We start from the raw sequence: 56,308 nt of genomic DNA on the forward strand, positions 1-56,308 counted from the left end.
GGGAGCGCCAGACGCGGTTCCATGACCTGGCCCGGCAGCTTGAGGGCGTCACCGGCGAACTGGTCGATGTCACCCGCAACCAGCCACTGGATGCTGCGCAACTGAAGGCACCGATGGACAATGTCGAGGCTGCGTGCAAGGCCTGTCATAGCGAATTTCGTAATCATTGAATGGCTGTGCTGTTCGCGCAAACCTTCGGGGCTTGTACAGATTCCTGTGGGAGCGGCCTTGTGTCGCGATAGGGCCGCTCAGCGGCCCCAGGATTTCAGCAAAAATGCATGCATAGCTGGAGCCGCCGCGCGGCCCTATCGCGATACAAGGCCGCTCCCACAAAGACCAGGCTTGCCGGCCAGATGCCTTAGCGGTCGAGATCGTCGACCGCTTCCTGCAGCTCTTTACGCGACTCGGCCAGCTTGTCCTTGCGCTTGTTGATCTTCTCGGCGTCGCCTTTCTTCTCTGCCTTCTTCAAGTCCTTTTCCCGCTGCGCCACTTCGTGACGCGCATCGAGCACCTTCTGCTCACGTTCCTTGCGCAGGCTGGCGTCGGTGCAGTTGTCCACACCGCGCAGGGCTTCCTCCAGCCCTGCCACCTGGTCGCTGTTGCCGTGGTCACGGGCAATTTTCAGCTGGTTTTCGATGGCGCTGCGCTTGGCGGCGCAACCGGTCAGGCCGGCATCGGGCTGGGCAGCCTGAGCAGTACCCGCGGCCAGGCCCAGTGTTGCGAGCAGGAAAAGAGTCGAAATACGTTTCATGAAAAGCCTCCCTAACGGGGCGGGGCAGCAAAAGTTGGGGGAAATCCTGCCTTGGTTTTGCCCATTTAGAAACCCTTGGTGAGGTTTTCTGCCGGAGTCTCGGGTTTTTCCTACGCACTATTTGGTAAAAAATCATTGCTCAATGCGCTGGGGTGGGGTCCGGAAACCTTCTATGCCGGCGTCGGCCAACTGTGCGGCAATGGCTTGCACCTCGGAGGCCGCGAAAAATTCCACAAGTTGGTGCGAGCGTTTTGCGCCGATGCCGGGCACGGTTTGCCATTGCTCGGCATTGCGTGAGGCCAGCGCCTGCCAGTCGCCAGTCAGTGGCAAATGCTTGCCAATGGGCACGCCAAGGGCGCGCAGCCACTGATCGACTGGCCGTGAGCGGGCTTCGTCGAAACTGCCCATCAGGTGTGCTGCAGTGAGCCTGCTGATGCCGGGGGCCTGCTGCAGGCGTTCGGCATCGAGTTGCAGCCAGTCGGTCATGGACGTTACCAAGCCAGCTTCGACCAGCCGACGCCATGTGCCGGGCCCGGTGCGTGGCAAGGCCAGGCCCTGTTTACCGCCAAGCCAGGTAAGTCGGGCAATGAACTGCTCATCACAGCCCTCGCTGGCCCGCCAGCAGCTGTGGGCATGATGCTGGTCGGGTGCTGGTGCGGTTATCGGTTGGCGCTCTACAGCGCGGTGCACGACGTGTTCGAGCCGCGGAATGGTCAGCCCGGCAAGGCTGATGGCCACCTGATCGCCGGGGCGAATATCCAGGCGTTGCCAGCGCGCCAGCGACCCAAGGCTGACTTGGGTAATGCGCCGGTCATCGAGGGTAACGGGTTGCACGTGAAGAACGGGCGTGACCCTGCCAGTGCGGCCGACCCGAAAGCGCACGTCGCGTACTTCGGCCAAGGCTTGTGCATAGGGGTACTTCCAGGCCGCGATCCAGTAGGGTGCCTTGGCCTGCCAGCGCTCGGCAGGTGGCCGACTGCCCTGGCGCAGGATCACACCGTCGGTGGCGAAGGGCAGAGCAGAGCGATACCAGTGCTCGCGCCAGTGTGCGGCATCCTCCAGCGTGTCGATGGCGATGCTGTAAAGCTGGCTGTCCGGAAACCCCAGCCGTGCCAGTTGGGCGAGGCGTTCGGCCTGTTGCTCGGGGCCGTGCGGCCAGCCCCACACGAACAGGCCGATAGCGTTGCCTTGTTCGCCAGTCAGTTGCTTGCGTGCGAGCAGCCCTGCCACGGTACCCCGGGCGTTGGCACTGCCGGCCTTGGCTTGTACATGATCGTTCAGGCGCAGATACAGCTCACCTTGCAAGTGCAGGTCGACCGCCTCAGGCAACTGCCGGGTGACAGCGCCGAGCTGTTTGATGTGTCGGCTCCAGTCATGGCCGTGTACACCGTCCCCCCGGCTGGTCAACTGCACCAATCGGCCCTGTTGGTAGGTGAGGGAAACGGCTACGCCGTCGACCTTGGGTTGTACCCACACGCCGGTCTTGCCGGCCATCCATCGCGCCACGGCCTGGCGGTCTGCCAGCTTGTCGACGCCGGTATGCGGTACGGGGTGGGGGACCGGGCCGCGAGCACTGGCCAGGGGAGAGGGGCTGGTGCCAACCGCGAAGCACTGCTGCAGGTGGTTCAGGCGCTCGCGGCTCTGGTCGTACAGTTCGTCGGCCACCAGAGCTATGCCCTGGCGATGGTAGTGCTCGTCCCATCGGGCAAGCGTGGCGCGCAGTTGCGCAACTTCGGCCTCGGCCTGTTGCGGGTTCCAGTGTGGGCATGAAGCAGCCCTGGCCAATGGGGTGTTCAGCACAAATAGCAGGGCGAACAACAACAGGTACGGCATGGCCTGGCATCCTTGCATGGCGGGGAAGCGCTTAGCGTAGGCGGGTGGCGGGGCGGGCGGCGCGTGCAGTTGTCAGGTGATATTTCGCTGGTGCTCGTCTCCAATCCCGAGGCGGAGCAAGAAACGAGCGCGGCGCTCGATCTCACGGGCGATGAAAATGCCGTGACAGGCACAAAAAAGCCCCTGCCGATCGCTCGGCAGGGGCTTTCGTCTGGCGCTGCAGGACGCTTACAGGCCGGCAGCGTCACGCAGCGACTGGGCGCGGTCGGTGCGCTCCCAGGTGAAGGTGGTGAAGGTGTCGTCGCCGACAGTCTTCTGCTGCGGGGTGCGGCCGAAGTGGCCGTAGGCAGCGGTTTCCTGATACATCGGGTGCAGCAGGTCGAGCATGGTGGTGATGGCGTACGGACGCAGGTCGAAGCATTCGCGCACCAGCTGGATGATCTTGTCGTCGGAGACCTTGCCGGTACCGAAGGTGTTGATCGAGATGGACGTCGGCTGGGCCACGCCAATGGCGTACGACACCTGGATCTCGCAACGCTCGGCCAGGCCGGCGGCGACGATGTTCTTGGCCACGTAGCGGCCGGCGTAGGCGGCGGAACGGTCGACCTTGGACGGGTCCTTGCCGGAGAACGCGCCACCCCCGTGACGGGCCATGCCGCCGTAAGAGTCGACGATGATCTTGCGGCCAGTCAGGCCGCAGTCACCCACCGGGCCACCGATGATGAAGTTGCCGGTCGGGTTGATGTGGTACTGGGTGCCTTTGTGCAGCAGTTCGGCCGGCAGGGTGTGCTTGACGATCAGCTCCATCACGGCTTCTTGCAAGTCTTTCTGCGAAACCTCCGGGTTGTGCTGGGTCGACAGCACCACGGCGTCGATACCGACCACTTTGCCGTTCTCGTAGCGACAGGTGACCTGCGACTTGGCATCCGGGCGCAGCCATGGCAGCAGGCCGGACTTGCGCGCCTCGGCCTGGCGTTCTACCAGACGGTGCGAGAAGCAGATCGGTGCAGGCATCAGGACTTCGGTTTCGTTGCTGGCGTAGCCGAACATCAGGCCCTGGTCACCGGCGCCCTGGTCTTCCGGCTTGGAGCGGTCCACGCCCTGGGCGATGTCTACCGACTGTTTGCCGATGATGTTCATCACGGCGCAGGTGGCGCCGTCGAAGCCGACGTCGGAGCTGTTGTAGCCGATGTCGATGATGACTTTGCGCACCAGGTCTTCCAGGTCGACCCAGGCCGAAGTGGTGACTTCGCCGGCGATGATGGCGACACCGGTCTTGACCAGGGTTTCGCAGGCTACGCGGGCGTATTTGTCCTGAGCGATGATGGCATCAAGGACGGCGTCCGAAATCTGGTCGGCGATCTTGTCCGGATGCCCTTCGGACACGGACTCGGAGGTGAAAAGGGAGTATTCGCTCATCTCGAAGGTTCCTGAAATTTACCGATGGTGTATGTCGCCAGCCGTCCGCTGAAAATGGCGGACCTGGATCTGGAAACCGTTACGCAAGCCCACGTACAGGCTGTCCGCATGGGCCAGCCCGGCAGCATTGGCCCAGCGCGCCAGGTCGTCCTGTTCGAAGCCCAGCCAGAGGTCGCCGCAGGCTTCGCGCGCCCACCCCTGGTCATGGCTGCACAGTTCGGTGACCAGCAGGCTGCCGCCTGCTTTCACCCGTTTGGCCAGCTGGCGCAAGGCCAGGGCCGGGTCGCTGAAATGGTGCAGCACCATGTTCAGCACAACGCAGTCGGCGGCCACATCCGTTGCACCCAGTGCATCGGCCAACTGCAGGTTCACGTTGTCGAGCCCTTCGCGCTGGCACACCTGGCGCGCAAGCTCGAGCATGGTAGGGCTGTTGTCCAGGGCGGTGACCTGGGCGAAGCGCCGGGCCAGGTCGGGCAGGAAGCCACCGTCGCCGGGGCCGACTTCCAGCGCGCTGGCAGCCGGGTCGAAATGCAGTTTGTCGAGCAGCGCCAGCAGGCTGTCGCGGTACTGCGGAAGGCCGGCGATCAGGTCCTGCTGGGCACGGAACTTCTCTTCCACGCGCAGGAAGAAGTCCTGGCTGGTGGCTGCCCGTCGCTGCTGGACATGGGCTATGCGCGCCTGCACATCGGGCGGCAGGGCCAGGTCGTCGACTTCTTCGAGCAGCGCCGCGTGCAGCCGGCCACCCAGGCGCAGGCCATCGGGCAGGGCACGGCGGTAGAAGATGGCATTGCCTTCGCGGCGGGTTGCCACGAGGTCGGCCTGAGCCAGCACCTTGAGGTGATGGCTCATGCCCGACTGGCCGATGTCGAAGATCTGCGCCAGCTCCAGCACGCCGAACGAGTCGTTGGCCAGGGCGCGCAATACGTTCAGGCGCAGCGCATCGCCACTGGCTTTGCACAGGGCGGCCAATGTTTCGCGTTGCTCGGGGATCGATTGCGCACGCAGATTCATGGGGCGGCAGTCTAGACAGGCATCGATGCCCTAGCAAGGCCAATATCAAAAAGTTTTGATATTGGCGATGAGCTGCAAGCCGAAAGCCACAAGTTACACGCTTTGGGGCGCCCCGAGTCGCGCTCTGCTTCTTCAGTTGCGGCTTAAAGCTGGCGCTTGGCGCTTAAATGTTTGCCCCAAGCGCCCCCAGTGGGCGAAAATGGCCGCCTTTTTCGTGACACCACCTATTCAAGCCCCCTAGGAGATCAGCGATGCCCAGCCGTCGTGAACGTGCCAACGCCATTCGTGCCCTCAGCATGGATGCCGTGCAAAAGGCCAACAGCGGCCACCCAGGTGCCCCCATGGGCATGGCGGATATCGCCGAAGTGCTTTGGCGCGACTACCTGAAGCACAACCCGAGCAACCCGAGCTTCGCCGACCGTGACCGCTTCGTGCTGTCCAACGGCCACGGTTCGATGCTGATCTACTCGCTGCTGCACCTGACCGGCTACGACGTCACCATCGATGACATCAAAGGCTTCCGCCAGCTGCACAGCCGCACCCCGGGCCACCCGGAGTACGGCTACACCCCAGGCGTCGAGACCACCACCGGCCCGCTCGGCCAGGGTATCGCCAACGCCGTGGGCTTCGCCCTGGCCGAGAAAGTACTGGCTGCCCAGTTCAACCGTGACGGCCATACCATCGTCGACCACAACACCTACGTGTTCCTCGGCGACGGCTGCATGATGGAAGGTATCTCCCATGAAGTCGCCTCGCTGGCCGGCACCCTGGGCCTGAACAAGCTGATCGCCTTCTACGATGACAATGGCATCTCCATCGACGGCGAAGTGCACGGCTGGTTCACCGACAACACCCCGGCGCGCTTCGAAGCCTACAACTGGCAGGTGATCCGTAACGTCGACGGCCACGATGCCGAAGAAATCAAGATGGCCATCGAGACCGCCCGCAAGAGCGATCGCCCGACCCTGATCTGCTGCAAGACCACCATCGGTTTCGGTTCGCCGAACAAGCAGGGCAAGGAAGACTGCCACGGCGCCCCGCTGGGCAACGACGAAATCGCCCTGACCCGCCAGGCCCTGAACTGGAACCACGGCCCGTTCGAAATCCCGGCCGACATCTACGCCGAGTGGGATGCCAAGGCCGCCGGTGCCAAGGTTGAAGCCGAGTGGAACCAGCGCTTCGAGGCCTACGCCAAGGCCTACCCGGAGCTGGCTGCCGAGTTCAAGCGCCGTGCCAGCGGCGAGCTGCCGGCCGACTTCAGCGAAAAGGCCCAGGCCTACATCAACGAAGTGGCTGCCAAAGGCGAAACCATCGCCAGCCGCAAGGCCAGCCAGAACGCCCTGAACGCCTTCGGCCCGCTGCTGCCGGAGTTCCTCGGCGGTTCGGCGGACCTGGCCGGCTCCAACCTGACCCTGTGGAAAGGTTGCAAGGGCGTCGAAGCCAATGACGCCAGCGGCAACTACGTGTTCTACGGCGTGCGCGAGTTCGGCATGACCGCCATCATGAACGGCGTTGCCCTGCACGGTGGCCTGGTGCCTTACGGCGCGACCTTCCTGATGTTCATGGAATACGCCCGCAACGCCGTGCGCATGTCGGCCCTGATGAAGCAGCGCGTGATCCACGTGTACACCCACGACTCTATCGGTCTGGGCGAAGACGGCCCGACGCACCAGCCGATCGAACAGCTGACCAGCCTGCGCAGCACCCCGAACCTGGACACCTGGCGCCCGGCCGACGCGGTGGAATCCGCCGTGTCCTGGAAAAGCGCCCTGGAGCGCAAGGACGGCCCATCGGCGCTGATCTTCTCGCGCCAGAACCTGCAGCACCAGGACCGCGATGCCCAGCAGATCGCCGACATCAGCCGCGGTGGTTATGTGCTCAAGGACTGCGCCGGCGAGCCTGAACTGATTCTGATCGCCACCGGTTCCGAAGTGGGCCTGGCTGTTCAGGCCTTCGACAAGCTGACCGAGCAAGGCCGCAAGGTGCGCGTGGTTTCCATGCCGTGCACCAGCGTGTTCGATGCCCAGGACGCTGCCTACAAGCAGTCCGTGCTGCCGCTGGAAGTCGGTGCGCGCATCGCCATCGAAGCTGCCCACGCCGACTTCTGGTACAAGTACGTCGGCCTGGAAGGTCGTATCATCGGCATGACCACCTACGGTGAGTCGGCGCCGGCTTCGGCTTTGTTCGAAGAGTTCGGCTTCACCCTGGAGAACATCCTCGGTACTGCCGAAGAGCTGCTGGAAGACTGATTTAAAGATCTGCGGGCGGTGTCGCCTTCATTCGCGGGCAAGCCCGCTCCCACAGAGGTTGCATGAAACCCTGTGGGAGCGGGCTTGCCCGCGAATGCCACACCGCAAATTCCGCAGGCTGACGACAATTGAACTGTCTCGTGAGCCCCGAATGCCCCACCGTCCCTACAAAGTTGCACTCAACGGTTATGGCCGTATCGGCCGCTGTGTCCTGCGCGCGCTGTTCGAGCGGGGGGCAAAGGCCGGTTTCGAGATCGTCGCGCTGAACGATCTGGCCGATCAGGCCAGCCTGGAATACCTGACACGCTTCGACTCCACCCACGGTCGTTTTCCCGGCGAGGTCAAGGTCGACGGCGACTGTCTGCACATCAATGGCGACTGCGTGAAGGTAATGCGCAGTGCCACCCCCGAAGGCATCGACTGGGCTGCGCTGGGCATCGACCTGGTGCTGGAGTGTTCCGGTGCCTATAACACCCGTGCCGATGGCCAGCGTTTTCTCGACGCCGGTGCGCCAAGGGTGCTGTTCTCGCAGCCCATGGCCAGCGAGGCCGACGTTGACGCCACGGTGGTCTATGGCATCAACCAGGCCTGCCTAACCGGCAGCGAGCGCCTGGTGTCCAACGCCTCGTGCACCACCAACTGCGGCGTGCCGCTGCTGCGTGTGCTGGATCAGGCGTTCGGCATCGAATACGTGCAGATCACCACCATCCACTCGGCGATGAACGACCAGCCGGTGATCGATGCCTATCACCACGAGGACCTGCGCCGCACGCGCTCGGCCTTCCAGTCGGTGATCCCCGTGTCCACTGGCCTGGCGCGTGGCATCGAGCGCCTGCTTCCGGAACTTGCCGGGCGAATCCAGGCCAAAGCGGTACGTGTACCGACCGTCAACGTCTCGTGCCTGGACATCACCCTGCAGACCGCCCGCGACACCAGTGCGGCCGAAGTCAACCGAGTGCTGCGCGAGGCCGCGCTGGAAGGTCCGCTTAAAGGCTTGCTGGCTTACACCGAGCTGCCGCACGCCAGCTGTGATTTCAACCATGACCCGCATTCGGCGATTGTCGATGCCAGCCAGACGCGTGTTTCCGGGCCCCGCCTGGTAAACCTGCTGGCCTGGTTCGACAACGAATGGGGTTTTGCCAACCGTATGCTCGACGTTGCCGAACACTTTCTGCACGTCGTTCACCCAACCCGCACCAAACAGCCCTGAAGGACTGCATTCATGACCGTGTTGAAGATGACCGACCTCGACCTGCAAGGTAAGCGCGTACTGATCCGCGAAGACCTCAACGTGCCTGTGAAGGACGGTGTGGTAGCCAGCGATGCGCGTATCCAGGCAGCGCTGCCGACCATCAGGCTGGCCCTGGAGAAGGGCGCAGCGGTAATGGTCTGCTCGCACCTGGGCCGCCCGACAGAAGGCGAATTCTCTGCCGAGAACAGCCTCAAGCCGGTCGCCGATTACCTGAGCAAGGCCCTGGGCCGTGACGTGCCGCTGGTTGCCGACTACCTGGACGGTGTCGCGGTACAGGCCGGTGAACTGGTGCTGTTCGAGAACGTGCGCTTCAACAAGGGCGAGAAAAAGAACGCCGACGAGCTGGCGCAGAAGTACGCTGCCCTGTGCGACGTATTCGTCATGGACGCTTTCGGCACCGCACACCGCGCCGAAGGCTCGACCCATGGCGTCGCCAAGTTCGCCAAGGTTGCCGCTGCCGGCCCATTGCTGGCAGCCGAACTGGATGCCTTGGGCAAGGCCCTGAAGGCCCCGGCCAAGCCAATGGCGGCCATCGTTGCCGGCTCCAAGGTTTCCACCAAACTGGACGTGCTGAACAGCCTGAGCAGTGTTTGCGACCAGCTGATCGTCGGTGGCGGTATTGCCAACACCTTCCTGGCCGCTGCCGGCCACCCGGTGGGCAAGTCGCTGTACGAGCCTGACCTGGTCGATACCGCCAAGGCCATTGCCGCCAAGGTCAGCGTGCCGCTGCCAGTCGACGTGGTGGTTGCCAAAGAGTTCGCCGAGAGCGCCGAAGCTACTGTCAAAGCCATTGCCGATGTAGCTGCCGACGACATGATCCTGGACATCGGCCCGCAGACCGCGGCCAACTTCGCCGAGCTGCTGAAGTCGTCGAAAACCATTCTGTGGAACGGCCCGGTTGGCGTGTTCGAATTCGATCAGTTCGGCAACGGCACCAAGGTACTGGCCAAGGCCATCGCCGACAGCGCCGCGTTTTCCATCGCCGGTGGCGGTGACACCCTGGCAGCCATCGACAAATATGGCGTCAGCAATGAAATCTCCTACATTTCTACCGGTGGTGGCGCCTTCCTCGAGTTCGTCGAGGGCAAGGTCCTGCCAGCTGTGGCAATCCTGGAAGAGCGGGCCAAGGCCTGATGACGTCGGCGCTTGGCAAAGGGAGTGGCCTGGTGGTCAAACAATTGCCTGTGATGATGCTGGCCGGTCTGCTGAGCGCTTGCGCGGGCAGCCCGGCCTCGGATGCCGACCCGGCGCAGTCGCACAAGGGCGGTTGCTACCAGTCCGAATGGCAGGCCGAGACTGTGCCGGTCATCGGCAAGCGCGTGGGCCCGGAAGGCCTGGAAAAGTACGACGAAGACCACCAGCGCAAGGCGCCGGGTTGCCCTTGATCGGGTAATAGGCAACCTGAACGTTGATTTGTGGTCTTGAGGAAGGGCTGCACAGCAGCCCCAAATCGAGGAAACTGAATGAAAGCGCTTTTGGCCGTGACGGCCCTGGCGACACTGGCAGGATGCTCACTGCTGCAGCCGACGCAACCGGCCCCGGCAGACAACTGGACCCGTTGGGTCTGCGACACCCAGGCTGAGGTGCTTTGGCGCTTCGCCGATGCGCAACGTGACCAGGTTGACGTGCGCCTTGGCGGTGGCGACCAGGTGTACCGGCTCAAGGCTGAACCGGGTGCCTCGGGTGCGCTGTACAGCGATGGCATGCTGGCCTTCCACACCAAGGGCGAAGAAGGCCTGGTGTATTGGGTGGCAACCAACGATCTGATTGGGCGGGGCTGCAAGGCACCGTGACTGGCCGGGCCGCGAGGGTGGCCCACACTACTTGAACAGCAACCGCCCCTGCGGCAGGCTTGCACGAAACAAACGACGCTTGTCGGGAGAGAGATACACAATGGCACTCATTAGCATGCGCCAGATGCTGGACCACGCCGCCGAGTTCGGCTACGGCGTACCAGCTTTCAACGTCAACAACCTCGAGCAGATGCGCGCCATCATGGAAGCGGCCGACAAGACCGACTCCCCGGTGATCGTTCAGGCTTCGGCCGGTGCCCGCAAATACGCTGGTGCGCCATTCCTGCGCCACCTGATCCTGGCTGCCATCGAAGAGTTCCCGCACATCCCGGTGTGCATGCACCAGGACCACGGTACCAGCCCTGACGTCTGCCAGCGCTCGATCCAGCTGGGCTTCAGCTCGGTCATGATGGACGGCTCGCTGGGTGAAGACGGCAAGACCCCGACCGACTACGAGTACAACGTCCGCGTTACCCAGCAGACCGTTGCCATGGCTCACGCCTGCGGCGTTTCGGTTGAAGGCGAACTGGGCTGCCTGGGTTCGCTGGAAACCGGCATGGCCGGTGAAGAAGACGGGATCGGCGCCGAAGGCGTGCTGGATCACAGCCAGATGCTGACCGACCCGGAAGAAGCCGCCGACTTCGTCAAGAAGACCCAGGTCGACGCCCTGGCGATCGCCATCGGTACCAGCCACGGTGCCTACAAGTTCACCAAGCCACCAACCGGTGACGTGCTGGCCATCGATCGTATCAAGGAAATCCACAAGCGCATCCCCAACACCCACCTGGTGATGCACGGTTCGTCCTCGGTACCGCAAGAGTGGCTGGCGATCATCAACCAGTACGGCGGCGACATCAAAGAAACCTACGGTGTACCGGTCGAAGAAATCGTTGAAGGCATCAAGCATGGCGTGCGCAAGGTCAACATCGATACCGACCTGCGTCTGGCCTCTACCGGTGCCATGCGCCGTCTGATGGCGCAGAACCCGAGCGAGTTCGACCCACGCAAGTTCTTCGGTGAAACCATCAAGGCCATGCGCGACGTGTGCATCGCACGTTATGAAGCCTTCGGCACCGCAGGCAATGCTTCGAAGATCAAGCCGATCTCTTTGGAAGGTATGTACCAGCGCTACCTGAAAGGTGAACTGGCCGCCAAGGTCAACTGATCGACAGGTAACCCTGAAAAGCCCGCAGTGATGCGGGTTTTTTTATGGGCGATGGAAACCTGTCCATATTTACGGCAGACCGACCGTTAGTCGGCTACCGTACAGTTTGACCATTGATAGCGTTCTGATTGCATTGCTTGTTGCAGCCTCAGGTCTAGAGTACTAATGGATCCAACCGTATTTTGAAGTCGGTCACATAACAGAGAAGCAGCATGGATGGCGCTCACCCTCAACAGCAGCCACTGGATGGCAGCTCAGTTCTTCTGGTGGTAGACGACTACCCCGAGAACCTCATCAGCATGCGGGCCTTGCTGGCTCGGCAGGATTGGCAAGTATTGACGGCAAGCTCTGGGATAGAAGCCTTGAGCGCGTTGCTTGAATACGAAGTCGACCTGGTGTTGATGGATGTACAGATGCCGGAAATGGACGGCTTTGAAGTCGCCCGGCTGATGCGCGGCAATCAGCGTACCCGACTGACCCCGATCATTTTCCTCACCGCCAACGAACAGTCCGAAGCGGCCGTGCTCAAAGGCTACGCCAGCGGCGCCGTGGACTACATGTTCAAACCGTTCGACCCGCAAATCCTCAAGCCCAAGGTCCAGGCGCTGCTCGACCAGCAGCGCAACCGGCGCATGCTGCAGCAGCTGAGTCGCGAGCTGGAGACGGCCAGGGCATTCAATGCGTCCATCCTGGAAAATGCCGCCGAAGGCATTCTGGTGGTTGATGCCCATGGCATCATCAGTTTTGCCAATCCGGCCATTTCCCGTTTGCTGGCGGCACCGGTGCAACACCTGCAGGGCACCCAATTGCTCGACGTTGTGCAACTGACCAGTACCAGCCTGTGGCGCGAGTCGGACTTCTACAAGGCCTACCAAGGGCGGCAGATCTTCCGCGTACACGATGCCCAACTGCGTACCCAAGGCGGTGAGCTTGTGCCGGTGGCGCTGTCCTGTGCGCCGTTGCCTGCCGACCAACAGGCGATGGTGGTGACCGTGCTGGACATGTCGGTAGTGCGTAACTTGCACCAACAGCTGGAATACCAGGCCATTACTGACCCGCTCACCGGCCTGCTCAACCGCCGTGGTTTCTACCAGGCGGCTGAAGGTGCTCTGTTGCGCAACGAGCGCTCGGACAAGGCGCAGGCGCTGATGTACATGGACCTGGATGGCTTCAAGCGCATCAACGACTCGCTCGGCCACGACGCGGGCGATCGGGTGTTGCGCTGGGTGGCCGAGCAGCTCAAGGACTGCCTGGGCAGTGAGGCCTTGCTGGCGCGTATGGGCGGCGATGAGTTCACTGCACTGTTCGACAGCTTGCCCTACCCGGAGCAGGCCGGGCGTTTTGCCGAACGGTTGCTCGAGCGTGTTTCCATCAGCCATGAGGTCGACGGGCTCGATGTGTGCCTTGGGGTCAGCATCGGCATTGCCACCTACCCGGACTGCGGCGCCAATGTTGAAGGCCTGCTGCGTTCGGCCGATGCAGCGATGTACGCAGCCAAACAAGCGGGGCGTCAGCAATACCGCTTCTACGACCAGGAACTCAACGGACGGGCGCGATCGCGATTGATGCTCGAGGACAGCGTGCGCACGGCCATCGAGCAGCAGGACTTTACCTTGGTGTACCAGCCACAGGTCGCCTTCCACGATGGTCGCCTGCGTGGTTTCGAGGCCTTGCTGCGCTGGCAGCACCCCAGCGTTGGCGATGTGCCGCCGGGGCTGTTCATCCCGTTGCTGGAAGAAGCGCGTCTGATCAACCGTCTGGCCAGCTGGATCTACCGCCAAGGGGCCGCCCAGCGGCAGGCCTGGTACGACCGGTTTCCGCCCGACCTTGTGCTCGGCATCAGCCTGAGCCGCGCGCAGTTCGTCATGCCTGGCCTGGTCGAAGAACTGCAACGGGTCATCCAGCTTTACCAGCTTGTCCCGACGCAGTTGGAGGTGGAAGTGGCGGAAACGTCGCTGATGTATAACATTGATGCGGCCGTCAAACAGATCCACCGCTTGCGTGAGCTGGGCGTGAGGGTGGCCCTGGATGACTTCGGTGCGGGTGACTGTTCGTTGCGCATGCTGCGCGACCTGCCTATCGACACACTCAAGCTCGACCGTCATCTGGTGGCGCGTCTGCCCGATTCGGCGGTAGATGCTGCGTTGGTTCGCAGCGTGATCGGCCTGTGCGCCGACTACCGTATCACGGTGATCGCCGAGGGTGTGGAGACCCCGGCGCAGGCAGCCTGGCTCAAGGCCAATGGTTGCGAATACGTTCAGGGTTTCCTGGTGGCTTATCCGATGACCGCGACTGATGCTAGCGGCTTCCCGGCAATTTTCTCCTGGCCAGGGCTGTGATTGGCTAGAATCGGCATTCGTTACGCCGAATACAGCGCCATGACCGTACTACGTTACTTGCAAGCCTACCCCCCGCACCTGCAGGAGCAGGTGCGGAAGATGATCGACAGCGACCGCCTGGGTGAATACCTGCAGCGCCGTTACCCTGACCGCCATGACGTGCAAAACGACAAGGCGTTGTATGGCTATGCCCAGGATCTGCGCCAACAGTACCTGCGAAGTGCGCCAAACCTGGACAAGGTGCTGTTCGACAGCCGCCTCGATCTGACGCATCGGGCCCTGGGTTTGAACACGGCGGTGTCGCGGGTGCAGGGCGGCAAGCTCAAGGCGAAGAAGGAAATCCGCATTGCCTCGCTGTTCAAGGAGGCCGCGCCACAGTTCTTGCGCATGATTGTTGTGCACGAGTTGGCGCACCTGCGCGAGCGAGATCACAACAAGGCGTTCTACCAGCTCTGCCAGCACATGGAGCCGGACTATCACCAACTGGAATTCGACCTGCGCGTCTACCTGACCTACCGGGAGCTGCCAGGCAACCTCTAAGGAACATGCAGCATGGAAGTGAGCAAGACCAAGAGCAGCTTCTACCGCCGCCTGTACGTGGCCTGGCTGATCGATAGCCAGACCGCGACCAGCGTGCCCGCCCTGATGGAGGCCACCGGCATGCCCCGTCGCACCGCTCAGGACACTATCGCCGCGCTGGCCGACCTGGACATCGTCTGCGAGTTCGAACAGCAGGAGGGCGCACGCAACCACGCCGGGCATTATCGCATTCATGACTGGGGGGCGATCGACAAGCAGTGGATCATCCGTCACTTGCGGCAGATCCGCGAAGTGCTGGGTTACCCCTGATGTGCAAAGCCCGCACAGGGCGGGCTCATCCCTTGCGCATTCCAATAGATGCGATGCCGTTCTCCAAAGACTCCTCGCTCACCACCGCAAACCCATGGCGGGCATAAAACGCCTGTAAATGCGCCGGAGCCGACAGATAAACCGGCACCCCCGGCCAACAATGTTCCGCCGCCTCCAGCCCCTTGAGCAGCAAGCTTTCTTCGAGCTGCAAACCTCGCGCCTGCGCTGATGTCACCACTCGTCCGATCACCACATCCCCACCTTGTGACTGCGGATCCAGCAGGCGCAGGTAGGCGACCAGCTTGTCTTCCTGCCAGGCCATGAGGTGCAGGGTATCGCCAGTCAGGTCCTGACCATCGACTTCCTGGTAGGCGTGGCGCTGCTCCACCACGAGTACTTCAGTGCGTAGCTGCAAAATGGCATAGAGCTGCTCCTTGCCGAGGTCGGTGTGGTGCTTGCAGATCCAGTCGATTGACATGGGAACGGACTCCTTGGATGGGGCTCGATCATCGCATGCTGCATGTGCTTCGGCCAAAATAGAGGCTAAATGACACTATTGGCCGCTGCCCTCGGCAACCGCTTTGTGTAATCTCACTGGCAGTGTTGCCCTCCATTGCGAAAGGACGTGAGCATGCGGCCACTGCTTTGTGTTCTGGGTTTACTGGCAACGATGCTGGCAACACCTTCCCCGGGTCACGCCAAGCTGCGCCTGGTGGCCGACAACTGGCCACCGTTCACCGATGCCAAGATGCCGGGCGGCGGCCTTGCGACCAGCATCGTTACCACGGCACTGGCGCGCGCCGGCTACGCCAGCGGCTATGAAGAGGTGCCGTGGGCGCGTGCGTTGCTGGGGGTAGGTGAAGGGCGCTACGACGTGCTGATCAACGCCTGGTACAACGACTCGCGCGCCAGTATCGGGCAGTTTTCCAACGCCTACCTGAGTAATCGTATTCGCCTGCTGCAGCGTAAGGGCGAGGCGTTTAGCTACAAGCGTCTGTCTGACCTTTATGCCTATAGCATTGCCGTAGTGCGTGATTACGCCTATTCACCGGAATTCGACAGGGATCCCCGTCTGCACAAAGTGCCGGTGCGCAACTTTTCTTCTGCGGTACGCATGTTGGCGGCAGGGCGGGTAAGCCTGGCGGTGGAAGACGAGTACGTGGCCCGCTACAACCTGCAGCGTGAGCCGCAGGACGTGCGTGATGGGGTGATGCTGGTGGATCCGCCGCTGGGGGAGAACACCCTGCATATTCTGGTCAGCCTGAAGCACCCGGAGCGTGAGCGGATCGTCGAGCGTTTCGAGCAGGCGATAGCGGCGATGAAGGCCGATGGCAGCTATGCCCGGCTGCTGCGTCAGTATGGCTTTTGAGCACAGGCAATAAAACGATCAGGCCGGGGCATTTTCCTTGATCAGGTGTGCCGCCAGGGTCCGCAATGGCCCCAGCTGCCGGCATATCAACGCCAACTGTGTCTGCACCAACCGCTGATGCTCATCCAGATCTTCCGGCATCTGCTCCAGGGCATTGGCCAGCGCTTCTTCGGCATCACTGTGAATCGCCACCGGCAGCCGTGCGGCCAGGCCGTTTGCAATCTCGTCCAGGCTGCTGGCCAGGCTTTGCCCGGCGCCTTCGATCAACTGCTCCTGCACCTCCGCTGGCAACGCCGTGTCGCGGTGCGCGCCTAACCCCGAGAGGTAGCTGAGCAACGTGTGCGACAGCACCAGGAAACGAAAGCCAACGTCGGCCTCCTTACGGAAATGCCCCGGCTCCATCAGCATGTTGGCCAAGGTGGTGGACAGCGCCGCGTCAGCGTTGTGGGCATTGCGCCGGGCCAGGCGGTAGGCCAGGTCGTCGCGCTTGCCGTGGGCATACTGCTGCATGATCTGGCGCAGGTACACGCTGGCGCAGGCCAGGGTATTGGCCAGCGCCTTGTTCAGCCGTCGGCCCTGCCAGTCGGGCAGGAACAGGAACACCGCTAGGATGGCAATCAGGCTGCCCACCAGGGTATCGAACAGGCGTGGCAGGAACAGGCCGTAGCCATCGCCGATCTGGTTGAAGCAGAACAGCACCATCAGGGTGATCGCCGCAGTGGCCAGGGTGTAGCGGGTGGTGCGGTTGACGAAGAACACCACCCCGGCAACCACGGCGAACAACGACTGGATGACCGGGTTGGGAAACAGGTCGAACAAGGCCCAGCCCACTGTCAGGCCAACGGCAGTGCCGAAGATTCGCTGCACCAGCTTGCGCCGCGTGGCCCCGTAGTTGGGCTGGCACACGAACAGCGTGGTGAGGATGATCCAGTAGCCCTGGGTCGGGTGAATCAGGTGCACCATGCCATAGCCGATCGACAGCGCCAGCGGCAGGCGCAAGGCATGGCGGAACAACAGCGAGGTCGGTGTGAGCTGGGTGCGCAGGCGCGTCCACACGTCCTTCAGCGAGCGCGGTGAGCGGTCGAGCAGGCTGCTGTCGCTGGCGTCGGCCAGGCTATCCGGGTTGCTGGCGGCACTGAGCAGGCGGTCCAGTGTTGCCAGGTTGGCGGCGAGTGCTCGCAGCGAGCGCAACAGGCCGCGCCAGGCCGGGTTGCTCTGGATGCGCAGGTGCTCCAGCGAGGCGTTGAGGTCCTCGAGGGCTTCTGGATAACCGCTGGCCAGCACGAATGGTTGGCGCAGGCGGATCGAGCGGGCCAGTTCCTGGCAGGATGAACCCTGTTTACGCAACAGGCGCTGGCAGCGGAACATGACGTCGCTGTGGAAAAACGCCTCGGTCAGTGCGTTGTAGGGGTAGTGCGAGGCACTGACACGCTCGTGGATGTCCTGGGCCAGGAAGTACAGCTTGAGGTAGCGGCTTACCTTCGAGTTTGGCTGGCTGTTGCCTACCCGGTGCAGGATGATCTCCTTGGCTGCGTTCAGCGCGGCCACCACCTTGCCGTTCTGCTGGGCCAGTTCCAGGCGCCGTGCCTCGACGTCGAGCGTGCGGACCGGTTCAAACAGGCTGGCCTTGAGCTTGAGGTAGCTGCCCAGCTCGAAAAACAGTTTGGCCAGGCTCTGTTGTACCGGCTGGTTGGAAAACAGCGCCTGCCACAGCACCGACAGCAGCCCGTACCAAGCCGCACCTGCCACCAGCAGCAGCGGTTCGTGCCAGAAATCGGTGACCTGGCCGCCGCGCTGGTCCACACCGATCATGGTGTAGACCGCAGTGATCAAGGTGGCCGAAGCGATGGCGCCGTAGCGCTCGCCCAGCGCCCCGAGCATGGTCAGGCCAAAGGCGGCCAGGGCCAGGGCAATGACGAAGATCCAGGGGTAGGGGAACAGCAACTCGACTGCCAGTGCAGCGATGGCGAAGCACACCAGGGTAACGGCCAGGGCGCTGAGGCGGCCCTGCCAGCTGTCGTCGGTTTCGGCCAGGGCGCTGGCGATGATGCCGAGGAACAAAGGAATCAGCAGGGCCATCTCATTCTGGTACCAGCACAGGGCCAGGCTGCCGGTGAGGGCAATGGTGACCCGGATGCTGTAGCTGAACTTGTCTTGGCCCCACAGGCGACGCAGTGACTGACGGAACGAGCTCGATGACATGATGGCCTGCCAGGCGGTGAGCGAAGAATGCACTGCAGCACGGGCCAGCAAGAAGCGTTCCGTGCTGCTGAAAGGATTCTACTCTACACGAACTGCGCGGCGGCGTTCGCCGATGCCCAGGCCCACTGGAAGTTGAAACCGCCCAGGTGGCCGGTGACATCCAGCACTTCACCGATGAAGTACAACCCCGGGCTTTTCAGCGATTCCATGGTCTTGGACGACACCTCTCGGGTATCCACGCCGCCCAGGGTCACTTCGGCGGTGCGGTAGCCTTCGGTGCCGGCCGGTACTACCTGCCAGTTCGCCAGCTTTTCGGCGATTTGCGCCAGTTCCGCCGGGGTGTACTGCTTCATTGGCTTTGACTCGAACCACTGCTCGGCCAGCAAGTTGGCCAGCTTGCGGGTGAACACCTCGCCCAGCACGGTCTTCAGTTCGGCGTTGGCGCGTTCGGCCTGCATCTGTTGCAGCCAGGAAAGCGCATCGCGGTCGGGCAACAGGTTGATCTCGACGGTATCACCGGCTTCCCAGAACGAGGAGATCTGCAAGATCGCCGGGCCGCTCAGGCCGCGGTGCGTGAACAGCAGGTTTTCGCGGAAGCTGGTGCCATTGCAGCTGGCGGTGCAGTCCAGCGAGGTGCCGGACAACTCGGTGCACATCGCCTTGAGTTGGGGCTCGGTGATGGTGAATGGCACCAGCCCGGCGCGGGTTGGCAGCAGGGTGTGGCCGAACTGGCGGGCCACCTGGTAGCCGAAACCGGTGGCCCCCAGGGTCGGGATCGACAGGCCGCCGGTGGCGATGACCAGCGACTGGCAGGCGAACTGGCCGCCGCTGGTCTGCAGCAGATAGCCGCTTTCGGTCTTCTCGATCTGTTCGATGCTGGTGTGCATGCGGATCTCGGCACCGGTCTCGTCGCACTCGGCCAGCAGCATGTCGAGGATGTCGCTGGCCTTGTTGTCACAGAACAGCTGGCCGAGCTTCTTCTCGTGGTACGCCACGCCGTGCTTGCACACCAGCTCAATGAAGTCCCACTGGGTGTAGCGGGCTAGTGCCGACTTACAGAAGTGCGCGTTGTGCGAAAGGAAGTTGGCCGGCTCGGTGTACAGGTTGGTGAAGTTGCAACGCCCGCCGCCGGACATGAGGATTTTCTTGCCTGGCTTGTTGGCGTGGTCGAGCAGCAGTACCCGGCGGCCGCGCCGGGCGCTGAGCTGGGCGCACATCAGGCCGGCGGCGCCGGCGCCAAGGATGATCACGTCGGTGGAGTGCACGGTATGAACCTTCAGATTTGAAATGCTGAACCCTGTGGGAGCGGGTTCACCCGCGATGCGATGGTGCATTCACTGCCGCATTCGCGGGTAAACCCGCTCCTACAGGGGGCTTTGCCTGGCTTTAGATAATGCGGACTTTCAGGGCGCGACCCTTGATCTTGCCGCTGTTCAGCCGCTGCATGGCCTGCTTGGCCAGCGCCCGCTCCACGGCCACAAACGCCTGGAAGTCGAAGATGGCGATCTTGCCCACTTGCTTGCCTGGGATGCCGGCATCACCGGTCAGGGCCCCCAGGATGTCGCCAGGGCGCAGCTTGTCCTTGCGGCCAGCGGCAATGCACAGTGTGGTCATTACCGGCAGCAGGGGCTCGCCGCCCTTGTTTTTCAGGCTGTCCAGCTGGTCCCAGCGCAGCGGGCTCTTCTGCAGCGCTTCGATGGCCTGGGCGCGGTGGCCTTCGGCCGGTGCCACCAGGCTGACCGCAACGCCTTTCTCGCCGGCGCGGCCGGTACGGCCCACGCGGTGTACGTGGATTTCGGCATCACGCGCCAGCTCCACGTTGATGACCATGTCCAGGCCATCGATGTCCAGGCCGCGCGCGGCCACGTCGGTAGCCACCAGCACCGAGCTGCTGCGGTTGGCGAACATGGTCAGCACCTGGTCACGGTCGCGTTGCTCCAGGTCGCCGTGCAGGGCCTGGGCGACGATGCCCTTGGCGGTCAGGTGGGCAACCACGTCCTCGCATTGCTGCTTGGTGAAGCAGAACGCTACGCACGACTGCGGGCGGTAGTGGCCAAGCACGCGGGTGACGGCTTCCAGGCGTTGCTGCGGGTCAATCTCGATGAAACGCTGCTCGATCTGGTTGTCGGTGTGCAGGCTTTCGACCTTGACCTGCTGCGGGTTGCGCATGAAGTCGGCGGCCAGTTGCTTGATGCCGGCCGGGTAGGTGGCCGAGAACAGCAGGGTCTGGCGGCGCGACGGGGTCTTGCCGATGATGCTGGCGATGGCGTCGAAGAAGCCCATGTCGAGCATGCGGTCGGCTTCGTCCAGCACCAGGGTGTTCAACCCATCCAGGACCAGGGTGCCTTTGTCCAGGTGCTGCTGGATGCGCCCTGGGGTGCCGACGATGATGTGCGCGCCGTGCTCCAGCGAAGCGATCTGTGGGCCCAGCGAAACGCCGCCGCACAGGGTCAGGATCTTGATGTTGTCCTCGGCACGGGCCAGGCGGCGCAGCTCTTTGGCCACCTGGTCGGCGAGTTCGCGGGTAGGGCAGAGCACCAACGCCTGGCAGCCGAAGTAGCGCGGGTTGATCGGGTTGAGCAGGCCGATGCCGAAGGCGGCAGTCTTGCCGCTACCGGTCTTGGCCTGGGCGATCAGGTCCTGGCCTTTGAGGATGACAGGCAGGCTCTGGGCCTGGATCGGCGTCATCGAGGCATAGCCGAGGGCCTCCAGGTTGGCCAGCATGGCAGTGGACAGCGGCAAGGTGGCAAAGGCGGTGGATTCGGTGGTCACGAGGCGGGCCTGCGGTGCGAAGCGAAAAATGCCGCATAGTCTACCAGCCTCGTGGCCATTCGCCCTACGACTCCATGTGTTGTTCCGGACGACGGGCACGCCTTCCGTCCGTCGGCGCCAGCTGCAGGAAGATCGCCGCTGCCAGCATGGCCATTACACCGATGGTGACGAAGGTCAGCTGGAACGCGCCCAGGGTGGTTTCCACGCCTTCGGCGCTGCCTGCCGCAGTAAAGCCGCCCAACAGTGCGCCGGCGCAGGCCACACCCAGGCTCAGCGACAGTTGCGCGACCACCGACAGCAGGCTGTTACCGCTGCTGGCGCTGGCGTCGTCGAGATCGATTAGCGTCACTGTGTTCATCGCAGTGAACTGCATGGAGTTCACTGCGCCCAGGAGGCCAAGTTGCACCAACAGCAGCCAATAAGGGGTCTGCTCGTCCACCAGGCCCAGGCTTGCCAGCAGGATGCCCAGCAGCAAGGTATTACAGGTGAGGATGATGCGATAGCCGAACCGTTCGATCAGCGGTCGGGCAATGGATTTGGCCAGCATGGCCGCCGCCGCCAGCGGGATCATGCTCATGCCAGCCTGGGCGGGTGAGTAGCCCAGCGCGACCTGCAGCAGCAACGGCATCAGGAACGGCAGCGCGCCGCTGCCCAGGCGAGCGAACAGGTTGCCGAGGATGCCGATGGCGAAGGTACGCACGCGGAACAGGCTTGGCGAGAACAGCGGCTCCGGGTCGCGCCCGGCGCGCAGCCAGTACGCAGCCAGGCAGGCCATGCCGGCGAACAGCAGCAACATTACCCGCAAGTGCGGCAGGTGCAGCTCGCCCAGGCCTTCCATGGCAATGGTGATCAGTACCATCGCTGCGCCGAACAGCAGGAAACCAGGGCCGTCGAAGGTGGTGCGCTCGGCGCCGCGCAAGTCCGGGATGAACTTCCACACGGCAATGCAGCCAAGCAGGCCGACTGGCAGGTTGAGCAGGAAGATCCAGTGCCAGCTGAGGATTTCCACCAGCCAGCCACCGACCGTTGGACCCAGCAATGGCCCGAGCAGGCCGGGGATGGTGATGAAACTCATGATCCGCACCAACTCGCTGCGTGGGTAGGCGCGCAGCACCACCAACCGCCCGACCGGCAGCATCAGCGCACCGCCCAGGCCCTGCACTACGCGGGCGAAGATCAGGAAGCCAAGGCTGTTGGCTGCTGCGCACAGCAGCGAGCCAAAGCTGAACAGCAAGATGGCGCTGAAGAAGATGCGCTTGGTGCCGAATCGGTCGGCGATCCAGCCTGAGGCAGGGATCAGCAGGGCCACGGTGAGCATGTAGGCAATGATCACACCCTGCATGCGCAAGGGGTCTTCGGCCAACGAGCGGGCCATGGCCGGCAGTGCAGTGTTGAGGATGGTGCCGTCCAGGGACTGCATGAAGAAAGCGATGGCCACCACCCAAGGGATCCAGCGGGCGGTGACGGGGTCCAGCGGGGTGCGTTCGGGCATGACTTCCTCGTTTGTCAGTGCCGGCCCTTTCGCGGCTAAAGCCGCTCCTACAAGGGTTACGCGCTCCTTGTAGGAGCGGCTTTAGCCGCGAAGGGGCCGGCAAGTCCAGTCACAATGTCAGGGTCAGGCCTTTGACCAGTGCCCCGGGCAAATGACTCGACCCGGTACTGCGCTGTCCATAAGTACTGGTCGACAGAATCATCTCGCGCTCCTGGGTCAGGTCCTCCAGCTGGCTGCCCAGCAAGCTGTACAGGCTGTCATCGAAGCGCATGGTACTCACCGGCCCCTGGATCTGCCCGTCTTCTACCCAGAAAGTGGCGAAGCGGGTCAGCCCTGTCATGCGCGCCGCTGGCAGGTCCGAGTAGTTCAGGTACCACAGGTTGCTGATGTACAGCCCGGTGCCTAGACGCTCAAGGATCTGCGCACTGGCCAGATTGCCCGGCGCCAGGCTGAGCGCACAGGGCGACTCGCAGCCGTCGGCGCCATTGGCCTGCAGCTCGAACTCGGCTGCACTGCGTGCACTGATCAACCGCTGCCGGGCCTCGCCTTGCTGGATCAGCGGCACATCCAGGCGCGGCGTACCTTCATCGGAAAATGCCGGGCTAAGCGAGCCGCTGACCTGCTCGGTTAAACTGACCAACGGGCTAAGCCGCGCATCGCCGTTGTACAGGCGCTGCAAGGCACTGTTGCCAGTCGCCAGGGCCTGCGCGGAAAAACCGCCCCAGCACAACATGCCGGCGATCTCGTCCATCGCTGCCGGCGCCAGGAAAGCGCGGTAGCTGCCTGGCTTGAGGGACACCGCCGGGCGCCCAAGAAAGCCCAACTGCTCCCGGGCCTGGCGCAGGCGTGCGCTGAAGTCGTCGGCGTTCCACAGCTGACCGGCATAGTTGGCTTTCACCGCTTCGCCGTTTGGGTGGAACAAGCTCCAATCGAAGTTGAAGCTGTTGGCCTGGTGCCAGCCGAACGCGCCGTACGAGCTGGCGAAGCCCCGGCAGACTGGGCCAGCGGCGTATATACCGACCAGGTCCAGGTCACCGGCATTACGCTCCAGCAGTGTCAGCACTTCGTTCAGGTCTGGCAGCGCCTGCGCTTGCTGGCTATGGCTGTGCCAGGGGCTCTCGTCCAGGCGCAGATAAGGGTCGACGGCGAGTAGCGGCAGTGTCTGGCGCAGCTGCTCCAGGGCATCCGCCAGGCGCTGGCGATCCAGCTGCGCATCGCCACTCAAGGTCACCTGCTGTTCAGCCTGGCGGCCATCGTGGATCAGCCGCAATTGCACAGTGGCCTGGCTCACTTCGCCGGCCTGGCGCACCTTGGCATGGTTGAAACGCACGAACTGCGATTGCTCGGCACTGTAACCGAGGGTGAACTGCTCGCCCGCCTGAAGGGCGGTGCGCACCTCCCCGACCAGGGTTTCGAAAGCCTGTTTCATCACGCGTCTCCTCCGAATACATCGATCTGGCGGAACACACAGGCAGGCGAGGCGTGGCCGACCCGCACCACCTGATTGGGTTCGCCCTTGCCACAGTTGGGCGTGCCCAGCACCTGGAAGGTACTGTGGTCGCCAACCGCCGACAGGTTGCGCCAGAACTGCGCGGAGATGCCGCGGTAGTTGGGGTTCTTGACGATGCCCTTGAGCTCGCCACTTTCAATCAACTGGCCCCATTCGCAGCCGAACTGGAACTTGTTGCGCGCATCGTCGATGGACCAGGATCGGTTGGTACGCATCAGGATGCCGTGCTCGATGCCTCCGATCAGTTGCTCGAAAGACTGGTCGCCCGGCTCGATGTTGAGGTTGGCCATGCGGTCGATCGGCGCGCGGTTCCAGCCGCAGGCACGGCTGTTGGCCACGCCGTCCAGGCCAGAGCGGAACTGAGACAGCGCGCCACCCAGCGGGCGCAGCAGCAGGCCGTCGCGTATCAGGAACGCTTTGCTGGCCGGGGTGCCGTCGTCGTCATGACTGTAGCTGGCCAGCTCTTCGCCAATGGTCGGGTCGAAGGTCACGTTCAGCAGGCTGGAACCGTACTGCAGGTGGCCGAAGTCGCTGGCTTTGACGAAGCTGGTGCCGGCGTAGTTGCGCTCGTCACCGAGAATGCGGTCCATCTCCAGCGGATGGCCGATGGATTCGTGAATCTGCAGCATCATCTGGTCTGGCATCAACAGCAGGTCACGCGGGCCACTGGGGGTGTTCGGCGCCAACAGCAGTTGCAGCGCTTCGTCGGCCACCCGACTGGCCGCGCCGACCAGGCCGCAGCGCTCGATGATCTCGAAACCACCCTGTTGGCCGAAGTTGTCGCGGCCCAGGCTGCGGCTTTGGCTGTCCTGGCCGTCGCTGGCGGTCACCCCCAGGCCCGGGAACAGGAAGCGCTGGGCATGGCGCAGTTCGGCGCCGGCCGAGTTCAGGTAGGTTTGCTCGACCAGGCTCAGCCCCAGGCTGGCCTGCCAGTCCACCAAACGGCTGTCCTTGGGCACGCTGGCCGATTCGGTGGCGAGCAGGCCAAGGCAGTCGGCGAGGTTGGGCACGGGTTGGTCGAAGTTGGGCGAAACATGGTCGTGGCGTGCGCTGGTCACGGCTTGTTCGCGCAGGTCCAGCAGGCTGTGCCGGGCGATTTGCCGCGCCAGCGCCTCGGCTTGCTCAAGGGCGCGCTGCAGGCCAGCCTGGGACAGGTCGGCGGTGGCAGCGTAGGCCTCCACGCCATTGACCCGCACGGTGAGCATGGCGCCCTCATCCTGGCTGAAGAAGGGCGGTTCGGCAACGTTGCGTCGCACCGAAAGCGCCTGGTGCGACTGTTTCACATGGCGCAGGGAAAACAACTCGGCCGTACTGCGCAGCGCAGCAAAGCGCTGGCGCAGCAGGGCGCTGGAATCGAACATGCGGATGCCTCCGTGTACACGGTGGCTCCCCCTAGAACCACCCGTCTTGCATGCCGAGGCAGGTATCGTCGTGTGCCTCGAGCAATGCCAGCTCATTATGGCAGCCCGGTACTTCCCAGGTCAGGAAATAACGCGCGGCCTGCAGCTTGCCCTGATAGAAGTCGCGATCGGCAGGGTGACCTTTCTGCAGGCCAAGCTCGGCGTGAATGGCCTGTTCCAGCCAGCGCCAGCCGATTACGCAGTGGCCGAAGGCCTTGAGGTACAAGGCCGAGTTCGCCAGGGCGCCCGCGACCTTCCCTTGGGCCATGTCGCCTAGCAGGGCCAGTGTGACGCCCTGCAGGCGGTTGACCAGTTGCTCCAGCGGCTGGCGCAGTGGGTCGAGTTCAGGGTGGTGGCTTGCACGCTCGCCGGTTGTGGCGATCAGGCGGATCAGTTGCTTGAGCCCGGCACCTTGGTTCTGGGCCAGCTTGCGACCGAGCAAGTCGAGCGACTGGATGCCTTCTGTACCCTCGTGGATCGGGTTCAGGCGGTTGTCCCGGTAGTACTGCTCTACCGGGTATTCGCGGGTGTAGCCGTGACCACCGAGAACCTGGATTGCCAGTTCATTGGCCTTGAGGCAGAACGTCGAAGGCCAGGACTTGACGACCGGGGTCAGCAGGTCGAGCAGCGCCTGCGCTTGGTTGCGCGACGTTTCGTCGTTGGCGGTCTGGGTATCGTCGAACAGGCGCGCTGCGTACAGGCCCAAGTCGAAGGCGCCTTCTACATAAGCCTTTTGTGTCAGCAGCATTCGTTTCACATCGGTGTGCGCGATGATCGGTACTGCCGGGCTGAGCGGGTCTTTGCTGTCCGGCAGCCGGCCTTGCGGTCGCTGGCGGGCGTACTCCAGCGAATACAGGTAGCCGGCGTAACCGAGCATGACCGCCCCCATGCCAACGCCGATACGTGCTTCGTTCATCATCTGGAACATGCAGGCCAGGCCTTGGTGCGGCTGGCCGACCAGGTACCCGACGCACTGGCCATTGTCGCCGAAGTTCAGGGCTGTGGAGGTGGTGCCGCGCCAGCCCATTTTGTGGAACAGCCCAGCCAGCAGCACATCGTTGCGCGGGCCACGGCTGCCGTCCGGGTTTACGTGGTACTTGGGCACGATGAACAGCGAGATGCCCTTGACCCCGGGCGGGGCGTCCGGAAGCTTGGCCAGCACCATGTGCACGATGTTTTCCGACAGTTCGTGGTCGCCGCCGGAAATGAAGATCTTGTTGCCTTTGAGCCGGTAGCTGCCGTCGCCTGCTGGTTCGGCGCGGGTGCGTATGTCGGCCAGCGACGAGCCAGCGTGGGGTTCGGTCAGCGCCATGGTGCCGAAGTAGCGGCCGTCGATCATCGGTTGCAGGAACAGGCGCTTCTGTTCATCGGAGCCGAAGCTCTCGATCAGGTTGGCCGCACCCATGGTCAGGAACGGGTAGGCCGTGGTGCCGGCGTTGGCGGCCTGGAAGTGGGCGAAGCAGGCTTGCGAGACCAGGCTGGGCAGCTGCATGCCGCCGACCTCGAAGTCCCGGTTGGCGTTGAGGAAGCCGGCTTCGAGGAAGGCATCGACGGCGGGCTTCACTTCGGGGATCAGCTCCGCGCGGCCGTCCACGTAGCGTGGCTCGTTTTCGTCGGCCTTGCGGTTGTGCGGGGCGAAATACTTTTCGGCGATGGTGCGGGCGGTCGTCAGTGCCGCATCGAAGGTTTCACGGCTGTGCTCGGCGAAGCGCGGGCGCTGGGTCAGGGCTTCGGCGTCGAGGACTTCGTAAAGCTCGAAGGCGAGGTTGCGGGGGCTGAGCAAGGTCTCGGGCATGGTGGCGGTCCTGAGGCGGGATGCTGCGAGTGTAGGAGCGTGGTGAGACTGGGGACAGGTTAATAGGTTTGCGTGATATGGGTTGAGAACGCCGGGAAGCCTGCCGGTTATTGGTGAAACCAGCGCAAGGTCAGGTCGTGTAATGCCTGCTCGGGACAATATAGAGACGTTTCCCACATTCCCGATCGGAAATGAACTGCTGCGGATCGAATGTCAGTTGGCCTTGAATGTGCGTTTTGGTGTTCACAAGGAAACGTTTCAGATGAGTGATGCCCATCACGCTGACTTGGCTGAGGCCAACGGCAACCAGGTTCCCTTCTTCGTAGTCTCGCCTATGAAATTTGGTGTAATGACTTTCTTTACCTTGGGCTTCTACTGGGTTTATTGCTTCTATCAAAGTTGGAGTCTGCATAGAGAGAAAACGGGAGAGCGCGTAAGTCCGCTCTGGCGAAGCGCTTTTGCAGTGTTCTTCATCTATCCATTATTGAGAAGGGCAAATGACCATATTCGCGACTCAGGTAAAACTTATCCGTGGTCCATCCTGGGGCTCACGCTGGGCTATTACGGTTTTTGCGTTGTCTGGGTGGCTGCCAGCGTCGTGTTGGAAGGCCAGCTGTGGCCGGCCTACTTTGCGGGCTTAGCCATTCAGGCAGCTTGGCTGATCATTCTGGTGTTCATGCAGAAGGGCATCAATTTCAGTGCAGGTGACAAAGAAGGGAAGGCCAACAGCCGGTTCACGCTGGCAAATTGGCTTTGGATGCTGTTGGGTATTGGGCTTATGGCAGCACAGTTGTTTGCTTTGATTGCGCTTTCACCAATGGTTTGAGCAACTTTTGGCCGGAGCTCTGTCTGAGGGGAGCTCCGGATAGTCCCCGATCCACCCCGCGTTTCCACTTTCCTTGAAGACAATACGATGTTGGGGTAGGAGCCTGCTGCAAGGCTTTTTTGATAAGTCTGTCTGGACGGGTCCTTTCGCGGGAAAACCCCACAGCGGCCTGTGTCCAACCCCCAATGTGTGTCCACCAGAGCGGGTTTACCCGCGAGTACGGTGGTGGCGGCAACGGTGAACGGCGGGGGGAGATTGGCCAGCAGGGCCGGCCCTTTCGCGGGTGAACCCGCTCCTACGACGGCCTGCGCCCAACCACCGATGCTTGTGTGTAGGGGCGGGTTTACCCGCGAATACGGTAGCGGCGGCAACGGTGATCGGCGGGTGGAGATTGGCCAGCAGGGCCGGCCCTTTCGCGGGTAAACCCGCTCCTACGACGGCCTGCGCCGAACCACCGATGCACCTACGCCGTGACAGGTAGATCAGGCCGGCTGACCCAGCTCGACACCCAGTTGACGCGACAGGCACGGCCAGCGCTTCCACGCCTCGCCAGTTGCCGGGCTGCTCAGCTTCTCTCGATAAGCCTCCACCGATTCAACGGCAAAGCTCTCATCATTGAGCATTTCGTCGACCGAGTGGTGCACCACCTCATCCAGCTGGTTGGCAAAGCTTTCGCCAATCAACTGGTGGGCAATCAGGTTGGCGACCGTGGTGTCGACCGGGATCAACGGCTGCTGGAAGTGGCGGATGTACAAGTCATTCACCTCTTCCACCAGGCGGTGCGCCAGGTACGCTTCATCCAGAAGGCAGTCCAGGCCTACATGCCCTTGCATCACGCTGGGCGGCTGCAGGAAGTAGGCTTCGGCGATTTTCAGTACAGGTTTGATCTGCGATTCGATCCCGGCTTCGCGGGCGACCTCGTGGGCGGCCTCCAGCAATTCCGGAACCTGATCGATGTAGGCGCTGACGAAGCGCGCCAAAGTACCCTGGGCGTCCTGCTCAGGCAGTTGGATCGAGGGGTGCAGGTGGGGCAGTTGCAGCTCGAGACGCTGTTTCAATTGGCCGGTCTGGCCTTCATGTTGATGGGCTTGGCTTACCTGCTCGCGTACAGCAGCGATGTTCATGACAACTCCAGGGACATTACGTTTCAAACGGAAGACACTAAATTAGCTCGGTATACAGAATACCTAAGACGTATTTGTTATAAGCTTCGCAAACGTGTGCGCTATCAGGCATATCGGCGTGCCATTATTGCGCCATGACCTGTCAAGCGCGCGGTTTTCCGGCCATTCGGCCATTTCATGAAGTTCATTTCACAGGCTTCATTGCGTGCCATTGGTCGCTGTCTATACTCCCGTTGAACGTGATTCGTTGATGAGGCCCGACTGCTTTTAGCAGGGGCTCGGTCGTCGAAGCCATGCAGTCTTGACCGCCGTTCCCTCTTGCCGCAGGCCATGCCTCCGGGACAACAAGAATTAGAAGGGGAACCCGCAATGATGCGACATCCACATGTCTGGATGGGCCTCCTGTTGTGGTCGGTTTTTGGCCAGGCAAACGCCGCCTGGACCGTGAACATGCACCCAGGGGCGACGGAAGTCTCCAACGCCGTCTTCGACCTGCACATGACCATCTTCTGGATCTGCGTGATCATTGGCATCGTGGTGTTTGGCGCGATGTTCTGGTCGATGGTCATCCACCGCCGCTCCACTGGCCAGCAGGCCGCTCATTTCCATGAGCACACGTGGGTGGAAATTCTCTGGACGGTGGTGCCCTTCCTGATTCTGGTGGTGATGGCCATTCCGGCTACCAAGACCCTGATCGACATCTATGACGCCAGCGAGTCGGACATCGACGTCCAGGTCACCGGCTACCAGTGGAAATGGCACTACAAATACCTGGGCCAGGACGTGGAGTTCTTCAGCAACCTGGCCACCCCCACCGACCAGATCCACAACAAGGCGCCCAAGGATGAGCATTACCTGCTGGAAGTCGACCAGCCGCTGGTGCTGCCGGTGGGCGCGAAAGTGCGCTTCCTGGTCACTGCTGCCGATGTGATCCACTCCTGGTGGGTGCCGGCCTTCGCGGTCAAGCGCGACGCCATCCCAGGCTTTGTCAACGAAGCCTGGACCCGTATCGAAAAGCCAGGCATCTACCGCGGCCAGTGCACCGAACTGTGCGGCAAGGACCACGGCTTCATGCCGGTGGTGGTCGAGGTCAAGTCCAAGGCGGATTACGACACCTGGCTGGGCGAGCGCAAGGCTGAAGCCGCCAAGCTCAAGGAGCTGACCAGCAAGGAATGGACCCTGGAAGAGCTGGTGGAGCGCGGCGACAAGGTCTACCACACCGCCTGCGTGGCCTGTCACCAGGCCGAAGGCCAGGGCCTGCCACCAATGTTCCCGGCGCTCAAGGGCTCGAAGATTGCCACCGGGCCGAAGGAAGACCACCTGAGCATTGTCTTCCATGGCAAGCCCGGCACGGCCATGGCCGCTTTCGGCAAGCAGCTGTCGGAAGTCGACATCGCTGCTGTGGTCACCTACGAGCGCAATGCCTGGGGCAACAACAAAGGCGACATGGTGACGCCGAAGGACGTGCTGGCGCTGAAGCAGGCAGAAGCCAAGTGAACCGGGTTACTCGCGGCAATCAATGGATTGCAGGAGACAGGACATGAGTGCAGTGATCGACGACCACGCCCACGGCCACGACCATGCGCACGGCCCGGCCAAGGGCCTGATGCGCTGGGTGCTGACCACCAACCATAAAGACATCGGCACGATGTACTTGTGGTTCAGTTTCATCATGTTCCTGCTGGGTGGCTCGTTCGCCATGGTGATCCGCGCCGAGCTGTTCCAGCCTGGCTTGCAGATCGTGGAGCCGGAATTCTTCAACCAGATGACTACCATGCATGGCCTGATCATGGTGTTCGGCGCGGTGATGCCGGCCTTCGTCGGCCTGGCCAACTGGATGATTCCGCTGATGGTCGGCGCGCCCGACATGGCACTGCCACGGATGAACAACTTCAGCTTCTGGCTGCTGCCGGCGGCCTTCCTGCTGCTGGTATCGACGCTGTTCAGCCCGGGCGGAGGGCCAAACTTTGGCTGGACCTTCTACGCACCGCTTTCCACCACCTATGCGCCAGCCAGCGTCACCTTCTTCATCTTCGCCATCCACCTGATGGGTATCAGCTCGATCATGGGGGCGATCAACGTGATTGCCACCATCCTCAACCTGCGTGCCCCCGGCATGACGCTGATGAAAATGCCGCTGTTCGTCTGGACCTGGCTGATTACCGCGTTCCTGCTGATTGCGGTGATGCCAGTACTGGCCGGCGTGGTAACCATGATGCTGATGGATATCCACTTCGGTACCAGCTTTTTCAGTGCCGCAGGTGGCGGTGACCCGGTGCTGTTCCAGCATGTGTTCTGGTTCTTCGGTCACCCTGAGGTGTACATCATGATCCTGCCCGCCTTCGGTGCGGTCAGCTCGATCATCCCGGCGTTCTCGCGCAAGCCGCTGTTCGGTTATACCTCGATGGTGTATGCCACCGGCGCCATTGCCTTCCTGTCATTCATCGTCTGGGCCCACCATATGTTCGTGGTCGGCATCCCGGTGGTAGGCGAGTTGTTCTTCATGTATGCCACCATGCTGATTGCCGTGCCCACCGGGGTGAAGGTATTCAACTGGGTCAGCACCATGTGGGAAGGTTCGCTCACCTTCGAAACGCCGATGCTGTTCGCCATCGCCTTTGTCATCCTGTTCACCATCGGTGGTTTCTCCGGGTTGATGCTGGCGATCGCCCCGGCAGACTTCCAGTACCACGACACTTACTTCGTGGTGGCGCATTTCCATTACGTACTGGTGCCTGGTGCAATTTTCGGCATCTTTGCCTCGGCCTACTACTGGCTGCCGAAATGGACCGGCCACATGTACGACGAAACCCTCGGCAAACTGCACTTCTGGCTGTCGTTCGTCGGCATGAACATGGCCTTCTTCCCCATGCACTTCGTAGGCTTGGCCGGCATGCCACGGCGCATCCCCGACTACAACCTGCAGTTCGCCGATTTCAACATGGTGTCGTCGATCGGCGCGTTCATGTTCGGCGCCACGCAGATCTTCTTCCTGTTCATTGTCATCAAGTGCATCCGCGGTGGCGCGCCGGCACCGGCCAAACCCTGGGATGGCGCCGAGGGCCTTGAGTGGTCGATACCCTCGCCTGCGCCCTACCACACCTTCCAGACACCCCCGGAAGTGAAATAGGAACCCGCCATGAACGGCCTGTCGGTGAAACGCCTGGTAACGCGCCTGTTGATGCTGACGGTGGTGATGTTCGCCTTCGGCTTCGCGCTGGTGCCGATCTACGACGTCATGTGCAAAGCCTTCGGTATCAACGGCAAGACCGGCGGCCAATACGAAGGTAGCCAAATCAGTGACCCGACGCGTGCTGTGCGGGTGCAGTTCATGTCGACCAATGCCAGCGACATGGTCTGGGACTTCTACTCCACTGCCGACCAGCTGGAGGTCAACCCGGGGGCGGTGAACCAGATGATCTTCATTGCCCACAACCCGACCGACCGGCCGATGAGTGCGCAGGCAATACCCAGCATTACCCCGGCCGAGGCCGCGGCCTACTTCCACAAGACCGAGTGCTTCTGCTTTACCCAGCAGGTGCTGCAGCCCGGCGAACGCATCGAGATGCCGGTGCGCTTCATCGTTGACCGCGACCTGCCGGCCAGCGTGAAGCACCTGACACTGGCCTACACCTTGTTCGACATCACCGCTCGCCACCCGCCGGTCGCGCACGTTGCGGCGCAGGACGTCCAGGGCGCCCGTTAAGGGAAGGAGAACAGCAATGGCAAGTCATGAGCACTACTACGTTCCGGCGCAGAGCAAATGGCCGATCATCGCCACCATCGGCATGTTCATCACGGTATTCGGCCTGGGCACCTGGTTCAACGACATGAAGGCGGGCCACCCGGATTCGCACGGGCCGCTGATTTTCTTCGTGGGGGCGTTGTTTCTGGCCTACATGCTGTTCGGCTGGTTTGGGGCAGTGGTCAAGGAGAGCCACGCCGGGTTGTACAGCCCGCAGCTGGACCGCTCGTTCCGCTGGGGCATGAGCTGGTTCATCTTCTCCGAAGTGATGTTCTTCCTGGCCTTCTTCGGTGCGCTGTTCTATGTCCGCGTACTGGCGGGGCCGTGGCTGGGTGGCGAAGGGGCCAAAGGTGTTACGCACATGCTGTGGCCAACGTTCGAATTCACCTGGCCGCTGCTGCACACTCCTGACCCCAAGCTGTTCCCGCCGCCCAAGGAAGTGATCGACCCATGGCATCTGCCGCTGATCAACACCATCCTGCTGGTCAGTTCCAGTGTGACAATCACCATTGCCCACCACGCCTTGCGCCGTGACCACCGCGGCCCGCTGAAATTCTGGATGGCGCTGACCATTGTCCTGGGCATCAGCTTTATCGCACTGCAGGCCTTCGAGTACCACGAGGCCTATACCAAGCTGGGGCTGACACTGGGTTCAGGGATCTACGGTGCGACGTTTTTCATGCTTACCGGGTTTCACGGCGCCCACGTGACATTGGGCACGATCATTCTGATCGTGATGTTCGTGCGCATTCTGCGCGGGCATTTCAACCCGGAAAAACACTTCGGCTTCGAGGCAGCCAGTTGGTACTGGCACTTCGTCGATGTGGTGTGGGTGGGGTTGTTCATCTTTGTCTATGTGTTGTGAATACAAAAAACCTGTAGGGGCGGGTGAGCGCTTCAGAAAGGGGCGTGGGAGACCAGTTGACCGCTGATCAAGCCCCAGGCGACCAGGCCTATGGTCAGGGCTGCCAGGGTCACCCGTATGGTCAGCGCCTTGAGCAGACGGGTCGATTTTTCATCATCCTTGACCAGAAACACCAGGCCACTGAACAGGCTGGCAATCGTGGCCAACAGCATCAGGACAATCGCGGCCTTGAGCATGGCGTTACTCCCGGGGGATGCGGTGATGTGGATAAGTATAGCGAGGCGCCCGTGAGGCCGTTTCGCCCAGGCTGGGTACCGACGCTGGCGGTGCTTGCACTGCTGCCGGGGCTGATTGCGCTTGGTTGCTGGCAACTCGGCCGAGCCGAGGAAAAGCGCGTGCTGCTGGCCACCTATGCAGAACGGCGGATTGAAGCGCCGATAGCCACCGCCCAGCTCCTCTCGAAAGAAGACAACGCCTTCCGCCGCGTGCACTTGTATGGCCGCTTCGACGCCGAGCACAGCGTGCTGCTGGACAACCGCATGCGCGACGGCAAACCCGGTGTCGAGCTGCTGCAGCCCTTCCACGACCAAGCCAGCGGCCTGTGGTTGCTGATCAATCGTGGTTGGCTGCCATGGCTGGACCGCCGGGTGCCGGTGCACTTCGAAACCCCTGCCCAGGCCTTGGCGCTGGATGCCTCTGTGTATGTCGCGCCCGGTAGCACCTTCCAGCTGCACCCGGACCCCATCGGCGGGCAATGGCCGCATCTGTTGACCGCTATCGATGCCGCGCAGCTATGGCAACAGCTTGATCGCGAAGGCTTCGCCCAGGAATTGCGCCTTGAGCCGGGCCCTGCGAGCTATCGCCTGGACTGGCCAGTTGTGGCCATGAGTCCCGAAAAACACGTGGGCTACGCCGTGCAGTGGTTTGCCCTGGCTACCGCTCTGGTTCTGCTCTACCTCTACTTCGGCTGGCACCAAAACAAGGAGAAACGCCATGGCCACCGCCACTCCACTGGACGTGCCTGAACGTAGCAAGCCCAGAGCCCGTGGGCGTTTGCAGCTGTTACTGATCCTGCTGGTGGTGCTTGGGCCGATGGTTCTGGCCACCAGTATGTACAAGCTCAAATTCTGGGTGCCGGAAGGCCGCAGCTACCATGGCGCCATGATTGGCAATGGGGAAAGCCGTGCCGATCTCGGCGTGGCGGGGCAGGGCGAGCGCTGGCAGTTGCTGGTAAGCGCCCCCCAGGCCTGCACCGAAGACTGTCAGCGCCTGGTGTACCTGGCTCGGCAGATTCAGATCGGGCTGGGGCGTGATGCCAGCCGCGCCAGCCATGCGCTGGCCGCCGCCCAGCCGCTGAGTGCCGACTATCAGGCACTGCTCGGCCGCGAGTACCCGCAGTTGCAGCGCTACCCGCTGGATGCGCAACGTTACCAGCAGAAGGTTGTCGAGCCCGGCCCGCAGCTGTGGATCGTCGACCCGCACGGCAACCTGGTGCTGCGCTACGACGGCAAGGTCAACGGCAAGCACGTGCTGGATGACCTGCGCCACCTGCTCAAGCTGTCCAACATCGGCTAGGAGCCTGCCATGGCCAGACCTGGATTTCGCCTTGCTGTGTTCGCCACCCTGCTGGCACTGCTGGTCGTCCTGCTCGGTGCCTATACCCGCCTGACCCACGCCGGCCTCGGTTGCCCCGACTGGCCTGGGTGCTATGGTTTTATCAGCGTGCCCAAGAGTGAAGCGCAGTTGGCCCATGCCGAGCTGCACTTTCCTGAGCACCCGGTGGAAGCTGCCAAGGGCTGGGCCGAGATGGTCCACCGCTACTTTGCCGGTAGCCTGGCCGTGGTGATCGCCCTGCTCGCGTTCCAGGCAATGCGCCGGCATGCCCGCGATGGGCAGCCTTATCGCCTGCCAATGCTGCTACTGGGTGTGGTGCTGGCCCAGGCAGCCTTCGGTATGTGGACGGTCACCCTGAAGCTATGGCCGCAGGTGGTCACTGCGCACTTGCTGGGTGGCTTTACCACGTTGAGCTTGCTGTTCCTTTTGTCTCTGCGTCTGTCCCGGGCCTTTGCGCCCTTGCCGAAACTGCCGCTGAGCCTGCGCCGGATCGCTGCGCTGGCGCTGCTGGTGGTAATCGGCCAGATCGCCTTGGGCGGTTGGGTCAGCGCCAACTACGCAGCCGTGGCCTGCATCGACCTGCCGACCTGCCATGGCCGGTGGTGGCCAGCGGCGGACTTCAGCAACGGCTTCCACCTGACCCAGCACGTCGGCCCCAATTACCTGGGCGGACAGCTGGACAGTGATGCGCGTACGGCCATCCACATCAGCCACAGGCTGGGCGCGCTGCTGGTGACCTGCGTGCTGCTGATGCTCAGCTGGAAGCTGCACCGCTGTGGTCTCCCCGGCCTGGCGCGGCTGGTGCTGCTGGCGCTGGCCTTGCAAGTGGGCCTGGGCATCAGCAACGTCGTGTTCCACCTGCCGCTGGCGGTGGCTGTTGCGCACAATGCCGGCGGGGCGATGCTGCTGCTGAGCATGGTGCTGGTGAACTACCGCATTCGAGTGGTCGACAAGGTTCAAGTGGGTGTCGGCCATGGCTGGCGTCTGCGGCCGGTGGTCGGGGTGGGCATTTCCCATCATATGAGGAACGACTCGTGGCGACGCTTCTAAGCGTACGACGGGCTCGCTGGCGCGATTACCTTGAGCTGACCAAGCCGAAGGTGGTGGTGCTGATGCTGATCACCTCGCTGGCGGGCATGTTCCTGGCCACCCGGGCGGGCGTCAGCTGGAGCGTGCTGTTGTTCGGCAACCTGGGCATCGGCCTGTGCGCGGGTGGCGCGGCAGTGGTCAATCATGTGGTGGATCGGCGTATCGATGCGCTGATGGCACGCACCCACAAACGGCCTTTGGCCCAAGGCCGAGTCGAGCCTCTGCCGGCGCTGTTGTTCGCCTTGGCCCTGGCGCTGCTGGGCATGGTCCTGCTGCTGGTGTTCACCAACGCCCTAACCGCCTGGCTGACCCTGGCCTCATTACTCGGTTATGCGGTGCTCTACACCGGCTTTCTCAAGCGCGCCACGCCACAGAACATCGTCATCGGTGGCCTGGCCGGTGCCGCTCCGCCGTTGCTCGGCTGGGTGGCGGTAAGCGGCCATGTCAGCGCCGAACCCTTGCTGCTTGTGCTGATCATTTTCGCCTGGACCCCGCCGCATTTCTGGGCGCTGGCCATCCACCGCAAGGAGGAATACGCCAAGGCCGATATCCCGATGTTGCCGGTGACCCACGGCGAGCGCTACACCAAACTGCATATCCTGCTGTACACCCTGATCCTGCTGGCGGTGAGCCTGCTCCCGTATGCCATCCACATGAGTGGCCCGCTGTACCTGGCCTGTGCCCTGGGCTTGGGCCTGCGCTTCCTGCGTTGGGCCTGGGTGTTGTACCGTAGCAGCCGGCCGCACGCGGCGATCGGCACCTTCAAGTACTCTATCGGCTACCTGTTCGCGCTGTTCATCGCGTTGCTTCTTGACCACTACCTGTTGCTGAGCCTATGACCCGAACCCAGAAAACCGTCTTCATCCTCGTTGCCCTGGTCGCGTTGATCCTGGGCCTGACCGTCAACAAGGTGCTTAATGGTCGTGACCAGCCCAACCCTGCCGAGCTGATTGATGCGGGCATCATCCTGCTGCCGCAGAGCCGCGCCGTGGCTGATGTCACCATGACCAATCAGGACGGCCAGCCGGTGCAGATGGATGACCTCAAGGGCAAATGGTCGCTGCTGTTCTTTGGCTACACCTACTGCCCGGACATCTGCCCGACCACACTGGCCCAGCTGCGCCAGGTGAAGAGCGAGCTGCCCAAGGATGCCGTCGACCGGCTGCAGGTGGTGTTGGTGAGCGTGGACCCTAACCGCGACACGCCGAACCAGTTGAAGCAGTATCTGGGCTATTTCGACAAGGACTTTGTCGGCGTGGCGGGGTCGATCGAGGATACCCAGAAGCTGGCCAATGCCTTGAGCATTCCGTTCATTCCGGCGGATACCAGCAAGCCGGGGTATACCGTGGATCACAGCGGTAATCTGGCGATCGTCGGCCCGGATGGGAGACAGCGTGGGTTCATTCGGGCGCCGTTCAACAACCAGAAGCTGGGGGCGCAGCTGCCGGGGCTGGTCAAGCGGGATTGAGTCAGCCCCAAAAGCTTCGCGGGTAAACCCGCTCCTACAACGATGTGTGTAGGGGCGGGTTTACCCGCGAAGAATAGAGCGTGATAGGTCGGATCAGAACGCCGGAACCACAGCGCCTTTGTACTTCTCGATGATGAACTGCTTCACCTCAGGCGAGTGCAGTGCAGCCGCCAGTTTCTTCATGTCGTCCGAGTCCTTGTTGTCCGGGCGGGCAACCAGGATGTTCACGTAAGGCGAGTCGCTGCCCTCGATGGCCAGCGCGTCTTTTTCCGGGTTCAGCTTGGCTTCCAGCGCGTAATTGGTGTTGATCAGGGCGGCATCTACCTGGGTCAGCACGCGCGGGATGGTGGCGGCTTCCAGCTCACGGAACTTCACGTTTTTCGGGTTTTCGGCAACATCCTTCACGGTCGACAGGATGTTCTTGTTGTCCTTGAGCTTGATCACGCCAGCCTTGTCCAGCAGCAGCAAGGCGCGGCCGCCGTTGGTGGCGTCGTTGGGGATGACCACGGTGGCGCCGGAGGACAGCTCGTCCAGCTTCTTGATCTTGGTCGAATACACGCCCAGTGGCTCGATGTGCACGCCTGCCACGCTCACCAGCTGGGTACCCTTGGCCTTGTTGAACTCATCCAGGTAAGGCTGGTGCTGGAAGAAGTTGGCGTCCAGGCGCTTTTCGGCCACCTGTACGTTCGGTTGGATGTAGTCGGTGAATTCCTTGACCTTCAGCTCTACGCCCTCTTTCGCCAGTTGTGGTTTGACGAAGTTGAGGATCTCGGCGTGCGGCACCGGGGTGGCGGCGACGGTAAGGGTATCGGCCTGGGCCGAGAAGGCCGCGACAGCGGCAGCGACAGCAAGCAGCTTCTTCATTGATCACTCCTTGTGAGGGCCGCGACGGCCCCCGAACGGGTCGGCCAGGCCGACCCCATTGGGGTTACTTACGGGAAAAATGCACGACCAGTTTGTCGCCCACGCTCTGCAGTACTTGAACCAGTACCAGCAGCAGTACCACGGTCACTACCATCACATCGGTCTGGAAACGCTGGTAACCGAACCGGATAGCCAGGTCACCAAGGCCACCGGCACCCACCACACCGGCCATGGCGGTGTAAGAAACCAGGGTGATGGCGGTTACGGTAATGGCCGCGAAGATGCCCGGACGGGCTTCCGGCAGCAGCGCACTGGTGATGATCTGGCGGGTTGTGGCGCCCATCGACTGGGTGGCTTCGATGATGCCGCGGTCCACTTCACGCAAGGCGGTTTCAACCAGGCGCGCAAAGAACGGCGTGGCACCCACCACCAGCGGCGGGATGGCGCCTGCAACGCCCAGCGAGGTACCGGTGATCAGCACGGTGAACGGGATCATCACGATCAGCAAAATGATGAATGGCAGCGAGCGCAGGATGTTGACCACCAGCGACAGCAGCGCGTAGACGCCTTTCTGTTCGAACATCTGCTTTGGCCCGCAGAGGAACAGCAGCACGCCCAGTGGCAGGCCCAGCAGCACGGTGAAGAACAGCGAGCCGAACAGCATGATCATGGTGTCGACGGTGGCCAGCCAGATTTCGGCCCAGTCGACGTTGGCAAAGAAATTCAGGGCGTCCATCAACGCAGTACCTCCATATGTACGTCAGCTGCCTTGAAGCGGGCGAACGCCGCTTCCATGTCTCCGCCGATCAGGGCGAGAGTGAGCTGGCCATAGGGGACATCCTTGATGCGGTCGATACGCCCGGCGAGGATGCTGTAGTCCACACCGGTTTCGCGGGCCACGGTGCCCAGCAGCGGTGCGTAGGTGGCGTCGCCCTGGAAGGTCAGGCGTACGATGCGGCCTGGCACGTGGGCAAAGTCGTCGCGCTGCTCGCCTTCGTCGACCTGCTCGTCTTCCTGGACGAAGCGCTTGGTGGTGGGGTGCTGGGGGTGCAGAAACACCTCGGCCACCGAGCCTTGCTCGACGATCTGACCGGCGTCCATCACTGCCACGCGGTCGCAGACACGGCGGATCACGTCCATCTCGTGAGTGATCAACACGATGGTCAGCTTCAGTTCACGGTTGATCTCGGCCAGCAGTTGCAGGACCGAGGCCGTGGTTTGCGGGTCGAGGGCACTGGTGGCCTCGTCGCATAGCAGGATCTTCGGGTTGGTGGACAGGGCGCGGGCAATGCCGACGCGCTGTTTCTGGCCGCCGGACAGCTGCGCCGGGTACTTTTTGGCGTGGTCCGACAGGCCAACGCGAGCCAGTAGCTCGGTGACGCGCTTGTCGATTTCGCTGCGCGACAGCTCACCGGCCAGGGCCAGTGGCAGGGCGACGTTGTCGGCGACGGTCTTGGAGGCCAGCAGGTTGAAGTGCTGGAAAATCATCCCGACCTGCTGGCGGAAGCCCCGCAACTGGCTGGCGTTGAACGCGGTGACGTCTTCGCCGTCGACGATGATCGTGCCGCCGGAGGGTTCCTCCAGGCGGTTGATCAGGCGCAGCATGGTGCTTTTGCCTGCGCCGGAATGGCCGATCAGGCCGAACACCTGGCCATCTTCGATGGTCAGGCTGGTCGGATTCAGTGCGGGGATTTCCCTACCGGCAACGCGGTAGGTTTTATGTACCTGTTGGAACTCGATCACGTAGCGAACCTTGTGGGGCGCATTGAAATTTGGGTCAGCGGTTAGCTGGGGTCGCGCATTTTAGCCTTTTCCCATAGCTGTTCTTAGCATTTATTTCGTCATGCACCAATCCATCGGGCATATCGCGACAACCGGTAATCCTGATTGAACGCTCGGCAACGTCCTCCAGTCACTACTTGAACAAGCCCTGAACGGGCACGCCTTAAGACTGATGAGGAGAGCCGATCATGCCCAGCAAGAAAACGGATGCGCCCAAGCACAGCGAGGCCGCCGGTACCCAGACCCCTGACAGGGCCAACACCAATGTCAAGCTGCAGAGCCTGGAGGCCGACCGCAGCGATGCGACCGGGCAGGCCCTGCGGACCAACCAAGGCGTGCGCATTGCTGACAACCAGAACTCCCTCAAGGCGGGCGATCGCGGACCTTCGCTGCTTGAAGACTTCATCATGCGCGAGAAAATCACCCACTTCGACCATGAGCGTATCCCCGAGCGTATCGTGCACGCCCGCGGTACCGGGGCACACGGATTCTTCCAGAGCTATGGCAACCACGCCGAGCTGACCAAGGCCGGCTTCCTGCAAGACCCGGAAAAGATCACCCCGGTTTTTGTCCGCTTCTCGACGGTTCAGGGCCCACGCGGTTCTGGCGATACGGTGCGAGATGTGCGGGGCTTTGCCGTCAAGTTCTATACAGATGAAGGCAATTTCGACTTGGTCGGCAATAACATGCCGGTGTTCTTCATCCAGGATGCGATCAAGTTCCCCGATTTTGTCCACGCGGTGAAGCCAGAGCCACACAACGAGATACCGACCGGCGGTTCGGCTCATGACACCTTCTGGGATTTCGTCTCGCTGGTGCCGGAGTCGGCCCATATGGTCATGTGGGCCATGTCTGACCGCGCCATCCCGCGCAGCCTTCGAATGATGGAAGGCTTTGGCGTGCATACCTTCCGCCTGATCAATGCCGAGGGCGTGGCGAGCTTCGTCAAGTTTCATTGGAAACCGCGCCAGGGCGTGCATTCCCTGCTGTGGGACGAAGCCCAGAAACTGGCGGGCAAGGACACTGACTTCCAGCGCCGTGACCTATGGGAAGCCATCGAAACCGGTGATTACCCGGAATGGGAGCTGGGCGTGCAGATTGTGCCTGAGGCTGACGAACACAAATTCGACTTCGACCTGTTGGACCCAACCAAGATCATCCCGGAGGAACTGGTACCCGTCACGCCGCTGGGCAAGATGGTGCTCAACCGCAACCCGGACAATTTCTTTGCCGAGGTCGAGCAAGTGGCGTTCTGCCCAGGCCATATCGTGCCAGGTATCGACTTTACCAACGACCCGCTGCTGCAGGGCCGGCTGTTCTCGTACACCGATACCCAGATCAGCCGCCTGGGTGGGCCGAACTTCCACCAGATCCCGATCAACCGGCCGGTAGCGCCGAACCACAACAATCAGCGTGATGCGCTGCACCAGCACGTTGTGCACAAGGGCCGGGCTTCCTACGAGCCCAACTCGATTGACGGCGGCTGGCCGAAGGAAACCCCACCTGCGGCGCAAGATGGCGGCTTCGAGAGCTATCAGGAGCGTATCGATGCGCACAAGATTCGCCAGCGCAGTGAGTCGTTCGGTGATCACTTCTCGCAGGCTCGGCTGTTCTTCCAGAGCATGAGCCCGACCGAGCAACAGCACATCATCAAGGCTTACAGCTTCGAGTTGGGCAAAGTGGAGCGTGAACATATCCGCGCCCGTGAAGTGAATGAAATTCTCGCCAACATTGACCTGAAGCTGGCGGCGGCGGTTGCGGCCAACCTGGGCCTCCCTGCGCCGAAAGCGGGTACGGTGCAGGTGAAGGGTAGCCAGCTGGCGCAATCGCCTGCGCTGAGCCAGATGAACCACCCAGGTTCGGTGGGTATCAAGGGGCGCAAGATTGCCGTGCTGGTTGCCGTTGGCGTCGACGCTGCCAGCGTGGACAAACTGGTCAAGGCCCTGGAAGCGCACAGTGCCCGGCCGATGCTGCTGGGGCCGACCTCGGCGCCGGTGAAGGCGGCGGATGGCAAGCAACTACCGGTAGCGGCGTCGATGGAGGGGATGCCTTCGATCATGTTCGACGGGATTATCGTGCCAGCGGGCAAGGCCTCTACGGATGCGCTGGCGGCTAGCGGATTGGCCAAGCACTTCGTGCTGGAGGGTTACAAGCACTTGAAGGCGCTGGTGCTGACCAAGGAATTGGCGAAAGCGTTGGGGCTCAAGGAGGACAAGGGGCTGTTGCTCGGGGATGAGCAGAAGGCAGTGGATGCCTTTGTCAAAGCGGTTGAAGGCCACCGGGTGTGGGAGCGGGAGGCGGCAGCTGAAGCTGTTCCTGCCTGACAAGGCCTTTTCGTGGCTAAACCCGCTCCTGATGTAGGAGCGGGTTTACCCGCGAAGCTTTTACTGCTGATGCGGGACCAGCACCACCTGTGCCGGCAGCGAGCGCTGAATCTCATGCTTCTGCTTCAGCTCGAACCCACTGTCAATCTTGCGCACACGCTTTTCCAGCAAGGTCTTCAGCCAAGGTGCATCCTCGGTGCGCGGTACCTGGAATACCACCTCACACTGGTAACTCACCACATCGGCGGCAATGTCGTCCAGTTGGCGGCGCAGCGCGCGGCTGTCAGTGGTCTTCAACGCCACCACGGTACTTGGCGCTGTCGGGTCGATGATGCGTGCCTCGGGCTTGGCCTCGGCGGCTTTCAGCGCAGCTTCAGCCTTTTCCAGCTCGGCCTTGCGGGCCTGGGTCACGGCATCCCCGCCGGTGACCGCTGGCGCCTGCGGCATCAGGGCCCGGGCACGGGCCAGCGCGGTAGCTGCCGCGTTCACATCACCCTTCTGCAGGACGATCTGGCTACGTTGCAGATAAGCTTCGGCCAATTGGCGCTGGTATTGCTCCAGGCGTGCATCATCCGGCGACTGGGCCTGCAGTGCTGCAAGCTGGTCTTCGGCGGTAGCCAGCTCGTTGCTGGCGATGTTCTGTTGCAACTGCTGCCAGGCATCTGCTTGAGCAGGTGCGGTGGCCTGTTCGACCGGCGCATTGGAACAGGCAGCCAGGATCAGGGAAAACGCGGCAACAAGCAGATAACGGGAGGCGAACGGCTTCATTCCTGCGACTCTCTATTTGCGCAAAAAGCGAGCAAGTCTACACCCAGGTGCGCACGCTCGAAAATAGGCCTTACAGACCCTTTACCGGCCAAAGGTTGCAAGGCGTGCCTGCACACGCCTTGCTTCTCAGCGTTTTGGCAGGGCCAGGCTCAGCAAGAATAGCACTGCGGCGCAGACCACGATCGAGGGCCCGGCGGGGGTGTCCTTGAACCAGGACATGGCCAGGCCGCCGCACACTGCGGTGACACCCAGCAGGCTGGCACCCAAGGCCATCTGCTCTGGTGAGCGGGCGTGGCGCTGTGCCGCAGCCGCAGGAATGATCAGCAGCGAGGTGATCAGCAACACGCCAACGATTTTCATGGCAACCGCAATCACCACTGCGATCAGCAGCATCAGCGCCAAGCGCAGGCCGGCCACGGGCAGGCCTTCGACCATGGCCAGTTCTTCGTGCACGGTAACCGCCAGCAGCGGCCGCCACAGCACAGCGAGCAGCAGCAGGACCAGTGCACTGCCACCGAGGATCCAGGCCAGGTCGCTGGTGCTGATGGCCAGCAGATCGCCAAACAGGTAAGCCATCAGGTCGATGCGCACATCGTGCATGAAGCTCAGCACCACCAGGCCCAGCGACAAGGTGCTGGGGGCCAGGATACCCAGGAGGGTGTCGGAGGCCAACGGCTGGCGTTGCTGCAATGTCACCAGCAGAATCGCCAGCAACAGGCAGCCCACGGTTACCGCCAGCGCCGGGCTGACATCCAGGGCAAAGCCCAGGGCCACACCGAGCAGCGCGGCGTGAGACAGGGTGTCGCCAAAATAGGCCATGCGCCGCCATACCACGAAGGAGCCCAGTGGGCCTGCAACCAGTGCCAGGGACAAGCCGGCAAGCAAGGCGTAGAGAAGAAAATCAGCCATGCTTGCAGTGCTCTCCGTGAACATGGGTGCCAGGGGCGACCACCGAGCCATGCAGGTCGTGGCTGTGGTCGTGATGGTGGTGGTAGATGGCCAGGCTCGGTGCGGTCTTGCCGAACAGTTCGACGAACGCCGGATCACCGCTGACTTGCTCGGGGTGGCCCGAGCAGCATACGTGGCGGTTCAGGCACACCACCTGGTCGGTAGCGCTCATGACCAGGTGCAGGTCGTGGGACACCATCAGTACGCCGCAGCCGTGGCGGTCGCGCAGGCGGGTGATGAGGTTGTAAAGCTCGGTCTGGCCGACCACGTCCACACCTTGTACCGGTTCGTCGAGCACCAGCAACTGGGGTTCGCGCAGCAGGGCGCGGGCCAGCAGCACGCGTTGCATTTCGCCGCCGGAAATAGTCTGGATCGGGCTGTCGATGACCTGCTCGGCGCCCACTTCCTGCAGCGCCGACAAGGCTGCCGCGCGGTCTACGCCGGGCACCAGGCGCAGGAAGCGCAGCACCGACAGCGGCAGCGTGGCATCAACTTGAATCTTCTGCGGCATGTAGCCAATGCGCAGCTTGGGTTTGCGCCATACCTTGCCGCGATGTGGCTTGAGCAGGCCAAGTACGGCGCGCACCAGGGTCGTCTTGCCCGCCCCGTTGGGGCCAATCAGGGTGACGATCTGGCCTGGGGCGACCGACAGGTCGATGCTGTCGAGCACCGCCTCACCGCCAAAGGTGACGCCGACCTGCTCCAGGCGAATCAGGGCGTCACTCATGCCGCGCTCCGGCAGTTACCGCACAGGCCGACCACTTCCACGGTCTGGGTCTCCACCGTGAAACCCACGCCTTTGGCGCTGTTGATGATGGCCTCGCTGATGCTGCTCTGCTCGAGTTCGATGGCCACATGGCAAGCCCGGCAGATCAGGAACTGGCCTTGGTGCACGTGCTCGGGGTGGCTGCAGCCGATGAAGGCGTTCAGCGATGCGATGCGATGTACCAGGCCGTTTTCCAGCAGGAAGTCCAGCGCACGGTACACCGTGGGCGGCGCGGCGCGGCGGCCGTCCTGCTCACTGAGCACAGCGAGGATGTCGTAGGCGCCCAGTGGCTTGTGGCTCTGCCACACCAGCTCCAGCACACGGCGGCGCAGGGCTGTCAGGCGCAGGCCCTGGCGGGTGCACAAGGCGTCGGCTTCAGCCAGTGCACTGTGTACGCAATGGGAGTGGTCGTGAGGACGGTTGGCCAGCGGTGTGATGGACATGGGCAGCGACGGTTCTGGACAGAGACGTTATTATGTTACCTGTTTCTGCAGATTCGAGTATCCACCGTGTCCCGATTCCTGGCTCTGTTTGTCGCTTTCATCGCATTATCCGCGCAGGCCGACGTGCGTGTGCTCACCACTATCAAGCCCCTGCAGCAGATTGCCGCTGCCGTGCAGGAGGGTGTTGGCAGCCCTGACGTGCTGCTGCCGCCCGGCGCTTCACCCCACCACTATGCGCTGCGCCCCTCCGACGTGCGGCGGGTAGGCGATGCCGACCTGCTGTACTGGATCGGCCCGGACATGGAGAACTTCCTTGCGCGTGTGCTGGGAAGCCGCAGCAAGGCCACAGTGGCTGTGCAGTCGCTACCGGGCATGAAGCTGCGCCACTTTGGCGAGGACAGCCATTCCCATAAGGAAGAAGACCATGACGATCATGACCACGACCATCGCCCAGGCAGCCTGGATGCGCATCTGTGGCTATCGTCGGCCAATGCGCGAGTTATCGCGGCGAAGATGGCAGCTGACCTGGCCCACGTCGACCCGGCCAATGCGGCTCGCTATCAGAGCAATCTGAAGGCCTTCGATGAACGCCTGGATGCGTTGGATGGGCGTATCAAGGCGCGCGTGACCGGTATTGCCGGCAAGCCGTACTTCGTCTTCCACGAAGCCTTCGACTATTTTGAAGCTGAATATGGCTTGAAGCACGCGGGCGTGTTCAGCGTGGCATCCGAGGTGCAGCCTGGGGCGCAACATGTGGCGGCCATGCGCAAGCGTCTTCAGGAAGTGGGCAAGACCTGCGTGTTCAGCGAGCCGCCACTGCGGCCGCGATTGGCCGAGACCCTGACTGCCGGGTTGCCGGTACGCCTTGCCGAGCTGGATGCCTTGGGTGGCACCGATCCGGTGGATGGCAAAGGGTATGAGCGCTTGCTGGAGAAGCTGGGCGGTGACCTGGCAGGCTGCCTGGAACAGTTGTAAGCCTGTACCGGCCCCTTCGCGGGTGAATCCGCCCACAGGTACTGCACAGGCCTCAAGGCTGTCGCTATCCCTGTGGGAGCGGGTTCACCCGCGAAGAAGCAGACGCGGTCTACAGCGCGAACGGCAGGTGCAAAGCCACCTGCTGGCGCTGCGCCAGACGCACTTCGAACTCGCTCGGATCGTGGATCATCACATCCATCCCGGCAAACGACTCGGCCGCAATCAGGCGCGACAGCCAGAAACGCACGCAGCCTACCCGCAACATTTCCGGCCACAGCTCGGCTTCGGCTGCAGTGAACGGCCGTAGCGCCGCATAGGCTGCCAGCAGCGCCTGGGCGCGTGGTACATCCACCGCGCCCTGCTCATCCAGGCACCAGTCGTTCACGGTGATGGCGATGTCATACAGCATTGGCCCGGAGCAGGCATTGTAGAAGTCGATCACACCGGTCAGGTGGGTGCCTTCGAACATCACGTTGTCGCGGAACAGGTCGGCATGCAGGTTGGCCCGCGGCAAGGCCAGGATCTGCGCCTTGTGTGCGCTGATTTCTTCCAGCGCCGGCTGCAGCAATGCGGCTTGCTCCGCAGTCAGGCGTGGCAGTAGCTCGGCACCCGAGGCCAGCATCCAGTCCAGGCCGCGGTCGGTGCGGCGCTCGATGATGTGCTCTCGGGTGGCCAGGTGAATGTGTGCCAGTAGCTCGCCGACCTGGGCGCAGTGCTGGTTGTTGGGTGCCTTGATGTGTTTGCCCGACAGCCTGGGCTGCAGCAATGCAGGCTTGCCGCACAGCTCGCGCAGGCCGTTGCCGTCGCGATCACGAATGGCATAGGGCACCGGCATGTCGGCACCGTGCAGGGTATCGAGCAGCTCGATGAAGAACGGCATGTCCTCGCTGGGTCCACGCTCGATCAGCGTCAGGACGAACTCCCCCTGTTCGAGGCTGACGAAGAAATTGCTGTTCTCGGTACCGGCGGCAATGCCCTGGAAGTCGAGCAGACGGCCCAGCTCGTACGGCGCCAGAAAGGTTTCCAGCTCAGGCCGGGTCACGGGGGTGAAGACTGACATGATGAAAAATTGCCCATACGGGCACTTCCGCCGGGAAGTGCCGGGTTGATGTGAACGGTGCGCGTCAGCTTACCACTCGAAGATCTTCCAGGACGGAATCAGCATGTCCGGCTGGTCGGATCGAATGAAATTGGCATCAGTGCCATCAGCGCGTACCAGAAAGTAAGGCTTGCCGTTTTTCGGCGTGATCTTGATCGCATACAGGAAGCCGTTTTGCCGGTATTCCTGGATGGTTTTATCGCCTTCCGTGCGAATGGTCACCTCGGGATCGGCCGAGGGGGCGTCGTCCGCCGCCAGGGTGACGACAGGCATGGTTGCCAACAGGCCGAGCAGTAACAGGCGATTGAGTGTGCGCATGATAACCTAGTCCCTTTGTCGTCAATGATTCTGGCTATTCTAGCGCCGGACCCGTCGAAAAGGTTGATTCTGCTCATGAGCCAAGCGCCCCTCGTCCTGGTGGACGGTTCCTCCTACCTTTATCGCGCCTTCCACGCGCTGCCACCGCTGACCACGTCCAAGGGCATGCCGACCGGCGCGGTGAAGGGTGTGCTGAACATGCTCAAGAGCCTGCGCAAGCAATACCCCGACAGCCTGTTCGCCGTGGTGTTCGACGCCAAGGGCGGCACTTTCCGCGATGCCATGTTCGCCGAGTACAAGGCCAACCGCCCCAGCATGCCGGACGACCTGCGGGTACAGATCGAGCCGCTTCACGCCAGCGTCAAGGCGCTGGGCTACCCGCTGCTGTGTGTGGAGGGTGTCGAGGCTGACGACGTGATCGGCACCCTGGCGCGCAGCAGTGCCGCCCTGGGTCGCCCGGTGATCATCTCGACCGGTGACAAGGACATGGCGCAGCTGGTGGACGGGCACATTACCTTGGTCAACACCATGACCGGAAGCGTGCTGGACGTGGCTGGCGTGCACGAGAAATTCGGCGTCGGCCCGGAACACATCATCGACTTCCTGGCCCTGATGGGTGACAAGGTCGACAACATCCCCGGCGTGCCGGGCGTGGGCGAAAAAACGGCGGTGGGGCTGCTGACCGGCATCGGCGGCGGCCTCAGCGACCTTTACGCCAACCTGGACAAGGTGCCAACGCTGGCCATTCGCGGCGCCAAGACCTTGCCGGCCAAGCTGGAGGAGCACCGCGACGCGGCATTCCTGTCCTACGAACTGGCCACCATCAAGGTTGACGTGCCGCTGGATGTGGAGGTCGAGGCGCTGGTGTGCGGTGAACCTGACCGCGAGGCGTTGCTGGCGTTGTACACCGAGATGGAGTTCAAGAGCTGGGTCGCCGAAGTGCAGCGCGATGCGGCCAAGGCTGGTGATGATGTCGCCCCGGCCGTGGAGCCTGCGGCCAAGGTCGAGCCCAAATACGAAACCATTCTCGACCAGGCCCGATTCGACGCCTGGCTGGAGAAGCTGCGCCAGGCACCGCTGTTTGCCTTCGACACCGAGACCACCGGCCTGGACGCCCAGCAGGCGCAGTTGGTCGGCCTGTCCTTCGCAGTCGAGCCGCATGAAGCGGCCTATGTGCCGCTGGCCCACGATTACGAAGGCGCGCCGGCCCAGCTGGACCGCGAGGCCGTGCTGCTGGCGCTGAAACCACTGCTGGAGGACCCGGCCAAGGCCAAGGTCGGGCAGAACGCCAAGTACGACATCAACATCCTCGCCAATGGCTCCCCTGCCATCGAGATGCGCGGCGTGGCCTACGACACCATGCTCGAATCGTACGTGCTGAACTCCACCGCCACCCGTCATGACATGGACAGCCTGGCGCAGAAGTACCTCGACCACACCACGATCGCCTTCGAGGACATCGCCGGCAAGGGTGCCAAGCAGCTTACTTTCAACCAGATCAACCTGGACAAGGCCGGCCCCTACGCCGCCGAAGACGCCGACATCACCCTGCGCCTGCACCATGCATTGCAGGCCCGCCTGGCACAGACGCCGAGCGTGCAACCGGTGCTGATGGATATCGAGATGCCGCTGGTGCCGGTGCTGGCCAGGATCGAGCGCCAGGGTGCGTTGGTCGATGCCGAGCTGTTGAAAGTACAGAGCGGTGAGCTGGGCGTGAAGATGGCTGAGCTGGAGCTGCGTGCCTACGAGCTCGCCGGTGAGACGTTCAACCTCGGCTCGCCCAAGCAGCTGGGCACGATCCTTTACGACAAGCTGGGCATGCCGGTGTTGAGCAAGACCGCCAAGGGCCAGCCATCCACCGCCGAAGCAGTGCTCGACGAACTGGCCTTGCAAGGCTACCCGCTGCCAGAGGTGCTGATGCAGTACCGCAGCCTGAGCAAGCTCAAGAGCACCTACACCGACAAGTTACCGGGGCAGATCAACCCGCGCACCGGGCGTATCCACACGTCCTACCAGCAGGCCGTGGCGGCCACCGGCCGGTTGTCGTCGAGCGACCCGAACTTGCAGAACATCCCGATCCGCACCGCTGAAGGGCGGCGTATCCGCCAGGCGTTCATCGCCAGTCCGGGTTACAAGCTTCTGGCGGCGGACTATTCACAGATCGAGCTGCGCATCATGGCCCACCTGGCCAAGGACGAAGGCTTGCTGCATGCCTTCCGCAATGACCTGGACGTGCACCGCGCCACAGCAGCCGAAGTGTTCGGTGTGGCCCTGGAAGACGTGACCACCGACCAGCGCCGCAGCGCCAAGGCCATCAACTTCGGCCTGATCTACGGCATGAGCGCCTTTGGCCTGGCCAAGCAGATCGGCGTCGACCGCAAGCAGTCACAGGACTACATCGATCGCTATTTTGCCCGCTACCCAGGCGTGCTGGCCTATATGGAGCGCACCCGCGCCCAGGCGGCCGAGCAAGGCTTTGTCGAGACCCTGTTTGGCCGTCGGCTGTACTTGCCAGACATCAATGCCAAGAACCCTGCCCTGCGCAAGGGCGCCGAGCGCACGGCGATCAACGCCCCAATGCAGGGTACTGCTGCCGACATCATCAAGCGGGCCATGGTCAAGGTAGATAACTGGTTGAGTGAGAGCGGGCTGGATGCCCGGGTGATCCTGCAGGTGCACGACGAACTGGTGCTTGAAGTACGCGAGGACCTGGTGCAGCAGGTGAAAGATGAAATTCGCCAGCACATGAGCCAGGCCGCGCAGCTGGATGTGCCGCTGCTGGTCGAGGCAGGAGTTGGTGCGAATTGGGACGAAGCTCACTGATTGAGCAGGTAAAACTGTGTAGGATCTGCGGCGTAGTGACGCGGATCCGGACACCGCTCAGTGCCGTGGGTGCTTAAGTTTCATGAAACTATCGCAAATAGTTTTATGGGTTTCGGAACTAAACCGGTGAAGCGGAACTCAGAGTAACTGAATGGCTGGTGAAGCCCTTCGATGCTCCTATGTTGTGTTAAGTGTTGGCAGATATCTGGACCCCGCCCTAGCGGTCCGGACTTGGACCCCGAACTTCCCCCTCCCCATACGAAGTCCGGGGTTTTTTTTGCCCGGAATTTGCCGCATGGCTTGTACTGAGCCCCCGTAGGAGTGGGTTTACCCGCGAATGCGATGTCGAATTCACCGCTGCATTCGCGGTAAACCCGCTCCTACAAGGGCCTGCGCCCAATCACCAAAGCGTGTCCAACCCCGATCAGGTGTAGGAGCGGGTTTACCCGCGAACACGGTAGTGGCGGCAACGGTGAACGGCGGGTGGAGAGCAGGCCCGGCCCTTTCGCGGGTAAACCCGCCCCTACGGTTCAGGCGCAAAGCATTAAACGACCGGCTTGTCTTCCAGTTCCATCCAGTCTGCCAGCACTCGGTAGGCGTCTTCCACGCCCAGGCGCTTGGGTGCCGAGAACAGTTGGATGGTCACGCCATCCCCCCAGCCCTTGCGGATTTCCGACTGGACTTTCAGCAGTGTGTTCTTGCCCGCGCCGTGGGTCAGCTTGTCGGCCTTGGTCAGCAGGATGTGCATCGGCATGCTGCTGGCCTTGGCCCAGTCGAGCATCATCTTGTCGAAGTCGGTCATCGGGTGACGCACGTCCATCATCAGGATCACGCCACGCAGGCACTCACGGCTGCCCAGGTAGGCTTCCAGGTGTTTCTGCCAGTGCTGCTTGAGCGGAATCGGGACTTTTGCATAACCATAGCCCGGCAGGTCGACCAAACGCCGTTCATCGTCCAGACTGAAGAAATTCAACAGCTGGGTGCGCCCGGGAGTTTTCGAGGTACGCGCCAGGCTGGCATGAGTCAGGGTATTGAGGGCGCTGGATTTGCCGGCGTTGGAACGGCCGGCAAAAGCCACCTCGTAACCCTGGTCGTCCGGGCATTGTTCGACCTTGGCTGCGCTGAGGGCGAATTTGGCTTTCTGGCAGAGGCCGAGGATGGGGTTCTTGACTTGCATGGGATATCCGATGTGGGTGTTGCCTGACTTTGTAGAGCCAAGCCTGGCAAGCGGTGTCGTTTCCGTTTGGATGGCGGAAGTATATAATGCCCCAGTTTTTGTGTGCTCATTCTCCCAGCGAAGGAGAACGGGCATGGGGTGTCGAACAATAGCTCGCGCAACAGAACGCAGCGCGGCCCCCAACCCTGAAGGTCGTTCCGCATGGCGAAATGGCTGCTTGCTGTCGGTATGTTCCTGCCGTTTTTCAGCGCACAGGCTACACAGGATCCCGAGGTGTTGTACAACCGCACGTGTGCGGCCTGTCACACCGGGCAGTTGCCACAGGCACCCAGACGGGGTGACCGGGCAGCATGGGAGCCAAGGCTGGCGCAAGGCATGGATGTACTGGTGAAGCACGTGACCCAGGGTTTCAAGGCTATGCCGCCGCGTGGATTGTGCATGGACTGCAGTGCCGAGGACTACCGTTTGGTCATCCTTTGGATGAGCGGCAGTCCCGATACATAACATTTCACCCTTAGCCGTGTTGGATTAGCTGATGAACAAACTAGTCGTGAGTCTGCTGTTGACCTTGGGTGTCGCTGGTGCGGCCACTGCTGCGCAACCTATCAAAGGCGATGCCGCCGCTGGCCAGGCCAAGACCGCCGTCTGTGGCGCCTGCCACAATCCCGACGGCAACAGCCTGGCACCGAACTTCCCGAAACTGGCCGGCCAAGGCCAGCGCTATCTCGAAAAACAACTCCACGATATCAAGTCGGGCAAGCGTACCGTGCTGGAAATGACAGGCATGCTGGCCGCATTCAGCGACCAGGATCTGGCCGATATCGCCGCCTACTTCTCCAGCCAGAAAGGCAGCGTGGGTGCCGCCGATCCCAAGCTGGTCGAGCGCGGCCGCGCGCTGTTCAATGGCGGCGACCTGGAAAAGGGCATGCCGGCCTGCACTGGCTGCCACTCGCCTAATGGCGCGGGCATCGCCCTGGCCGGCTTCCCGCACCTGGGCGGGCAACACTCGCAGTACGTGGCCAAGCAGCTCACTGACTTCCGCGAAGGCAACCGCACCAACGATGGCGATGCCATGACCATGCGCACCATCGCTGGCAAGCTGAGCAACCATGACATCGAAGCGTTGGCCAGCTACATCCAGGGCCTGCATTAACTTTCGGTTAATGTTGTAGGTCAATGATGAAAGGGCGGCCGGGCTGCCCTTTTTTCCGTCCGCAGCCGTTACACTACAGAACTCGAGCCCTTCCCGGCCTGTCTCAGTGCAGGTCGCGTCGTGGCGACCCATGACTGCTCAGGAGTAAAGCATGCGTAAACTGATTCTCAGCGCTGCGCTGGTCGCCGCCAGCGTATTCGGTATGACTGCCGTTCAGGCCGCCGAGCCTGTGGCCGGCAAGGAATACATCGAGCTGAGCAACCCTGTTCCGGTTTCCGTGCCTGGCAAGATCGAAGTCGTCGAGCTGTTCTGGTACGGCTGCCCACACTGCTACCACTTCGAGCCGACCATCAACCCTTGGGCTGAAAAGCTGCCGAAGGACGTCAACTTCAAGCGCGTACCGGCCATGTTCGGTGGCCCGTGGGATGCACACGGCCAGATGTTCCTGACCCTCGAAGCCATGGGCGTCGAGCACAAGGTGCACGCTGCGGTGTTCGATGCCATTCAAAACCAGCACAAGCGCCTGACCGACAAGAACGACATGGCCGACTTCCTCGCCACTCAAGGTGTGGACAAGGACAAGTTCCTCGCCACCTTCGACTCGTTCGCCATCCAGGGCCAGGTCAAACAGGCCAAGGAATTGGCGAAGAAGTATGAGATCACCGGCGTACCTAGCATGGTCGTCAACGGTAAGTACCGCTTCGACCTGGGGACTGCCGGCGGGCCGGAAGGCGTGCTGAATGTCGCCGACCAACTGATCGACAAGGAGCGCGCTGCCAAGTAGGCGGCGTCACCCATGCCCCGCTTCAGAGCTACGCGTGGCATTGGCCTGCACGAGCCGCAGGTCAACGAGCATCACCTGCAGGCCCCAGGCCTGCCCGAGGATGGTCGTCTGCGGCTGCTCAGTTTCAACATCCAGGTGGGCATCAGCACCGAGCGCTACCGCCATTACCTGACGCGTAGCTGGCAGCACCTGCTGCCGCATAACGGGCGTGCCGTTAACCTGCAGAAGATCGGCAGGCTGCTGGGCGACTTCGACCTGGTGGCCCTGCAGGAAGCCGATGGTGGGAGCCTGCGCTCGGGCTACGTCAACCAGGTCGAACACCTGGCCCACCTGGGGGCCTTCCCCTACTGGTACCAGCAGCTCAACCGCAACCTTGGGCGTTTTGCCCAGCACAGCAACGGTGTGCTCAGCCGCCTGAAACCGCAACTGCTCGAAGACCATCCGTTGCCTGGCCCGGCCGGGCGTGGCGCGATTCTGGTGCGGTTTGGCGAAGGCGAAGATGCGCTGATAGTGGTGATGATGCACCTGGCATTGGGGGCCAAGACCCGCGCCCTGCAGCTGGGTTATATCCGCGAGCTGATAGGCGGTTACCGTCACCAGGTGCTGATGGGTGACATGAACACCCATGCCACTGACCTGCTGGAGCATTCGCCGCTGCGCGATTTGGGCCTGGTCGCCCCACAAGTCGAGGCCACCTTCCCCAGCTGGCGACCGCAGCGTTGCCTCGATCATATCCTGCTCAGTTCAAGCCTCACGCTGGAGCGTGTCGAGGTGCTGGCGCAGCCAATTTCGGACCACCTTCCCGTTGCTGTCGAGATTCGATTGCCTGATGCATTGACTGTGGATACGCTGCCGGTTTTGAGCTAATTGCCATCACCGTTTGCGGACCCGGGCATGACTGAAGACGCTGAGCGCTGGAAAGAAAAATACCTTAAAAGCATCGAGCAGCAAGAAAAGCTCGAACGCCGTTGGGATGCCCGTCTTGACCTGCTGCGCCGAGGCCTGGTGCGCAGCACCCTGGCTGCTGAAGGCAGTGACAAGGTGGTAGACGAGTGCATGAAGGAAATGCGCGATGTCATTCGCAGCGACAACATGGACGCCGGCCTCGCTGGCTTGATTCCGCGCCTTGAGAAAGCGGTACTGGATTCCGAACAGCGTCGCGAAACCCGCATGCACCAGGTCAGCGATGCGCTGACCGCACTGGTTGGCCAACTGCAAAGCCTGCCCCTGCCCAGCGATATCTCGCGGCCATTGAAAAAACTGGCGAAGAAGCTCGACGGCGGGGTTGCCCAGTCACGCGAGCTGCCGCCGCTTTTGGGCGAGTTGAGCGGCTTGCAGGGGCGCGCGCTGTCGGCCCTTGGCAAGTCGGGTGAAGAAGCCCGACCCGGTTTTCTGCAGCGGTTGTTTGGAAGCCGCGAGGAAGATGCACAGGCAGGAGCAGCGCTTGCGCCGGTGGCGTTGTCTGCTGCCGAGGTTGTGCCCCAGGCAGCCGGCAGTGCCGAGCCCTCGCGGCCAGATGACGTCGATGCGCTACAACCGTTGCCGGCCCCTGCTGCTCCGACTGCCGAGGTGGCCGAAGCGCCCGAGCTTGAGCTGGAGGCATTTGGCCCGGCGCTGATCGAAACGGCCGAAATGCCGCCTGCCCCGTTGCCAAGGGACAAGTCGCCATTGCCGGAAGCTGCAGTTTCCGCCAGCGAGCCGTTGGCTGAGGCAGAACCCTTACAAGCCCTTGAAGTAACCTTTGGTGAAGACGGCCCCTATGCCCTGCCCTACGCAGTGGAGCCGCCTTACAGCCAGGTTGCCGCGCACATCGAGCAGACCCTGATCGGTCTGCTCGATGACCTCAGCCTTCCCGAGCGACACAAGGCTCAGGCGCTGGAGATGCGCGAGCGGGTTGCTCGCGGCTTGAACTGGTATGAGCTGATCCCGGTGCTGGATGACTTGGCAGTACTCATGCTGGCGATTACCGACAGCGGTCAGCACGAATTCGAAACCTACCTGCAGCAACTCAATGAACGCCTGGAAGGTTTCCAGAGCCACCTGCACGAGGCCAGCGCCGGCCACGCGGACAACAGCACTGCTGCCCGCGAGCTGGATAGCCAACTGCGAGAGCACGTCGACGGCCTGCAGAGCAGCATGCAAGGTGCCGCCG

53 protein-coding genes (2 of these 53 only partly in view) are annotated in these 56,308 nt (G+C 62.4%); 29 read left to right on the forward strand and 24 right to left on the reverse strand.

The annotated features are described in order from the left end of the window. On the forward strand, window positions 1-170 hold the 3' portion of the coding sequence (locus tag QYE47_RS11485) for a cytochrome c (protein WP_014592642.1). 289 nt of this gene lie to the left of the window's left edge; the window shows 170 of its 459 coding nt (coding positions 290-459); its start codon lies off the left edge, out of view; the stop codon is at window positions 168-170. A 188-nt stretch (window positions 171-358) separates the two neighbouring features. Here QYE47_RS11485 and QYE47_RS11490 read toward each other — a convergent pair whose 3' ends face one another. The 4 genes from QYE47_RS11490 to QYE47_RS11505 all read right to left on the reverse strand — a co-directional run bounded on the left by QYE47_RS11490 (window position 359) and on the right by QYE47_RS11505 (window position 5,014). After that, a complete protein-coding gene (locus QYE47_RS11490; protein ID WP_003249372.1) occupies window positions 359-751 on the reverse strand; it encodes a DUF1090 domain-containing protein in 393 nt (130 codons plus the stop codon). 132 nt (window positions 752-883) lie between these two features. Continuing rightward, window positions 884-2,584 carry an NAD-dependent DNA ligase LigB gene (gene ligB, locus QYE47_RS11495; protein WP_070384422.1) on the reverse strand — a complete coding sequence of 567 codons (1,701 nt, stop codon included), beginning with the start codon at window positions 2,582-2,584 and terminating at the stop codon, window positions 884-886. Window positions 2,585-2,812: 228 nt separating this feature from the next. Beyond that, complete coding sequence (gene metK / locus QYE47_RS11500) at window positions 2,813-4,003, reverse strand: methionine adenosyltransferase (RefSeq protein WP_003249375.1); 1,191 nt, start codon at window positions 4,001-4,003, stop codon at window positions 2,813-2,815. 18 nt (window positions 4,004-4,021) lie between these two features. Further along, complete coding sequence (locus QYE47_RS11505; RefSeq protein WP_003249377.1) at window positions 4,022-5,014, reverse strand: metalloregulator ArsR/SmtB family transcription factor; 993 nt, start codon at window positions 5,012-5,014, stop codon at window positions 4,022-4,024. A gap of 251 nt (window positions 5,015-5,265) precedes the next feature. Between QYE47_RS11505 and tkt the strand changes: the two genes are divergently transcribed. From tkt to QYE47_RS11550, 9 genes are all read left to right on the forward strand, one after another. Beyond that, the gene (gene tkt / locus QYE47_RS11510; RefSeq protein WP_070384421.1) at window positions 5,266-7,263 is read left to right on the forward strand and encodes a transketolase; all 1,998 of its coding nucleotides are present in this window, start codon (window positions 5,266-5,268) and stop codon (window positions 7,261-7,263) included. A gap of 151 nt (window positions 7,264-7,414) precedes the next feature. Further along, window positions 7,415-8,473, forward strand: coding sequence for an erythrose-4-phosphate dehydrogenase (epd, locus tag QYE47_RS11515; protein WP_014592639.1), 1,059 nt, complete (start codon window positions 7,415-7,417; stop codon window positions 8,471-8,473). Window positions 8,474-8,485: 12 nt separating this feature from the next. Beyond that, the gene (locus QYE47_RS11520; protein ID WP_014592638.1) at window positions 8,486-9,649 is read left to right on the forward strand and encodes a phosphoglycerate kinase; all 1,164 of its coding nucleotides are present in this window, start codon (window positions 8,486-8,488) and stop codon (window positions 9,647-9,649) included. Continuing rightward, the gene (locus QYE47_RS11525; RefSeq protein WP_014754651.1) at window positions 9,649-9,900 is read left to right on the forward strand and encodes a hypothetical protein; all 252 of its coding nucleotides are present in this window, start codon (window positions 9,649-9,651) and stop codon (window positions 9,898-9,900) included. Before QYE47_RS11520 ends, QYE47_RS11525 begins: the two co-directional genes overlap by 1 nt. Window positions 9,901-9,978: 78 nt before the next feature. After that, on the forward strand, window positions 9,979-10,308 hold the full coding sequence (locus QYE47_RS11530; RefSeq protein ID WP_003249387.1) for an MliC family protein: 330 nt from the start codon (window positions 9,979-9,981) through the stop codon (window positions 10,306-10,308). Window positions 10,309-10,408: 100 nt separating this feature from the next. Then, the gene (gene fba / locus QYE47_RS11535) at window positions 10,409-11,473 is read left to right on the forward strand and encodes a class II fructose-bisphosphate aldolase (RefSeq protein WP_010955535.1); all 1,065 of its coding nucleotides are present in this window, start codon (window positions 10,409-10,411) and stop codon (window positions 11,471-11,473) included. Between the two features lie 212 nt (window positions 11,474-11,685). After that, complete coding sequence (locus QYE47_RS11540) at window positions 11,686-13,812, forward strand: bifunctional diguanylate cyclase/phosphodiesterase (protein ID WP_019437229.1); 2,127 nt, start codon at window positions 11,686-11,688, stop codon at window positions 13,810-13,812. Between the two features lie 39 nt (window positions 13,813-13,851). Further along, window positions 13,852-14,352 carry a M48 family metallopeptidase gene (locus QYE47_RS11545; protein ID WP_026031844.1) on the forward strand — a complete coding sequence of 167 codons (501 nt, stop codon included), beginning with the start codon at window positions 13,852-13,854 and terminating at the stop codon, window positions 14,350-14,352. Between the two features lie 12 nt (window positions 14,353-14,364). Then, complete coding sequence (locus tag QYE47_RS11550) at window positions 14,365-14,661, forward strand: helix-turn-helix domain-containing protein (protein WP_003249396.1); 297 nt, start codon at window positions 14,365-14,367, stop codon at window positions 14,659-14,661. Window positions 14,662-14,686: 25 nt separating this feature from the next. On the opposite strand, the gene QYE47_RS11555 is transcribed toward QYE47_RS11550, so the two are convergent. Continuing rightward, complete coding sequence (locus tag QYE47_RS11555) at window positions 14,687-15,139, reverse strand: GNAT family N-acetyltransferase (RefSeq protein WP_014592633.1); 453 nt, start codon at window positions 15,137-15,139, stop codon at window positions 14,687-14,689. Between the two features lie 153 nt (window positions 15,140-15,292). Here QYE47_RS11555 and QYE47_RS11560 point away from each other — a divergent pair, with 153 nt between their 5' ends. Next, entirely contained in the window at window positions 15,293-16,030 is a 738-nt protein-coding gene (locus QYE47_RS11560; RefSeq protein WP_014592632.1) for an ABC transporter substrate-binding protein, read from the forward strand. Window positions 16,031-16,048: 18 nt separating this feature from the next. On the opposite strand, the gene yccS is transcribed toward QYE47_RS11560, so the two are convergent. From yccS to QYE47_RS11595, 7 genes are all read right to left on the reverse strand, one after another. Beyond that, complete coding sequence (gene yccS, locus QYE47_RS11565) at window positions 16,049-18,232, reverse strand: YccS family putative transporter (RefSeq protein WP_003249401.1); 2,184 nt, start codon at window positions 18,230-18,232, stop codon at window positions 16,049-16,051. An 83-nt stretch (window positions 18,233-18,315) separates the two neighbouring features. After that, the gene (locus QYE47_RS11570; RefSeq protein WP_026031845.1) at window positions 18,316-19,497 is read right to left on the reverse strand and encodes an NAD(P)/FAD-dependent oxidoreductase; all 1,182 of its coding nucleotides are present in this window, start codon (window positions 19,495-19,497) and stop codon (window positions 18,316-18,318) included. Between the two features lie 121 nt (window positions 19,498-19,618). Beyond that, the gene (gene dbpA / locus QYE47_RS11575; RefSeq protein ID WP_230065385.1) at window positions 19,619-20,956 is read right to left on the reverse strand and encodes an ATP-dependent RNA helicase DbpA; all 1,338 of its coding nucleotides are present in this window, start codon (window positions 20,954-20,956) and stop codon (window positions 19,619-19,621) included. Window positions 20,957-21,068: 112 nt separating this feature from the next. Further along, window positions 21,069-22,496, reverse strand: coding sequence for a multidrug transporter subunit MdtD (gene mdtD / locus QYE47_RS11580; RefSeq protein ID WP_070384420.1), 1,428 nt, complete (start codon window positions 22,494-22,496; stop codon window positions 21,069-21,071). Window positions 22,497-22,605: 109 nt separating this feature from the next. Beyond that, window positions 22,606-23,925: a TldD/PmbA family protein gene (locus QYE47_RS11585; protein WP_070384419.1), complete on the reverse strand. Its 1,320-nt coding sequence runs from the start codon at window positions 23,923-23,925 to the stop codon at window positions 22,606-22,608. Further along, complete coding sequence (locus tag QYE47_RS11590; RefSeq protein WP_014592626.1) at window positions 23,925-25,367, reverse strand: TldD/PmbA family protein; 1,443 nt, start codon at window positions 25,365-25,367, stop codon at window positions 23,925-23,927. The genes QYE47_RS11585 and QYE47_RS11590 overlap by 1 nt, the downstream gene beginning before the upstream one ends. 31 nt (window positions 25,368-25,398) lie before the next feature. After that, the gene (locus QYE47_RS11595; RefSeq protein ID WP_019437553.1) at window positions 25,399-27,201 is read right to left on the reverse strand and encodes an acyl-CoA dehydrogenase; all 1,803 of its coding nucleotides are present in this window, start codon (window positions 27,199-27,201) and stop codon (window positions 25,399-25,401) included. 142 nt (window positions 27,202-27,343) lie between these two features. Between QYE47_RS11595 and QYE47_RS11600 the strand changes: the two genes are divergently transcribed. Further along, window positions 27,344-28,027, forward strand: coding sequence for a hypothetical protein (locus QYE47_RS11600; protein WP_019437554.1), 684 nt, complete (start codon window positions 27,344-27,346; stop codon window positions 28,025-28,027). 482 nt (window positions 28,028-28,509) lie between these two features. Here QYE47_RS11600 and QYE47_RS11605 read toward each other — a convergent pair whose 3' ends face one another. Further along, the gene (locus tag QYE47_RS11605; RefSeq protein WP_003253042.1) at window positions 28,510-29,151 is read right to left on the reverse strand and encodes a hypothetical protein; all 642 of its coding nucleotides are present in this window, start codon (window positions 29,149-29,151) and stop codon (window positions 28,510-28,512) included. Window positions 29,152-29,520: 369 nt separating this feature from the next. Here QYE47_RS11605 and coxB point away from each other — a divergent pair, with 369 nt between their 5' ends. From coxB to QYE47_RS11625, 4 genes are read left to right on the forward strand one after another with little or no spacing between them, the layout of a single operon-like run. After that, window positions 29,521-30,648 (forward strand): cytochrome c oxidase subunit II, encoded by a 1,128-nt coding sequence (coxB, locus tag QYE47_RS11610; protein WP_019436842.1) that lies wholly within the window; start codon window positions 29,521-29,523, stop codon window positions 30,646-30,648. Between the two features lie 43 nt (window positions 30,649-30,691). Further along, complete coding sequence (gene ctaD, locus QYE47_RS11615; RefSeq protein ID WP_014589242.1) at window positions 30,692-32,281, forward strand: cytochrome c oxidase subunit I; 1,590 nt, start codon at window positions 30,692-30,694, stop codon at window positions 32,279-32,281. Between the two features lie 9 nt (window positions 32,282-32,290). Beyond that, window positions 32,291-32,857 carry a cytochrome c oxidase assembly protein gene (locus tag QYE47_RS11620; protein ID WP_014589243.1) on the forward strand — a complete coding sequence of 189 codons (567 nt, stop codon included), beginning with the start codon at window positions 32,291-32,293 and terminating at the stop codon, window positions 32,855-32,857. Between the two features lie 16 nt (window positions 32,858-32,873). Next, a complete protein-coding gene (locus QYE47_RS11625) occupies window positions 32,874-33,761 on the forward strand; it encodes a cytochrome c oxidase subunit 3 (protein WP_011953141.1) in 888 nt (295 codons plus the stop codon). A gap of 32 nt (window positions 33,762-33,793) precedes the next feature. Here the strand turns inward: QYE47_RS11625 and QYE47_RS11630 are convergent, their stop codons facing one another. Next, entirely contained in the window at window positions 33,794-33,997 is a 204-nt protein-coding gene (locus tag QYE47_RS11630; protein WP_070383333.1) for a twin transmembrane helix small protein, read from the reverse strand. A gap of 51 nt (window positions 33,998-34,048) precedes the next feature. Here QYE47_RS11630 and QYE47_RS11635 point away from each other — a divergent pair, with 51 nt between their 5' ends. The 5 genes from QYE47_RS11635 to QYE47_RS11655 are packed head-to-tail and all read left to right on the forward strand — an operon-like array spanning window position 34,049 to window position 37,932. Continuing rightward, a complete protein-coding gene (locus tag QYE47_RS11635) occupies window positions 34,049-34,786 on the forward strand; it encodes an SURF1 family protein (RefSeq protein WP_070383334.1) in 738 nt (245 codons plus the stop codon). Next, window positions 34,755-35,336 (forward strand): hypothetical protein, encoded by a 582-nt coding sequence (locus tag QYE47_RS11640; RefSeq protein ID WP_014589245.1) that lies wholly within the window; start codon window positions 34,755-34,757, stop codon window positions 35,334-35,336. Before QYE47_RS11635 ends, QYE47_RS11640 begins: the two co-directional genes overlap by 32 nt. A gap of 9 nt (window positions 35,337-35,345) precedes the next feature. After that, window positions 35,346-36,425, forward strand: coding sequence for a heme A synthase (locus QYE47_RS11645; protein WP_014589246.1), 1,080 nt, complete (start codon window positions 35,346-35,348; stop codon window positions 36,423-36,425). Continuing rightward, window positions 36,410-37,303, forward strand: coding sequence for a heme o synthase (cyoE, locus tag QYE47_RS11650; RefSeq protein ID WP_014589247.1), 894 nt, complete (start codon window positions 36,410-36,412; stop codon window positions 37,301-37,303). Before QYE47_RS11645 ends, cyoE begins: the two co-directional genes overlap by 16 nt. Next, the gene (locus QYE47_RS11655) at window positions 37,300-37,932 is read left to right on the forward strand and encodes an SCO family protein (RefSeq protein WP_003253019.1); all 633 of its coding nucleotides are present in this window, start codon (window positions 37,300-37,302) and stop codon (window positions 37,930-37,932) included. The genes cyoE and QYE47_RS11655 overlap by 4 nt, the downstream gene beginning before the upstream one ends. A 93-nt stretch (window positions 37,933-38,025) precedes the next feature. Here the strand turns inward: QYE47_RS11655 and QYE47_RS11660 are convergent, their stop codons facing one another. The 3 genes from QYE47_RS11660 to QYE47_RS11670 form a co-directional block, all read right to left on the reverse strand. Then, on the reverse strand, window positions 38,026-38,796 hold the full coding sequence (locus QYE47_RS11660; protein ID WP_019437495.1) for a MetQ/NlpA family ABC transporter substrate-binding protein: 771 nt from the start codon (window positions 38,794-38,796) through the stop codon (window positions 38,026-38,028). 64 nt (window positions 38,797-38,860) lie between these two features. Then, window positions 38,861-39,532 (reverse strand): methionine ABC transporter permease, encoded by a 672-nt coding sequence (locus tag QYE47_RS11665; protein WP_010951513.1) that lies wholly within the window; start codon window positions 39,530-39,532, stop codon window positions 38,861-38,863. Continuing rightward, complete coding sequence (locus tag QYE47_RS11670) at window positions 39,532-40,539, reverse strand: methionine ABC transporter ATP-binding protein (protein WP_003253013.1); 1,008 nt, start codon at window positions 40,537-40,539, stop codon at window positions 39,532-39,534. The genes QYE47_RS11665 and QYE47_RS11670 overlap by 1 nt, the downstream gene beginning before the upstream one ends. A gap of 227 nt (window positions 40,540-40,766) precedes the next feature. On the opposite strand from QYE47_RS11670, the gene katE reads away from it, so the two are divergent. Beyond that, window positions 40,767-42,902, forward strand: coding sequence for a catalase HPII (katE, locus tag QYE47_RS11675; RefSeq protein WP_301158972.1), 2,136 nt, complete (start codon window positions 40,767-40,769; stop codon window positions 42,900-42,902). A 60-nt stretch (window positions 42,903-42,962) separates the two neighbouring features. Here katE and QYE47_RS11680 read toward each other — a convergent pair whose 3' ends face one another. From QYE47_RS11680 to zur, 4 genes are all read right to left on the reverse strand, one after another. Next, the gene (locus QYE47_RS11680) at window positions 42,963-43,670 is read right to left on the reverse strand and encodes a PA5502 family lipoprotein (RefSeq protein WP_014589251.1); all 708 of its coding nucleotides are present in this window, start codon (window positions 43,668-43,670) and stop codon (window positions 42,963-42,965) included. Window positions 43,671-43,796: 126 nt separating this feature from the next. Further along, window positions 43,797-44,579 carry a zinc ABC transporter permease subunit ZnuB gene (znuB, locus tag QYE47_RS11685; RefSeq protein WP_019437388.1) on the reverse strand — a complete coding sequence of 261 codons (783 nt, stop codon included), beginning with the start codon at window positions 44,577-44,579 and terminating at the stop codon, window positions 43,797-43,799. Continuing rightward, window positions 44,572-45,345, reverse strand: a complete 774-nt coding sequence (gene znuC, locus QYE47_RS11690; RefSeq protein WP_003253004.1) for a zinc ABC transporter ATP-binding protein ZnuC — start codon at window positions 45,343-45,345, stop codon at window positions 44,572-44,574. Before znuC ends, znuB begins: the two co-directional genes overlap by 8 nt. Continuing rightward, complete coding sequence (zur, locus tag QYE47_RS11695) at window positions 45,342-45,827, reverse strand: zinc uptake transcriptional repressor Zur (RefSeq protein ID WP_003253002.1); 486 nt, start codon at window positions 45,825-45,827, stop codon at window positions 45,342-45,344. Before zur ends, znuC begins: the two co-directional genes overlap by 4 nt. 66 nt (window positions 45,828-45,893) lie before the next feature. Between zur and QYE47_RS11700 the strand changes: the two genes are divergently transcribed. Beyond that, entirely contained in the window at window positions 45,894-46,802 is a 909-nt protein-coding gene (locus QYE47_RS11700) for a zinc ABC transporter substrate-binding protein (protein WP_070383335.1), read from the forward strand. A gap of 109 nt (window positions 46,803-46,911) precedes the next feature. Here QYE47_RS11700 and QYE47_RS11705 read toward each other — a convergent pair whose 3' ends face one another. Beyond that, the gene (locus tag QYE47_RS11705; RefSeq protein ID WP_014589254.1) at window positions 46,912-47,862 is read right to left on the reverse strand and encodes a homoserine kinase; all 951 of its coding nucleotides are present in this window, start codon (window positions 47,860-47,862) and stop codon (window positions 46,912-46,914) included. A gap of 69 nt (window positions 47,863-47,931) precedes the next feature. Beyond that, the gene (locus tag QYE47_RS11710; protein ID WP_010951520.1) at window positions 47,932-48,219 is read right to left on the reverse strand and encodes a DUF2782 domain-containing protein; all 288 of its coding nucleotides are present in this window, start codon (window positions 48,217-48,219) and stop codon (window positions 47,932-47,934) included. A gap of 75 nt (window positions 48,220-48,294) precedes the next feature. Between QYE47_RS11710 and polA the strand changes: the two genes are divergently transcribed. After that, a complete protein-coding gene (polA, locus tag QYE47_RS11715; protein ID WP_019437390.1) occupies window positions 48,295-51,042 on the forward strand; it encodes a DNA polymerase I in 2,748 nt (915 codons plus the stop codon). Between the two features lie 544 nt (window positions 51,043-51,586). On the opposite strand, the gene yihA is transcribed toward polA, so the two are convergent. Continuing rightward, window positions 51,587-52,219, reverse strand: a complete 633-nt coding sequence (gene yihA, locus QYE47_RS11720; RefSeq protein WP_010951522.1) for a ribosome biogenesis GTP-binding protein YihA/YsxC — start codon at window positions 52,217-52,219, stop codon at window positions 51,587-51,589. A gap of 201 nt (window positions 52,220-52,420) precedes the next feature. Here yihA and QYE47_RS11725 point away from each other — a divergent pair, with 201 nt between their 5' ends. The 5 genes from QYE47_RS11725 to QYE47_RS11745 all read left to right on the forward strand — a co-directional run. Continuing rightward, window positions 52,421-52,723 carry a cytochrome c5 family protein gene (locus QYE47_RS11725; protein WP_003252992.1) on the forward strand — a complete coding sequence of 101 codons (303 nt, stop codon included), beginning with the start codon at window positions 52,421-52,423 and terminating at the stop codon, window positions 52,721-52,723. 31 nt (window positions 52,724-52,754) lie between these two features. After that, window positions 52,755-53,372, forward strand: a complete 618-nt coding sequence (locus QYE47_RS11730) for a cytochrome c (RefSeq protein ID WP_003252989.1) — start codon at window positions 52,755-52,757, stop codon at window positions 53,370-53,372. 151 nt (window positions 53,373-53,523) lie between these two features. Next, complete coding sequence (gene dsbA, locus QYE47_RS11735; protein WP_014589257.1) at window positions 53,524-54,156, forward strand: thiol:disulfide interchange protein DsbA; 633 nt, start codon at window positions 53,524-53,526, stop codon at window positions 54,154-54,156. A 12-nt stretch (window positions 54,157-54,168) separates the two neighbouring features. Next, entirely contained in the window at window positions 54,169-55,023 is an 855-nt protein-coding gene (locus QYE47_RS11740) for an endonuclease/exonuclease/phosphatase family protein (RefSeq protein ID WP_014589258.1), read from the forward strand. Between the two features lie 27 nt (window positions 55,024-55,050). Beyond that, on the forward strand, window positions 55,051-56,308 hold the 5' portion of the coding sequence (locus tag QYE47_RS11745; protein WP_070383336.1) for a GGDEF domain-containing protein. It continues 680 nt past the right edge of the window; the window shows 1,258 of its 1,938 coding nt (coding positions 1-1,258); the start codon lies at window positions 55,051-55,053; its stop codon lies beyond the right edge, outside the window.

This window comes from Pseudomonas sp. 2,4-D, from assembly GCF_030418155.1.
Lineage (GTDB): Bacteria > Pseudomonadota > Gammaproteobacteria > Pseudomonadales > Pseudomonadaceae > Aquipseudomonas > Aquipseudomonas alloputida.

Bases quoted from the DNA above. Each gene is read 5' to 3' on its own strand.
- QYE47_RS11490 (WP_003249372.1), bottom strand. From the start codon at position 751: ATGAAACGTATTTCGACTCTTTTCCTGCTCGCAACACTGGGCCTGGCC.
- ligB (WP_070384422.1), bottom strand. From the start codon at position 2,584: ATGCCGTACCTGTTGTTGTTCGCCCTGCTATTTGTGCTGAACACCCCA.
- metK (WP_003249375.1), bottom strand. From the start codon at position 4,003: ATGAGCGAATACTCCCTTTTCACCTCCGAGTCCGTGTCCGAAGGGCAT.
- QYE47_RS11505 (WP_003249377.1), bottom strand. From the start codon at position 5,014: ATGAATCTGCGTGCGCAATCGATCCCCGAGCAACGCGAAACATTGGCC.
- tkt (WP_070384421.1), top strand. From the start codon at position 5,266: ATGCCCAGCCGTCGTGAACGTGCCAACGCCATTCGTGCCCTCAGCATG.
- epd (WP_014592639.1), top strand. From the start codon at position 7,415: ATGCCCCACCGTCCCTACAAAGTTGCACTCAACGGTTATGGCCGTATC.
- QYE47_RS11520 (WP_014592638.1), top strand. From the start codon at position 8,486: ATGACCGTGTTGAAGATGACCGACCTCGACCTGCAAGGTAAGCGCGTA.
- QYE47_RS11525 (WP_014754651.1), top strand. From the start codon at position 9,649: ATGACGTCGGCGCTTGGCAAAGGGAGTGGCCTGGTGGTCAAACAATTG.
- QYE47_RS11530 (WP_003249387.1), top strand. From the start codon at position 9,979: ATGAAAGCGCTTTTGGCCGTGACGGCCCTGGCGACACTGGCAGGATGC.
- fba (WP_010955535.1), top strand. From the start codon at position 10,409: ATGGCACTCATTAGCATGCGCCAGATGCTGGACCACGCCGCCGAGTTC.
- QYE47_RS11540 (WP_019437229.1), top strand. From the start codon at position 11,686: ATGGATGGCGCTCACCCTCAACAGCAGCCACTGGATGGCAGCTCAGTT.
- QYE47_RS11545 (WP_026031844.1), top strand. From the start codon at position 13,852: ATGACCGTACTACGTTACTTGCAAGCCTACCCCCCGCACCTGCAGGAG.
- QYE47_RS11550 (WP_003249396.1), top strand. From the start codon at position 14,365: ATGGAAGTGAGCAAGACCAAGAGCAGCTTCTACCGCCGCCTGTACGTG.
- QYE47_RS11555 (WP_014592633.1), bottom strand. From the start codon at position 15,139: ATGTCAATCGACTGGATCTGCAAGCACCACACCGACCTCGGCAAGGAG.
- QYE47_RS11560 (WP_014592632.1), top strand. From the start codon at position 15,293: ATGCGGCCACTGCTTTGTGTTCTGGGTTTACTGGCAACGATGCTGGCA.
- yccS (WP_003249401.1), bottom strand. From the start codon at position 18,232: ATGTCATCGAGCTCGTTCCGTCAGTCACTGCGTCGCCTGTGGGGCCAA.
- dbpA (WP_230065385.1), bottom strand. From the start codon at position 20,956: ATGCTGGCCAACCTGGAGGCCCTCGGCTATGCCTCGATGACGCCGATC.
- mdtD (WP_070384420.1), bottom strand. From the start codon at position 22,496: ATGCCCGAACGCACCCCGCTGGACCCCGTCACCGCCCGCTGGATCCCT.
- QYE47_RS11585 (WP_070384419.1), bottom strand. From the start codon at position 23,925: ATGAAACAGGCTTTCGAAACCCTGGTCGGGGAGGTGCGCACCGCCCTT.
- QYE47_RS11590 (WP_014592626.1), bottom strand. From the start codon at position 25,367: ATGTTCGATTCCAGCGCCCTGCTGCGCCAGCGCTTTGCTGCGCTGCGC.
- QYE47_RS11595 (WP_019437553.1), bottom strand. From the start codon at position 27,201: ATGCCCGAGACCTTGCTCAGCCCCCGCAACCTCGCCTTCGAGCTTTAC.
- QYE47_RS11600 (WP_019437554.1), top strand. From the start codon at position 27,344: ATGCCTGCTCGGGACAATATAGAGACGTTTCCCACATTCCCGATCGGA.
- QYE47_RS11605 (WP_003253042.1), bottom strand. From the start codon at position 29,151: ATGAACATCGCTGCTGTACGCGAGCAGGTAAGCCAAGCCCATCAACAT.
- coxB (WP_019436842.1), top strand. From the start codon at position 29,521: ATGATGCGACATCCACATGTCTGGATGGGCCTCCTGTTGTGGTCGGTT.
- ctaD (WP_014589242.1), top strand. From the start codon at position 30,692: ATGAGTGCAGTGATCGACGACCACGCCCACGGCCACGACCATGCGCAC.
- QYE47_RS11620 (WP_014589243.1), top strand. From the start codon at position 32,291: ATGAACGGCCTGTCGGTGAAACGCCTGGTAACGCGCCTGTTGATGCTG.
- QYE47_RS11625 (WP_011953141.1), top strand. From the start codon at position 32,874: ATGGCAAGTCATGAGCACTACTACGTTCCGGCGCAGAGCAAATGGCCG.
- QYE47_RS11630 (WP_070383333.1), bottom strand. From the start codon at position 33,997: ATGCTCAAGGCCGCGATTGTCCTGATGCTGTTGGCCACGATTGCCAGC.
- QYE47_RS11640 (WP_014589245.1), top strand. From the start codon at position 34,755: ATGGCCACCGCCACTCCACTGGACGTGCCTGAACGTAGCAAGCCCAGA.
- QYE47_RS11645 (WP_014589246.1), top strand. From the start codon at position 35,346: ATGGCCAGACCTGGATTTCGCCTTGCTGTGTTCGCCACCCTGCTGGCA.
- QYE47_RS11655 (WP_003253019.1), top strand. From the start codon at position 37,300: ATGACCCGAACCCAGAAAACCGTCTTCATCCTCGTTGCCCTGGTCGCG.
- QYE47_RS11660 (WP_019437495.1), bottom strand. From the start codon at position 38,796: ATGAAGAAGCTGCTTGCTGTCGCTGCCGCTGTCGCGGCCTTCTCGGCC.
- QYE47_RS11665 (WP_010951513.1), bottom strand. From the start codon at position 39,532: ATGGACGCCCTGAATTTCTTTGCCAACGTCGACTGGGCCGAAATCTGG.
- katE (WP_301158972.1), top strand. From the start codon at position 40,767: ATGCCCAGCAAGAAAACGGATGCGCCCAAGCACAGCGAGGCCGCCGGT.
- QYE47_RS11680 (WP_014589251.1), bottom strand. From the start codon at position 43,670: ATGAAGCCGTTCGCCTCCCGTTATCTGCTTGTTGCCGCGTTTTCCCTG.
- znuB (WP_019437388.1), bottom strand. From the start codon at position 44,579: ATGGCTGATTTTCTTCTCTACGCCTTGCTTGCCGGCTTGTCCCTGGCA.
- znuC (WP_003253004.1), bottom strand. From the start codon at position 45,345: ATGAGTGACGCCCTGATTCGCCTGGAGCAGGTCGGCGTCACCTTTGGC.
- zur (WP_003253002.1), bottom strand. From the start codon at position 45,827: ATGTCCATCACACCGCTGGCCAACCGTCCTCACGACCACTCCCATTGC.
- QYE47_RS11705 (WP_014589254.1), bottom strand. From the start codon at position 47,862: ATGTCAGTCTTCACCCCCGTGACCCGGCCTGAGCTGGAAACCTTTCTG.
- QYE47_RS11710 (WP_010951520.1), bottom strand. From the start codon at position 48,219: ATGCGCACACTCAATCGCCTGTTACTGCTCGGCCTGTTGGCAACCATG.
- polA (WP_019437390.1), top strand. From the start codon at position 48,295: ATGAGCCAAGCGCCCCTCGTCCTGGTGGACGGTTCCTCCTACCTTTAT.
- yihA (WP_010951522.1), bottom strand. From the start codon at position 52,219: ATGCAAGTCAAGAACCCCATCCTCGGCCTCTGCCAGAAAGCCAAATTC.
- QYE47_RS11725 (WP_003252992.1), top strand. From the start codon at position 52,421: ATGGCGAAATGGCTGCTTGCTGTCGGTATGTTCCTGCCGTTTTTCAGC.
- QYE47_RS11730 (WP_003252989.1), top strand. From the start codon at position 52,755: ATGAACAAACTAGTCGTGAGTCTGCTGTTGACCTTGGGTGTCGCTGGT.
- dsbA (WP_014589257.1), top strand. From the start codon at position 53,524: ATGCGTAAACTGATTCTCAGCGCTGCGCTGGTCGCCGCCAGCGTATTC.
- QYE47_RS11740 (WP_014589258.1), top strand. From the start codon at position 54,169: ATGCCCCGCTTCAGAGCTACGCGTGGCATTGGCCTGCACGAGCCGCAG.